This window comes from Moritella sp. Urea-trap-13 (assembly GCF_002836355.1).
Taxonomy (GTDB): Bacteria; Pseudomonadota; Gammaproteobacteria; order Enterobacterales; family Moritellaceae; genus Moritella.
This window is the reverse complement of record NZ_PJCA01000034.1, coordinates 1-57,671: the sequence shown is the minus strand read 5'-3', so window position 1 is coordinate 57,671 and position 57,671 is coordinate 1. Positions and strand designations below refer to the sequence as shown.

Sequence of the window (57,671 nt, the reverse complement as noted above, 5' to 3'; positions counted from 1 at the left end):
CTTTGGCATATTCATATTCCGGTGAACGAATGGAGTGGCCACCCCAGCAAACAACCATATTGGGATCGGAATCAGATCTGATCACCCGAGCGTTACGTAAAATGGAAAATACTTGGTTGGTTAAAAATGAGGATAAGTCTTTTTTCGGTACCGGGACTTTTTCAATGTAGCTATCGACATAGAGAATATCACGTAACACTGAAAACAGATGTTCTTGAATACCACGAATGATCTCGCCATCGACAAAGGCTTGCTCTGGGGCGTTATGCAGTTCGAGTTTGACGCCGCGTTCTTGTTGCACAACATTGATATCAAAATTGCTGAAGGCTTTTAAAATTTCACTACTTGAATCAGTACGCGAACCGGAATTTAATACCGCTAGCGAACAATTGCGGAATAATAAGTATAAATCGCTGGTGGCTTTTTGTTGTAATCGGTCGACTTCAAGTTGCGATAGTAGGTCCATACTACCAACGGGTTTGATATGGGTTATCATAAGCTAGACTCCTGTCTGAGACGTTGACGATAAGCAGGTATAGTCGCTGGTTAGAGAGTGATTATGGTCATACTTATCGCCGCAGGTCTCATTAAGTTTAGATCCTAATGATGACTTTATCTCGTCCTGAGCTTTTTGCTTCGTATAATGCTTTATCCGCGCGCTCGAAAGGTTCTAGCGCATCGTTATCATCTGCTGAAAATTGCGTTGCACCAATAGAAATGGAGATTGAGACTTGCTCGCCTTTAAATCTAAAGGGTATATTTTTAATGGTATTACGTAGCTGGTCTAAAATAGCCTGTATTTCATCTGGTTCTAAATCGGCCAGTAATATCACAAATTCTTCGCCACCAAAACGTGCGATGAAGTCTTTGCTTTTGATTGATTTCTGCAGTGCGCGAGCGACTATCTTAAGGGCTTTATCACCGGCAATATGACCAAAGGTATCATTAATCTTTTTAAAGTGATCAATATCGATCATGGCGACGGTGGTATTGGTTTGATAACGTTGCCAACGCTTAAATTCGAGTTTAAAGCGTTCGTCTAATGCTGTGCGATTGTATACTTGTGTGAGCGAGTCGAGGTAGAGTTTATGCTGCTGCGCTTCTAAACGTTGGGTATGCAGTAAGGTTTCTTTTTTTAGTTCTTCAAGCTGGGCTTGCACGGCTTTTATTTGTAATTCAAGCAGGATTTTTTCTTGCAGTAATTGTTCTTGTTGCTGAATACTGCTGGAGATGATCTCAAGTCCCTGCTGCACGTGTAATTTAGTTTCAGCTAAGTTATCACTGGTGGTGATATCTAAATCTAAAATATCAATGCGTTCTTTCAGGTTGGCTAACAAGCTTATTTGTTTTTTGCTGATGTTATTACTATCAACTAATGAGTTATCAAACTTGTAGGCGATGTTATTGAGCTCTTCCACTATCGCATGTAGGAAGGTTTTTGAGGCTAAGCGCTCTTCACGTGCCCCTTCAATAACGTTGTTGATGATCTGCAGGCAAATATCAACGAGTTCGTGACCTTCAACACCTTGTAATAAACGTTGGCGGATCTTCTTCAGGTTAGAGCCAAAGCCACCGGCAAAATCCAATTCATTGATTAGCCGTTGTAAATCATCACATATTTTCTTATGCGTAGTAGCAGAAAAATTATCATTATTACCGTTAGATGACTGTGCGTTCTTGATAGCACTGTGGTAGATGCAGAATAAAGATTGTACTTTATTCTGCAATGCGGCAACGGCCGTCACTTTTGGTTCTGCCAATACCAGTTGCAGTTCGCTGGACAGTTTTGGATCGTCTTGCAATAAATGAGCTAATGACTTGGCGGCTTGAATTGTCGCACTATCACCAATTTTCAAGGTGTCAGATAAGACATTCGGTTGTAGCATTATCTGACGCTCAACCTGTTTGATTTGAATGTTCAGTTCATCATCAGAAGTACTGCGTTCAAGAGTTGCTTTCAGCTTACTCACGGCACTGTTTAGTTCATTGTCGATACCGCGTGTGGCACCCAGTAAACGATTGATAAAGGCTAACAACATAGCTGTGTTTATTTTACTGTACCCGTCGGATTCACTTTGGGGTGTAGCTGAAGGCGTATCTTGTGATGTCTGCATGAATACTTTTCACATTGGTTAAATCAAAGATGAAGATTAGCTTACCATTATATATACATCTATAAAATAGTTTGGGCTTAAAATGTAAGCTTACAACCAATTAATATCATTTTTGTCTGTTGATGAGGTTACTTTTACTAAGCCTTTTTCAATAGCCTGTTTTGAACGATTCCAAATGTCGCCATGGAAAAATGCCGGTTGCGTATAGGTCAAGGCACTTAATTTAACCCAACTGTTTTGCTTATGTTTACGACTTAATTGTGTGGCGCCAGATAAGGCTAAGGTCGCAATGTTTAACAATTTTTTGCTGTCTATTGCGGTTGGGTATTTAAATAAGAACGGGTGGGAAACCATGCCTATTGAAATATCCTTGTTAAAATTAAGTTGGCAATCAAACTGTTCGAACCAGTCTAAAATATAGTTCGCAATGATGGCGGGATCATAATTTTTGTTCACTTTTCTCACCAGTAATAGCTGAGAGTCGTTTAGTTGGAATAAACGTTCTGAATCATGTAGTTGTTTTAGCAAATAAGCACCTAATTCGGCTTCGATGTTATTTACTAATGAAAGGCTGTATTTCTGACGTAAAGGTTGCAGAAAATCAAGGCTGATAATGGCACAGCTGTGGACACTATTTTGTTTGTCGGTATATTCCCAGTCAGAGTAAAATCGCGCTTCTTGGAGTGGTGTTGGGATATATTTTTTCAGGCTATTGATGTTATTCAAACCGGTATTTGGATGGACGTTATAGCTATTTTCTAGCTGTTCGACATCTTGTTGTTGTAATTTCATTTTTTGATTATTGACGTAATACAGATATAGAATAACCAGCATAATTGAAGCAAGTAATACGACGTTAATGATCAAGTTATCCTTTGCTTGCTTAAGCTTGATCACTTGGGCTTGTAACTGGTCTATTTTTTGTGATTTTATTTCATTATTTTCTTTGTGCTGATTAGAGACTGGTAATGTCTTCTTAGCATCAAAATTAGACAATTTGTTGTAACGCACGAACTGTTTATAGCTATCCAGTGCTTTTGAGTATTGATCTGTTTCTTCGTAAGCGGTGGCGAGGTAGAGGTAGACAGTTTCAAAGTGTTTACTGTTATTGAGTTTGCCTGCGATCGACAGTGCTTTGTTCAAGCGAATTAGCGCGGTATCGTAACGTTGTTGTTGTATCGAGAGGTTGGCTAAGTGCACCAGCGCTTCCAGCAGTAGTTCGCTTTGGCCATTATTATAAAATAATTGCTCGGCATTGGTTAGGTATTGCTCGGCTAAGCTATAGTTACCCATCTGTAAATAGGTTTTTCCCACTTCAAAATAAACCGCATTTAATCTGTTTTTTGCATCAAAGGCTTTTAATAAATCTAAAGCATTAAAATAATAAACTAACGATAAGTTATATTCTTTAATTTTACGGTGCATGCTAGCAAGGGCTAACAAAGAATCAGACAGTTGCAGTTTGTTGCCTAAGTTTTGATAGTATTGTGCGGATTGATTAGCAAAGCTGATGGCCAATTTAAAATTATCTTGGGCGATATACGCCTGACTCATTTTTTTAGTTAGTAGGCCATTGAGCGTATCGTTATTATCAAGCAGCTTTTGTTGGGCTTTGTTGTAAAAATTAATCGCCAAGGTTAATTTGTTTTGTTGCTGATAATTATAACCAATAGCATAAGCAGCCCAAGCCGCATTATTGGTTAACGGGGTTTGAGCTGCAAACGTATTAGCCTCGCGAAACAGCGACATTGATTCGTCATAGTTGTTTAACTTAAGTGCTATCTCACCGGCGATAATTTTGAGGGCAAAATAGCCATTGGCTGTCGGATTATAGGTATTGTTAGCAATACTGTTGAGTACTTGCTCAATGGTTTCTTGTGCCTGCTGAAAGTTAGCTAAGGTCGTTGACTGTGCCAGAATATGACTTTTGATTAATAAACTTTGTTGGCGCAAATGTAACGGTACATCATGTGCTTTTGTCGCGAGCATTTTATCTAAGGTAACAACGGCTTGATCGATATTGTTGGCGTAGAAATAACACAAGGCTTTTTGTTGTTTTATCAACACGAGATCGGAAGACGTAACTGATTTTTCTCTGATGTGACTGACACGTGAAACTGAATTTATCACGTTTTTTTGGTGTATTTGCAAATATTCATCAATAATTTGAATGCATTGATATGGTTGACTGTATTGTACAACTTGGCTGCGCTTTAGCTCATTGGGCAATATCAGCTGGTCAAATAGACTGGCTGCTGCAGTAGTGCTAAATAGAAGAAATGCAAGCGCATAAAAAAAACGTAAGATCATGTGTTTAATATCGACTAGAAAGGCAGCCATCACATTCTTATGATTACATGTCCTTATTTAATATTAGCTTTCCTTTGCTAATGTAGGCCTCTTTTTGTATGAGGTCGTTGTTGCTATGTTATCAAAAGGGGCATTTGTACCCCTAATTGCTTGCAACGGGTAAATACTAAACTATTTTGCGGCTTTTGTTAATGACTGGATATTTAAAACAATACCCAGCCCTATGAGGTTATTGGCGGATTAAGCGAATATTATCTATTTTAGCATCACAATTGGTTCTGAATGGGTTGATGTCCAAACCACCTCTACGGGTATAGCGTGCATAAACAGTCAATTGCTCTGGTTTACAGAAGTGCATAATATCGGTGAAAATACGCTCAACGCATTGCTCATGAAATTCATTATGTTGGCGGAATGAGATTAAATAGCGTAATAATGCTTCTTGGTCGATCTTGTTACCTTGGTAGGCAATATAAACGCTGCCCCAATCTGGTTGATTGGTTACCAGACAATTTGATTTTAATAAGTGACTGTAAACAACCTCATCAACAGTGTCAGTATTATCTGCGGCAGATTTTAATAACTCAGCATTAAATTCATAATCTTCGATATCTATATCAAGATGATCGATGCAAGTGCCGGTGATCTTGGTAATTTGGCTTGGTGCTTTATCTAAGTCATCAAACATTACCACTGCAACGGGACCTTGTGCACAGACGGCTAAGTCGCGCTGTAGTGTTTCCGTTACTTCTTGAGTCGAGCTAAAGTGGGTTTGATTAAAGCTGTTTAAGTACAGTTTGAATGATTTTGATTCTATTAAATTTACAGACGTCGCGCAGACTTTTACTTCTGCTACTGCCACAATCGGCTTACCTTTGCTGTTTAACCAAGACAGTTCATATAAGTTCCATAAATCACAACCAGTGAATGGCAGTTGTGCAGAGAGTGCCAGATCATCACGGTTCAATTGTCTTGGTACTGGTTGTAACAAGCTAGGTTGATATTGCGAGATATATTCCGTTTTCTGTCCGAGGTTTAATTTATCCAGTGCAGTTGAATCTTGGTAACGGTTTGTCGTGGTCATGATTTATTCTCATCGGTTAGCGCATAAGGTAGATAATTTACTTATCAGTGGCGAGATTGTAATAAATTTTACAGCGTAGTGATATGCTATAGCCGATTTAATCATTTTTATGGGGAATATAATGACTGCAGCTGTAACCGATGCGTTGATTGCTTTTTATGCGCGCTGTGAACACGTTTGGCAAACACAAGATTACTTACCACAGAAAGACTTTGATCCGGAATGGGACTCGCCGTGTTTTATCGTGGATCTAAATCATCCGCAACTGCTCGCAGGCCATAAAGCTTGGTTGCCAGTAAGACTAAATGAGCTCAGCTCATTTAGTAATATTGAAGCGGCATTAAGTATTGAGCTTGACCCACAAATAACCGCTTTCTTTGGTGCTTACTTTAGTGATCATATGCCTGCTAGTTTTAATGATGAGATCATTGAGTTAGTTCAGGTATGGAGCGAGGATGATTTTAAACGCTTGCAAGAAAATATGATTGCCCATTTGATGATGAAAAAAACACTCAAACAACCACCGACGTTATTCATTGCCAGCTGCGCCGATGATATGCAGATTATTGCGCTTGATAATGTCAGTGGTGAAGTGGTACGTGAAGTACTCGGTAAGGGCATTGCTGAAGTATTAGCCCCAGATCTTGCGACCTTTATTGAGCAATTAACGCCGGTGCTACCAGCGCTTTAATAGTGACTAACATTACCACCGCTATTTAATAATAAAAAACAGCGCCAGTATTCACTTGCGCTGTTTTTTTGTTTCATTTTTATGGTTAACAAACTACCAAGGTAAATTAGATACTAAGCGGCAAGGCTCACATTTAAAATCAAAGATACCGTGTAATGGGCTTTCCAATTGCCATGTCCCACCACAACTTGGACAAGGACGCGCTGTTTTTGCTGACGGTTCTGTGGTATCGGCTAAATGATAAAGATAATAATAAGTTGGTACCTTACTTTGCTGCTCAATATCTTTAGCTAATTGCCAGCCAGTATGGTTTAACGGACTACTGATATCCGTCAATACTTCGCTGCAGGCTTGCTTTAATGTGGTGCCGTGCATCTGTAATTCATCGGTTGAACTCCAGTCTACTTGCCAGCGTAATAAATCTTGGTGATCGCCTATCGCTGGGGTCGGTAATTTATACAGTGGGATAGGGGCAAGATGTTCGCCACAACGTAAAGGTGAGCAGGTACTAAGGTAATGGGTATACAAGACTTGCCATTCAGGTTGCTGGCAAGGGTCGGTATTATCTGAATGTAAATCCATGCCTGTCAGCCTGATTTTAGGGGCAAGTAAGCCCGCTTTACTCAGGGCTTGTAAGCGTTTTTCAACAATACTGGAATGATGATTTGGGTGGAGACTTTCCTCTTCAGGACAAACAACACGGGTAATAAATACCCCGTCATCGATGCTGGTTGGAAATTCACGACCTAATATTTGACCGTTGTAGCGTAAAGCATCAATAAGTTGGGTAATGGCGCCATCAACAGCATCGATGGTGGTGTCTTGATAACATTCAAAAGTCAGTTCTGCAGTAAACAAGGTATTCTCTCTGTGACAGTTATTGTGTTGACAATGCTTTTTTTAACACCGCTATTTCAGCTTTTAGCTCACTTACTTCTTGGCGTAATGGCGCGATTTCTTCTCGTACCGCCGCTATTTCTTTGGCAATAAGCGCTGTCATCGGGTCGGTTATTGCTGCGGCTGTCGTGATTTCTGGTGTATCCGTCGTAGGGGCTTTGGCATTCGGATCGAAGGTCCATTTTCTTAGCGTTTCAATAATCTCACGTAAATTAGTAGGTTGGGTTATCCGTGATTTAATCAGTGCAACAGAGGGCTTCTTGCCTTCGCGAGCCAGTTGATTCGCGGCATCGACAATATGTTGTAGGCTCATGTACTTCCTTCCTTAGTATCTCTGGTTATGTGATGTGCATTGTTTCGGTTCGCAGCATGGTATCAAGCTGGTCAATGACTTCTGCCCAGTCGGCATCTTCATAAATGGCTTCTTGCAGAAACATCGCTTGGGAAGCGTTCCAAAATGGTGCTTCGAATAATAATACCCCAGTTTGGATTTTATGCTGATGGATAAAACGTTTTACGCTCAATTCATCATTTTCTAATCCGAGCTGCGCGAATAACATCGCTAAGGTTTGGGTGGCTAAAAACATCATCTGGCTCCACTGTTTTTTTCAGTATAGCCAGTGATGAGCAACAACGTTAGTTTATCACGGTCAATCTATCGCATAAGGCGGCACGACAAACTCTAACACCCTCGGTCCCGCCATCACGAGGCAAGCTTGATAAGCATTTTCGCCGTTACTGCTAAACTCGAAATTAAACTTATAACGAAATAAACTGCCTTTATGAGGATACCAAGAGATCCCCGCCTGGGCTGTTGATAGCCATTGTAATTGTTGCTGTTGGCAATACTGCTTGATTAGCGCATTGGCTAATTCAGCTTGTTTACGCAGGTGTAAAAAGAGCACCACGCCGATAAAGCCAACCACGATGACTAACAAACTTCCCATATTTTAATCACTCCGTGATAGTTGTTTCATAATGCTAATATCTTGACTGCACAATTGACGATGCTTTTATTGGCTGCGTAGTTGGCAAAGCGCTTATTGACTATGTTATTGACTACGTTGCTGACGAAACAATAGACCAATCGCGCTACCCAGGGTATTAGTTCGATTTGGGTTACGTAACATGGCTAAAACCTTGTTGCGTAGACTTGGAATTGCAACTAAATCCGAGAACAGGTAAATAAACAGTTCTTGGCCTTGCTGCTGTTGTACGGCAGCTTCAAAGAAGGCCAATAATAGCGCTTCGTCGTCAAGGTCATGCCAGCTGCGACCAGCTAATGCCACGATTGTTTGGCTTATGTCAGTATGCTTAAACAAAGCGGGGTACAACGCGGTACGTAATCCTTGCGCTGGTGCGCTTGATAATGCTCTGATTAACATCGATAAGCGCACATCGTCGGGTTTTTCTTGAGCCGCTTCTTGGCTAATTAAACTTGCTAACGCTTCACTTACTACCGTCGGAAGTGCTTCGTGTTCAAGTGCGAGACAAAGTGAATACAGTGGCTCGGTTGGTAACTGTGCCAGTGCTGTAGAGACGTGTTGCGCGTTGTTATCACGATCTAAGCGTGCGGCGATATCGCAAATACCCTGAACACCCACTTCTTGCCATTGCTCAAAACCAAGCTTGTTAGCAAAGTAGTTGTGCGCCGTTGGATAATATTTACTTTCTGGGCGAATGAAGTCGCGGTTGATCACGGCATTTAACATCGCCACTTTATCTGTGCTTGGTTTAAACACATAAGGGTTGGTGGCCAGATGTTCTTGCTGTTCTTCACTTGGGGTCTTTTCTAACATCAGACCCAGTGATTCAACCACCATATTGAGAAAAACATTACGGGTACCTTGGATCAGTAAGCCTTGTTCATCTAATGGAAATTTTAGAAACCAGATATAGTGTTGGTTATTCTCGTTCTTATTCCAGAAAGTAATGGCAAATTGAGCATGGCGTTGCAACGGAGCAGGGTAAGGGCGCTGAGCGGATTCAAACTGCATAAACTCGTCGGGGGAAATTTTGCTGATCTTACGACCCATGTCATACACGCGAAACTGAGTCTTTGCTTGTGCCAGAAATTCCGATAGCGTATTAAGGGTATGCATATTTGCCATGATCTAATGTGTCCAAGTTAAAAGTGGAGCCTAATGGCGCTGAAGTATTGGCGTATTATACCCAAACCCTATCAAGATGCGAATTGAGATTACAATGCGCTTTTGTATCTTAGGCTTGCTGGCGTATAATGTGGCTAAATTTGTTTGGTCGCGATACTGCGTCGGTGTCGTTACCCTAAATCGAGATACTCTTATGACAGTCTATCTGCAGGCTCAGCAGTTATTAGCGGCGATAGAAGCTGAATTGAAACACAGCTTATTGTGGAATGAGGTGAAGCCAAGTGCTGAAGCGTTAGCGAGTACCACACCATTTTGTATTGATACGATGTCCTTTGCAGATTGGTTGCAGTTTATTTTTTTAGTAAAGATGAAACAGCTTGTGGTCATGCAGATGCCATTACCTGAGAATATGGCAATACAACCAATGGCAGAAGAAGCCTTTAAACCAGTAGCAGCGGATACACGTGAGCTATTAGCCCTGATCTTATCGTTTGATCAGTTGTTAAATAAAAATTTTTAAATACAGCTAGTTAGGTAATAGAGCACAATGTTAAATATTTTATATCAAGATGAATATTTGGTCGCGATTGATAAACCTGCAGGTTTGTTGGTGCATCGTAGTTGGCTAGACAGTCATGAAACCCAATTTGCAATGCAGATGGTACGTGATCAAATCGGTCAGCATGTTTATACCGTACACCGCTTAGACAGGCCTACATCTGGGGTATTGTTGTTTGCCTTATCCAGTGACGTCGCCAGACAGATGAGCGAAATATTTCAGGCCCATGCATTAACCAAACGTTATCTTGCTGTGGTGCGCGGTTGGATTGATGAAGCTGGTACGCTTGATTACGCCTTAAAAGTAGAGCTAGATAAGATTGCCGATAAACAAGCAACACAAGATAAAGAAGCGCAAGAGGCGATCACCCATTACAAACCTCTACATCAGGTAGAGATCCCGTATGCGGTAAGTAAAAATCACCCAACAAGTCGTTATTGCTTGATGGAACTTGAGCCACAAACGGGTCGTAAACATCAGTTACGTCGTCACATGAGGCATCTTTTCCACCCAATAGTGGGCGATACTACCCATGGCGATGGCCGCCATAATGTATTTTACCGCGAGCATTTTAACTTACAGCGCTTGCTGCTGATTTCAAAGTCTTTGTCTTTTACACACCCTGTAACAGAGCAACCTGTGCATATCGAAGCTGAGGTGGGCGAAGAGATATTAGGGTTATTTGCGCAATTTGGCTGGCCCGCACAAGAAAGTGATTACTTACCGAATATGCTAGCAAAATAGTACTTTTTTCGGTTGTTAACGTACAGATAAACTTAGGTTACACTTTGTTACGTAAGTTTATCTGTAAAGCTGTTATCCTTATCGGTTATATTTCATTCCATTAATCCCGAGCTAATACGCCAGTCTTCCTACTTTTACGGTGTTCTTGGTTAAATGTCAGCTTTGTGGCGCATTTCATGACATAAAAATCGGCCAGCCAATCATCATGCTTGCTTATGTGTAGCCTCTGTCGTTAAAAAATCCTCTCAATTGTACCGTTTTGTACCATTGTGAGTGGCTATTCAAATCTAAACAGCCGATCCGGTAATAGTTATGACTATTGTTTTTAGCAGGCTATAGTTAAGCCAACAAAGGAAGCTAATCATGCATCCTCAACAAATTCAGCTGTATCAGGTCGTCTGTTACAGCACTATTTAGTTTGTTCACTAGGAGTGAGAGATGAGTAACGCGTTTGCAAATCTACAAAAAGTAGGTAAGTCGTTAATGTTACCAGTATCGGTATTACCGGTTGCGGGTATTTTATTAGGTATTGGTGCAGCCAATTTCAGTTTCTTACCTGAAGTCGTCTCACAATTAATGGAACAAGCTGGTGGTTCAGTATTTGGCCAAATGGCATTACTGTTCGCTGTCGGTGTTGCGTTAGGTTTCACTAAAAATGACGGTGTAGCGGGTCTTTCTGCCATTGTTGGTTACGGTATTATGACGGCTACGCTAAGTGTTATGGCCGGCGTTATGGGTGTCGATAAAATTGATACCGGTGTACTTGGTGGTATCCTTGCTGGTGGCTTAGCTGGTTGGGCATTTAATAAATTCTATCGTATTCAATTACCTGAATACCTAGGTTTCTTTGCTGGTAAGCGTGCAGTGCCTATTATCACTGGTTTCTGCTCGATTGCGCTTGGTGCGTTACTTTCTGTTATTTGGCCGCCAATTGGTGCCGTTATTGCTACTTTCTCTGATTGGGCTGCTCATCAAAACCCAACTGTGGCATTTGGTATCTACGGTGTAGTTGAACGTGCGCTTATCCCATTTGGTCTTCACCATATTTGGAATGTACCCTTCTTCTATGAAGCAGGTACTTGTACTAACAATGCTGGTGGAATTGCTCATGGTATCATGACTTGTTTCCTTACCGCTGATGATGCAACACGTGCTGCAGGTAATGGTTTTGGTCAACTTGCTGGTGGTTACTTATTTAAAATGTTCGGTCTTCCTGCTGCTGCTATCGCAATTGCGCATTCAGCTAAACCTGAAAACCGCGCTAAAGTATTAGGTATCATGGCCTCTGCTGCACTGACGTCATTCCTAACGGGTATTACAGAACCAATTGAATTTGCATTCCTATTCGTAGCACCTGTACTTTATGTGATTCATGCACTACTTGCTGGTCTAGCTTATGTCATCACTAACTCAATGGGTATTATTCACGGTCATACGTTCTCGAACGGTTTCATTGACTTTGTTGTTCAAGCACCGCACGCTGCAAAAATGCCATTACTTGTTGGTATTGGTATGGCTTATGCAGCTATCTACTACATTGTATTCCGCGTAGTGATTAAGGTATTAGATCTTAAAACTCCTGGTCGTGAAGATGAAACTGATGACGTAGTTGCTGCGCCTGTATCAACAGATGCAATGGCCGCTGAACTAGTTGCTGCATTCGGTGGTAAAGATAACATCACTAACCTCGACGCATGTATCACGCGTTTACGTATCAGTGTTAACGCGATTGATAAGGTAGACAACGAAAAACTGAAAGCATTGGGCGCAAAAGCGGTCGTGGTTGTCGGTTCAGGTGTTCAAGCTATCTTCGGTACGAAATCTGATAATCTACGTACTGATATGGAACAATATATCAATACGCTATAACTAAACCTTCAGTCTGTTCTAGGCTGTTGAGATAAAAATGGCATCAGTAATGATGCCATTTTTTTGCACTACGATTCTGTATTCCTTCTGTTCTGTATTTTACCATCCTTGAAAGACACAAAATAACTGACTCTAGATAGAGCTGGCCATAATGCACTCTCCATTAAAAGGTGTTTCATGTTAAAAAATATGTCACTCAAAAATAAACTCGCGCTATCAGCTAGTCTGGCCATTATATTGGGCGGAATACTGGTTGCTTCAGTATCATTTTGGTCTTCGTTACAACGCTTAGATGTTGAGATCGCAGAGCGATTACAAGGCTCTTCTGCATCGTATAATAAGTATGTTGCCGATTGGATTGAATCTAAAGGCGTCATCCTAGGCTCGTTATCTAATGATATAGGTCCGGAAACACTGGAAAAACATTTACAACAAATGTCAGTATCGGGTGGGTTTGACAATGTATTCGCTGCCTTTTCTGACGGTAGTCAAAAGAATGCTAATGGTGTCATCTTACCAGCAGGCAATGATGATCCAAGAAAATGGGGCTGGTACATCAATGCTAAAGCGGATCCTTCCAAAGTGTTTATGGACAATCCTACCGTTGCCGCTGCTACCGGAGCAAATGTGGTCTCTTTAGGTAATTTACATCAGCTGCAAGGGCAGCCTGTGGTTATTGGTGCTGATGTTGAAATTAATGATATTTTACAGAGCATGGCGGCCGTGATACTACCTGGCGATGGCTATATGTTTATTGGTAACCAGCAAGGTACTATCTTTGCTCACCAGGATATAAATTTATTGAATAAACAGATCTCTTCGTTAGGGCTCGATTTTGGCGCTATTAAGTTGCATTTAGCTAACCCGAAAATTGAGAAGGTAATGATAAATGGGGTCGAAAATATTGTTTATGCCGAGCCGATTATAGGCAGTGAGCTATTTATTGTTATTGTCGTTAATTATGCTTCCGCAGTTGCGCCATTGTATTCGGCAATATGGAGTCAGGTTATCGCCACAACGCTTGTTGTTATTGTATGCACATTTTTATTCAACTTGTTGTGTAATATGTTATTTCAACCTTTGTTAAGAGTATCCGATGCGCTGGCGTTAATCGCACAGGGTGGTGGAGACCTGACCCAACGTATTGAACTTCATGCTAACGATGAAGTCGGAAAATTAGCCGATAGCTTTAATTTGTTTGTTAGCAGCCAGCAACAGTTAATCCTGCATATTAGAACGCAATCGGAAACCTTGACGAATGAATCCATTGAGGGCGAACGACAGGCTAACCAATCTGTTGGTGATCTTAATCATCAACAGCAAGAAATTGAAATGGTTGCTACGGCCGTGACTGAAATGGCTTCTGCAACCCAAGAGATTGCTTCTCATGCTGAGCAAACCGCCAGCGCGGCGCAAGACTCCACTGGCAGCACTGAACAAGGCCGACAGCTGGTATTGAATTCCAAACATTCGATCAATAATTTAGCCTCTGAAGTGGCTGACGCTTCGAAAGTGATTGGCGATTTAAATCGTCACGCACAAGATATCACCACCATACTGGCGACCATTCAAGGTATTGCAGAGCAAACCAATTTATTGGCGTTGAATGCGGCAATTGAAGCAGCGCGAGCAGGAGAGCAAGGGCGTGGTTTTGCGGTCGTTGCTGATGAAGTTAGGGTGCTATCACAGCGTACTCAGTCATCGACAGAGGAAATTAAAGCCACGATCGATACTTTACAATTGACGACGAAAAAAGCGGTCAATCTCATGGACAGTAGTTCGGAATTGGCGGTTCATTCAGTTGCAGATGCCGATCAAGCGGCGCATGCCTTAGAAGAAATTAATAAGTCGGTGGTATTAATCAGTGATATGGCCACTCAGATTGCCACCGCCGCGGAAGAGCAAACTCAAGTTACAGGGGAAATATCGCAGAATGTCATCGCCATTAAAGATGTGTCGGACACACTCGTTTTAGGTGCTAGCCAGAACTTGGTACAGTCACAGCAACTTAATCATCAGGCAAGTGAATTAAATGGCAAAGTAGCGACATTTATTGTGTAAACAGGTGAGGAAAATCAGTTGTAGTGATGTCGTCGCGTAAAAACGGTATAAGGATTGGTATGATGAGATTAATGGATCTATTCGACTCATGTTACTTATTTCGTTGATTTTTTGTGCTAAAAAAGCCCAGCATTGCTGGGCATTATTATTTACTTAACATGCAAAGATTAGTTGTTTGAGTGTAGTTCTGCGTTTAGTTCAACCGCTGATTTATTGGTTAAACATTCAATTGTGCCTGAGATTGAATTACGACGGAATAACAAGTCATCTTTACCTGCTAAGTCACGCGCTTTAACCACTTCAACCGCTTGGTTGCTAGCATCTAACATTTGTACTTTAGAACCAGCAGTGATGTATAAACCTGATTCAATAGTACAACGGTTACCCAGTGGAATACCTAAACCAGCATTAGCGCCAAGTAAGCAGTTTTCGCCCATCGAGATAACTAACTGACCACCGCCACTCAGTGTACCCATGATAGAAGCGCCGCCGCCGATATCAGAACCGTTACCAACCATCACACCAGCAGAGATACGGCCTTCAACCATGCTCACACCTTCTGTGCCTGCATTAAAGTTAACGAAGCCTTCATGCATGATAGTGGTGCCTTCACCAACGTGTGCACCTAAGCGTACACGTGCTGTGTGAGCAATACGTACACCAGTTGGTACCACATAGTCGGTCATTTTAGGGAATTTATCCACACAGCTTACCGTTAATACTTCACCTGCAAGACGCGCTGTAATTTGACGGTCTGCCAGTTCAGGTAAATCGATAGGACCTTGGTTAGTCCAAGCGATGTTATGCAGTAGACCAAAGATACCGTCTAATACAGTGCCGTGTGGCTTAACTAAACGATGTGAAATCAATTGTAGTTTTAAATAACCTTCAGCAACTGATGCTGGTTTTTCATCTGTAGCAAGAATAACAAGTACGAGTGATTGCTTGCTGCTTGCTGCTGCAGTTGCAAATTTAGCATTGGCAGCATCATCGTTTGCAGTAAATGCCGCTGCAAGTTGCGCAGCTTGTGCTGGCGTTACTTCAATAACTTCATTTTGACCTTGATAACTAACTATTTCGCTAATATCAGCAACCAATTTAGCACTTGGGTTTAGCAGCGGATTAGGGAAAAAAGCTTCGATAATTTTACCAGCAGTATTTTTAGTAGCACTACCGAAAGCGAGTGAAAAAGTGGCCATAGCTGAGAAATCTCCATTTAGAATAAGGGCGTGATATTCATATACCACGCCGGATCTGAGTATTTTTTCTATTTAGTTTTTATTTATTAAAATATTACTGTTAGTTCTATCACATCTGTCTTAGTTGTTTCAAAGAAAAATTGTCTTTGTATTTTCTATAACCGCTAGTTATCAGCTAATTCGGTGATCAGATTATGGCGTAATTCCGCTTGCTGCTCTGGTGATAACGGTTGGTTGTTATTCCCCGAGATGATAAAGAAATCTTCAGCGCGCTCACCAATGGTGGAGATCTTGGCATTATGTAGAACGATATTTTCTGAACTTAATATCGCGCTGATACGGGCCAGTAGTCCCGGTGTATCTAAGGTAATAATTTCGACAAAAGTACGTTTTTTCTTGGTGGCTAAAAAGGTGACTTTCGTTTTCACCGAGAACTGTTTTATTTGTCGGGGAATACGCTGCTTTCTTAGTATCGGTGCTTTACCGGTTTTCAATACCGTTTCTAAGGCCCCTTGCAATGCATAAACACGATCGGGGGCGAGGGCGTCACCGGTTTGATCTAAGATCACAAAGCTATCGAGTACATAACCATTACGGCTTGAGGTGATTTTAGCATCGTGAATATTTAAGCATTTATTGCCTAATGCAGATACTGCAGAGGAAAATAGATGTTTATTTTCTTTAGCATAAATGAAAACTTCATTACCACCACGGGCACTATTTTGACTAATCAGCACTAAAGGTGTTGTTGGATCCTGATGATTCAAAATACCTGTAGTGTGCCAACAGATCTGACTCGGATCGTTACGCAAAAAGTACTCCGAGCGGAATGTCGTCCACAAAGCCTGGATCTGCTCGAGACTAAAACTACTCTTTTCCAAAAGGGCGAGGGCAGTATCTTTATTGTTCTTGATCCTGAATTTAGCATCCAGTGGGTTTTCTAAACCGCGGCGTAAGGCTTGCTGGGTTAGGAAGTACAGTTCACGCAGCAGGGAACCTTTCCAATTATTCCACAAGGTATCATTGGTGGCGCAGATATCCGCAACAGTAAGGCAGTAGAGGTAGTTTAAATGTTCTTGGTCGCCTATGGTGCGAGCAAATTCGGTAATGATCTCGGGATCATGGATATCACGGCGTTGTGCGGTAACAGACATCAACAAGTGATATTTTACTAATCGAGCGACCAGCTTACGATCGGCTTTGTTGATACCGTGTTTCTTACAAAATGCGCGTACATCAATAGCACCAATTTCGGAGTGATTACCTTTTTGGCCTTTACCTATGTCATGGAAAATAGCGGCGATGAGCAATAGCTCTGGCTTTTCTAAACGTGGGTATATCTCACAGCACAATGGATGTGTTTCTTTGGTTTCATCGCGTTTAAAAGAGTCGATAATTTTCACTAAACGATGGGTATGTTCGTCCACTGTGTAGTTATGGAATAGATCAAATTGCATTTGCCCAAGAATACGACTCCACTGTGGAATGTAAGCGGCAATGACACCATGTTTATGCATTAGAGTCAGTGCTAAACCACTGGCGTTAGGATGCTTAAGCAAGAGCATGAATTGTTCACGACATTCGGGAATATCTTCTAACCACATGGTTAATTTACGTCTGGCATCACGGAGTTCGCGTATGGTACCAGCATAAATACCGGTAATATGTTCGTTATCGGCGATGTGACAAAACAACTCGATAATAGCACTGGGACGACGGGTAAATAGGTCGGTACTGGTGGTATCAATCAAACTACCGCGGAGGCGAAAATCGGCGGTGATATTACGCACATCCATACCCACGTGTCCGAGAATCGCTTGATTGAATAGTTGTAGCAGCATTTCATTGAGTTCCGTGACTCGACGGATGGTTTGGTAAAACTGCTTCATCATGGTTTCAACCGCGTGATTACCGTCACCGCTGTAACCCAACGCTTCTGCGACCGAAGTTTGTCGGTCGAAGAGTAGGCGGTTATCACAACGTTTTAAGCCAAGGTGCAGGGCAAAACGTACACGCCACAAAAATTTCTGGCAATCTTCCAGTTCGTGATATTCACCTTTGGTTAAAAAACCGTGATTGGTTAATTCTAAGAAACTGTTGGAGCCAAAATGACGGCGGGTGATCCACAAGATAGTTTGTAAATCACGTAACCCACCTGGGCTGCTTTTTAAATCTGGTTCTAAATTATATGAAGAACCTTTGAACTGGTGATGGCGAGCAAGTTGTTCTTCATGCTTGGCTTGGAAAAAGTCTTGGCTTGGCCAAAACGTTTCAGGGTCAATAATATCCTGCAGTTGCGCATAAGTGTCTTCAGAACCGGTAATTAAGCGCGACTCTAAAAGGTTGGTTGCAATGGTGATATCACCTAAGCCTTTTTCTAAGCATTCCTCAATGGTGCGAACGCTATGACCCACTTCTAAACGTAAATCCCATAACATTGTGATAAAGAGTGAGATGGCTTGCTCTTGCTCTGGTGTTAAGGTTGACGTGGTAGTGATCAGCAAGTCGATGTCTGATTTAGGATGCAATTCACCGCGACCATAACCACCAACCGCGACCAGTGCTAAAGCAGGATGAGTGGCGAGGGTAAACTTTTGCCAAAGTCGATTCAGCAATTGATCCATGTATTCTGCGCGGCAAGATACTAACGCAATAATATCATCACCATCAAAGAAGCGTTGTTCAAGCCAAGACTGAAACTCTTGCATGTGTGATTTACAATGACTAAGGGTTAACTCTTCATCTGAGAGTAATGCGGGAACATATTGAGTTGGATCCATACGACGCCTTCCTGGAGTTCGATAGAAAATGGGAACCGCAGGGCGCTGTTCCCATGTTAACTAATTTTAACAATTAGCGTTTATCTACTATTAATTCAAGCTATCTATTACTAACTTTTAAGATAGGTAAACTAGTTTTTTAAGATACGTGGAATTGTTTCTTCATCACGTAATGTCAGAATTTCACAACCGTCTTTGGTTACCACAAGGGTATGTTCCCATTGTGCAGAATTCTTATTATCTTTGGTTAATACAGTCCAGTGATCATCGGCAACGTGGTTGTGTTTTTTTCCCGCATTGATCATAGGTTCAATCGTGAAGCACATGCCTTCTTTAAGCACTAAGTTCTGGTTGCTTTCGTTGAAGCGTGATTTGTAATGTAATACTTGCGGTTCTTCATGGAATTTTTGACCAATACCGTGACCACAATATTCTTCTACGATTGAGTATTTGCGTGTTGGATTAGCTTTATTGTGCGACTTGATTTTTTTCTCAATGATCTCACCAATGCGGCTTAAGCGTGCACCTGGTTTTACTTGGCGTAAACCTTCATATAGTGCTTCTTGCGAGATACGACATAATTGCTTATCACGTGGAGAAACTTCACCGATGAAAAACATCTTTGATGTATCGCCGTGGAAGCCATCTTTGATTACGGTGATATCCATATTAAGAATATCACCATCTTCTAATGCTCGTTCATCAGGCACACCGTGACAAACAACACTGTTGATCGATGTACAAACTGATTTTGGAAATGCAGTATCATCATTTTCATCGTAGCTTGGGTAAAACAAAGGCGCAGATAATGCATCGTTTGCTAAAGTGAATTCATGGCAACGATCATTTAACTCCTGAGTGGTCACCCCGGCAACTACAAACGGTTCTATCATTTCTAGTACTTGTGCTGCTAGACGACCAGCAACGCGCATTTTTTCGATTTGCTCTTCAGTTTTAATGATTACGCTCATTTTTCACTCTTCAATATAGATAAATGTTTTGTTTTATGGCTTTTATTGTAACGCTAATGCGAGTGATAAGCATAAATTTTTTTTGCGGATCAATGCTTCTCTGCCATGGCTTGCTCTTTGTAGGTATTAGCAGGCAGGTGAATAATAAATGTGATGCCAAGAATTATGCTGATAACCCGCTAGAATAAGGGATGCGTGCGATGTTATTTGATGGTGTAATGAGCAAAAAATTATGCCTCAAAATTTGTGCTATTTATCTGTATATGATATAAAGCGCGCAATGAATTAACAAATTCCAGCTACTGGTTATTTGTTAAACTTCATACACACATATTTTATATAAATCACACACACATCGTCACATTTGTCGGGGTGCTTTTGTTTTGTTTGGTTAGTGCTTGATTTTATTACGCTAACTTAGATTCAAAGGTCGAAAAAATGGGATGTGTGGAGGCCTAACCCCATACAAACTTAAGGAATTAAAATGTCTACAGTATCAATGCGCGATATGCTACAAGCAGGTGTTCACTTCGGTCACCAAACTCGTTACTGGAACCCAAAGATGAAGCAATACATCTTTGGCGCTCGTAGTAAAGTACATATCATCAACTTAGAGCAAACTGTTCCAATGTTCAACGACGCACTTGGTTTTATCAAGAACGTTGCAGACAAAAAAGGTAAAGTTCTTTTTGTTGGTACTAAAAAAGCTGCTGGCGAAACAATCAAAGAAGCTGCACTTTCATGTGACCAGTTCTACGTTGATCACCGCTGGTTAGGTGGTATGTTGACTAACTGGAAAACAGTTCGCCAATCAATCAAGCGTCTAACTACTCTAGAAGCACAATCACAAGACGGTACATTCGAGCAACTTACTAAGAAAGAAGCTCTAATGAACACACGTGAAATGGAAAAACTAGAGAAAAGCCTTGGTGGTATCAAAACTATGGGCGGTTTACCTGACGTTATCTTCGTAATCGATGCTGACCACGAGCACATCGCTATTAAAGAAGCTAACAACCTAGGTATCCCAGTAGTAGCTATTGTTGATACTAACTCAAACCCAGACAACATCGATTTTGTTGTACCTGGTAACGATGATGCGATCCGTGCTATCAAACTTTATGCAGGTGCTGTTGCAGCAACTGTAAATGAAGGCCGTAATCAAGACATCGCTGCACAAGCGGAAAGCGACTTCATCGAAGAAGCTAAATAATAAAGCTTTTCGATTTAATCGATGCTCTTATTAACTAAGTGCACTATTTAGTTAACAGGAGCCATATGGCTCCTGTTTTTTTTTGTATAGAAATTGAGGAAATTACCCATGGCAATTACTGCTGCAATGGTTAAAGAACTGCGCGAACGTACAGCTGCAGGCATGATGGATTGTAAAAAAGCTTTAGTTGAAGCTGAAGGCGATATGGAATTAGCAATCGAGAACATGCGTAAATCAGGCGCTGTTAAAGCGGCTAAAAAAGCTGGTCGTATTGCTGCTGAAGGCGTTGTTAAAACTAAAATTGCTAACGGCGTTGCTGTTCTAGTTGAAATTAACTCAGAAACAGATTTCGTAGCAAAAGATGCAAGCTTCCTAGCATTTGCTAACCAAGTTGTTGAAGTTGCTCACGCTGGTGAATTCGATTCAGCTGAAGCACTACTAGCTGCTAAATTTGATGCTGAATTAACAGTTGAAGAAGCGCGTGCTAACCTAATTGCTAAAATTGGCGAGAACATCAATGTTCGTCGTTCAGTTGTAGTTAAAGGTGATAACATGGCGTCTTACATACATGGCGGCACTATCGGTGTTGTTACTGTACTTAAAGGCGGTAACGAAGAACTAGCTAAGAAACTTGCTATGCACGTAGCAGCAGCTAAGCCAGAATTCGTTAAACCTGAAGATGTACCTGCTTCAGTTGTTGAAAAAGAAAAAGCGATCCAAATCGAAATCGCAGTGAACAGTGGCAAACCACAAGAAATCGCTGAGAAAATGGTTGTTGGTCGTATGAAGAAATTCACTGGTGAAGTGAGCCTTACAGGTCAAGCTTTCATCATGGAACCTTCAAAAACTGTTGGTCAACTTCTTAAAGAAGAAGGCGCTGACGTTTTAAACTTCATCCGTATCGAAGTTGGTGAAGGCATCGAAAAAGCTGAAGATGATTTCGCAGCTGAAGTTGCAGCTACAGTAGCAGCAGCACAAAAAGCATAATTTAATTATTGCTGAAGATTTAATATAGACCGCGGCTTAGGCTGCGGTTTTTCCACAATTAGGATAAAGAGATCATGATGACTACCAACCCGAAACCTGCATATCGTCGTATTTTATTAAAACTTAGCGGTGAAGCGCTGATGGGCGACGAGAATTTTGGTATTGACCCTAAAGTTCTGGATCGCATGGCGCAAGAAATCAAAGAAATTGTTGAGCTGGGTGTTCAAGTTGGTTTAGTTATTGGTGGCGGTAACTTATTCCGTGGTGCAGGTCTTGCTGAAGCGGGTATGAACCGTGTAGTGGGCGATCACATGGGCATGTTAGCGACTGTGATGAATGGCTTAGCAATGCGTGATGCACTCCACCGTGCTTATGTGAATGCTCGTTTAATGTCTGCAATTGAATTACGTGGCGTATGTGACAGCTATAACTGGGCTGAAGCAATTAGCTTATTAAAAACTGGCCGAGTAGTGATCTTCTCTGCTGGTACAGGTAACCCATTCTGTACAACTGATTCTGCTGCGTGTTTACGTGGTATCGAAATTGAAGCTGATATTGTATTAAAAGCAACAAAAGTTGATGGTGTATACTCTGAAGATCCAGTAAAAAATCCAAATGCTGAATTTTACGATAACCTTGAGTATCGTGAAGTTGTAGAAAAAGAACTTAAAATCATGGATCTATCTGCATTCACTATGGCACGTGACCATAATTTACCGATGCGCGTATTTAACATGAATAAGCCAGGTGCTTTACGCCGTGTTATTATGGGTGAAGCTGAAGGCACATTGATTTCAAATGCAGCAAAGAAATAAAACTAAGTCTCAGATTCAGTAAATAAATACAATAGTTTAAAGTTTAGAGGCATTATAACAAGACCTCTAAATTGAATTGATTTACACTAAGTAAGTAAATTCTCATCGATAAGGCAATGGCGACCATTGCTCGACAAATTTAAGGAATACGTTGTGATCAACGAAATTAAAGATGACGCTCAGACCCGTATGGGCAAAACTATCGACGCATTAAAAGGTCAACTATCTAAAGTTCGAACTGGCCGTGCACACCCAAGTATCCTAAACGGTATTACTGTTTCTTACTATGGTGCTAACACTCCGTTGAATCAAATTGGTAACGTAGGTACTGAAGATTCACGTACATTAAGCATTACTGTATTTGATGCCACTATGGTAAAAGCGGTAGAAAAAGCAATCATGTCGTCTGATTTGGGTCTTAACCCTCAGTCTGCTGGTACCAATATCCGTATTCCATTACCAGCGCTAACAGAAGAACGTCGTAAGAGCTTAATCAAAGTTGTACGTGCTGATGCAGAACAATGCCGTGTTGCTATTCGTAACATCCGTCGTGATGCAAATGGCGATATTAAAGCGCTATTAAAAGAAAAAGAAATCGGTGAAGATGATGATCGCCGTGCACAAGACGAAATTCAAAAAATGACTGATGTCAATATCAAGCAAGTTGATACGATATTAGCAGACAAAGAAAAAGACTTAATGGAAGTGTAATCTCGATTACATTTTTTAAGACGCCGTATTTCGATACGGCGTTTTAATTTTTAATGGATAAAGATAGTAATGGTAAACTCAACTGAACTCGAAGCGTTAGTCAATGACTCGAAACCTAAGCATGTTGCAATCATCATGGATGGCAATGGGCGTTGGGCGCAGCAGCGTGGTAAAATACGTGTTAAAGGCCACCATGAAGGTGTTAAGTCTGTTCGTCAAGTTGTGAGTAGTGCATTAGCTATAGGAATTGAGTCGTTAACGTTATTTGCGTTTAGTAGTGAAAATTGGCGTCGACCAGAAGCTGAAGTTAGTATGTTAATGAAGTTATTCATGACAGTGTTAACGCGAGAAGTGAAGAAACTACATAAAAACCAAATCCGCCTAAAAATCATTGGTGATGTATCTGCATTTAGTCTAGCCATTCAAGCCAAGATTACTGAAGCTGAAACGTTAACGTGTAATAACACTAAACTCACGCTCAATATTGCGGCCAACTACGGTGGTCAATCTGATATCGCCAATGCCGCGAAGCAGATTGCTATCGCAGTTAAAACTGGCGAAATAAGCTTAGATCAAATTGATGACAAAATGTTGGGGCAGCATATTGCCATGGCTGACCAGCCAGCTGTTGATTTGATGATCCGCACGGGTGGCGATCACCGGATTAGTAATTTTCTGTTATGGCAACTCGCGTATGCGGAATTATATTTCACTGACACCTTATGGCCTGACTTTGATAAAACGGCATTTGAAGATGCTATTTTTAGCTTTGTAAACAGAGAACGTCGTTTTGGTGGCACAGGTGAACAGATCCGAGCTATTTTAACTAAACAGCAATAAACACATATAGTAGCGTTGAGATAAAATTCTGGACGTTTTTTAATAGGAGAACAACTTTGCTTAAGCAACGAATTACCACCGCATTAATTTTAGCTCCATTAGCGCTTGCCGCTATCTTTCTGTTACCTCTACAGTGGTTCGCACTTGCAATCGCAGGTGTGTTTATCTTAGCAACCAAAGAGTGGGCGGTATTGGTCGATAAGAATAACAGTAAATTACCGAATGCGCTTATCGTTGGTTACTCACTTATTCTGGGTGCGACATTATTAGTTATTCCACCCGATGTACGTCATATCTGGCAAGTGACGGATAATAATGAAACTGTGTTAGTACCCTTAGTCAGTGGTATTTTGACTGTCGGTGCTGTGTGGTGGTTAATTTGCGCAGCATTAGTATTAACTTATCCAAACAGCGCTAAAGCGTGGACTAAGAATACCTTAGTGAAAGTCGTCTTTGGTATTGTTACCTTAGTGCCATTTTTTTGGGCAATGCTAGCACTGCGTTCTTATCAATATTTCCATGATCCACTGGCTGGTGCATGGTTAGTGATGCTAGTGATGTTCTTAGTATGGGGCGCAGATTCAGGTGCTTACTTTACTGGCAAGAAATTTGGTAAAAATAAATTAGCACCAAGAGTAAGCCCGGGTAAAACCCGAGAAGGCTTTTTGGGTGGTGTTGTTGTATCTATGCTTATCGCGCTAATTGCTGCAGTTGTGATGACGGTTTCACCTTCAGGGGAACTTGATAGCACTAAGTTTGTCATAATCCTGTTCACGTGCTTTATCACGTCAATTTCATCAACATTAGGTGATCTTAACGAGAGTATGTTTAAACGTGAAGCGGGTGTAAAAGACAGTGGAACGTTATTACCTGGTCACGGCGGCATTTTAGATCGTATTGATAGCTTAACGGCTGCATTACCGGTATTTGCTGTTATTTATTTAGTTTGTTTTTAAGGGAGCGTTATTGTGATTGGATTAACGATACTGGGTGCCACCGGCTCGATTGGTAAAAGTACCCTTACAGTTGTTCGTAATAATCCTGAGCGCTTTCGGATACAGGCTTTAACGGCGAATAGTAATGTCACTGAGATGCTGGCGCAATGTTTAGAATTTAAACCTTGTTATGCCGTAATGCTTAATGATGTTGCCGCAAGCCAGTTAGCGCAACAACTAAAATCACTTAACTGCTCTACTGAGGTGTTATCTGGGATGGACGCCTTATGCCAGGTTGCAGCGCTTGATGAGAGTGACATGGTGATGGCGGCGATTGTTGGTGCCGCAGGACTAATGCCTACGTTAGCTGCAGTGCGTGCTGGTAAACGTATTTTGCTGGCCAATAAAGAAGCGCTAGTGATGTCTGGCGCTTTATTTATGCAAGAAGTAAAAGCCAGTGGCGCGCAATTATTACCGATTGATAGTGAACACAATGCCATATTCCAAGCGATGCCTTTGGCTGTGCAAAGCAACTTGGGTTTTTGTAACCTTGTTGCAGAGGGCATCAGTAAAATATTATTAACCGGTTCTGGTGGTCCATTCCGTTATAGCGATATTGCAGATTTAGCTGCGGTGACGCCGGCACAGGCTTGTGCGCATCCTAACTGGTCTATGGGTCAGAAAATCTCAGTTGATTCAGCGACCATGATGAATAAAGGCTTAGAGTATATTGAAGCTAAGTGGTTATTTAATGCTGACGAAGCGCAGATCCAAGTGGTTATCCATCCTCAGTCTGTGATCCACTCTATGGTGCAATATACTGATGGTTCAGTGTTAGCACAAATGGGGGAACCGGATATGTGTACGCCAATTGCCCATGCAATGGCTTATCCTCAGCGCATCCCTTCAGGTGTTAAACCACTCGATTTCTTCGAAATGGGTGAATTGACCTTCTTGAAACCTGATTATACCCGTTACCCTTGTTTGAAATTAGCCATAGATGCTTGTTATCAAGGTCAAGCGGCAACCACCACGTTAAATGCAGCGAATGAAATTGCGGTAGATGCCTTCTTAACGGGGCAAATTGGTTTCACCGATATTGCCCGTGTCAATGCCAGCGTTTTGGAACGTTTAAGTATTTCTGCAGCGAACAGTATTGATGCCTTGATTGATATTGATGCCATGGCGCGAATCGACGCCCAACAAACAATAAGCAGAGTCGCAAAATGATATCGTCTTTATGGAATCTAGGTGCATTCATTATTGCCCTAGGCATTTTAGTTGCTATACACGAGTTTGGTCACTTTTGGGTAGCACGTCGCTGTGGCGTTAAAGTATTACGTTTTTCGATTGGTTTTGGTAAAACGCTATGGATGCGTACCGGTAAAGACGGTACTGAATATGCTGTCGCCATGATCCCATTAGGCGGCTTTGTTAAGATGCTTGATGAACGCGTTGATGACGTACCTGAAGAATTAAAATCACAATCCTTTAATCGTAAACCGGTATTAGCCAGGATCGCCATTGTTGCTGCTGGGCCGTTAGCAAACTTCGCGTTAGCCATTGTGGCTTTTTGGCTGATGTTCATGATCGGCGTACCGAGTGTAAAACCAGTGATTGGTGATGTAGCTCCGCATTCGGTGATGGCGCAAGCTGGTGTGACGAATAAAGCGATTATTACTGCGATTGATGGTCAAGCTGTTCAAGATTGGAATGACGTTAGTCTTAAGTTAATTGAACACATGGGTGAACCATCTATGGCGATGCAGTTATATCTTGAGGACACTCACTATACGGTATCGCGACAGGTTGATTTACGTGAATGGCAGTTTGATCCTGAGCGCGAGTCACCGATTACCAGCATGGGGTTAACGCCTTACCGACCAGCGGTGAGTCAAGAACTGGCTGAAGTCATTAAAGGCAGTGCCGGTGAAAAGGCGGGTCTATTGGCTGGCGATAAAATTATTGCAGTAGCAGAGCAACCTATTGATAGTTGGTTAATGCTAGTTGATCAAATACAAAATAGTCCAGACCAGACATTAGCAATAAGCATACTGCGTAATGGCCAACAATTAGTATTGAATGTGACACCAAAAGGTAAAGCAGATGCCGATGGCGTATTAAAAGGTTATTTAGGCGTTGCACCTGTGGTTGCCAGTTATCCTGAAGATTATCTTGTTGATATTCAATATGGTATTCTAGATTCAGTACAACAGTCTGTGGAACGAACTTGGCAGCTTACGGCGCTGACATTTAAGATGATTGGCCGTTTAGTGACCGGTGACATTTCGCTGAATAACTTAAGTGGACCGATTTCTATTGCCAAAAGTGCGGGCGCCAGTGCGGATTATGGCTTGGTTTATTTCTTAGGTTTCCTTGCCTTGATTAGTGTTAATTTAGGCTTAATGAATTTAATGCCACTGCCAGTACTAGATGGTGGCCATCTAATGTATTACACATTTGAACTGATTACCGGTCGACCTGTATCTGAAAAGATCCAAGAGTTTGGTTTTAAAATTGGTTCAGTCATTATTATGCTATTAACGGGACTTGCCTTATTTAATGACTTCGCTCGTTTATAAGTCATTGAATTACGTTTTAGGGATTATTTACTCAGAATGATAATTAATAAATATATAGTTGGCGTACTACTTTCAAGTGCTTGCTTAATTACCAGTGCGACAGCTGCTGAAAATAGCTTCATTGTTGACGATATTCAAGTCGAAGGCTTACAACGTGTAACGCTCGGTGCGGCATTATTGAATATTCCACTGCGAGAAGGTGATCGCGTCAGCAGCAGTGATACCGCGTTAGCCGTGAAGAAATTATACGCATCAGGCAACTTTGATGATATTGAGCTGTACCGTGATGGTGCGACGCTAGTTTTTAAAGTTACTGAATTACCGACGATTAGTAGCATTGAATTTGTTGGTAATGAGGCGATCCCAGAAGAACAATTACAAGAAAGTCTTAATTCATCTGGCATTCGTGTTGGCGAGCCGATTGATCGCACTATCATTCGTTCGGTAGAGCAGGGATTGCAGGAATTCTATTATGGCGCAGGTCGTTATAGCGCAAAAATAAATACCATTATTACCCCGTTACCACGTAACCGTATTGATATTAAATTTAGTTTCGTTGAAGGTAAATCAGCGGAAATTAAACAGCTCAATATTTTAGGTAACACGGTTTACTCAACCGCAGAATTAAAAAATATATTTGAGCTCAGTGATCATACGCCGTGGTGGAACTTTATGGCTGATCAGCAGTATCAAAAACAAATGCTGGCTGGTGATTTAGAGAAACTGCGTAGCCATTATGTTGATAAGGGTTATATCCGTTTTAAAACTGAATCAACGCAAGTTTCCATGACGCCAGATAAACAAGGTATTTATATCACCCTTAAAGTGGATGAAGGTGAGCAATATAAACTCGGTCACATTGTGTTAACCGGTGATCTACTCGATAAAGAACAAGAGTTACGCGGTTTATTAGCGCTTAACTCAGGCGAGCTATACAGTGGTGCCAGTGTCACGGCAACAGAAGAAAGCCTCAGTCGTTATTTAAGCCGCTTTGGTTATGCATATCCAAAAGTATCTACCTATCCAGAAATAAATGACGAAGACCATACGGTTAACCTCACTATTGCGGTTGAACCGGGCCCGCGTATTTATGTGCGCCGTATTAACTTTGCCGGTAATGATGTCACTAAAGATGAAGTACTGCGTCGCGAAATGCGTCAGATGGAAGGAACTTGGTTATCGAACCGCTTAATTGACCGTTCTAAAACGCGTCTTAACCAACTTGGTTTCTTTGAAACCGTGAACACTAATACAGTACGTGTACCGGGTCAGATGGATGTGGTTGACGTTAATGTGCAAGTGAAAGAACAACCAGCAGGCTCATTTAATGCCGGTATTGGTTATGGTTCAGAATCTGGTTTAAGTTTAAATGCCGGTATTCAACAGGATAACTTCTTTGGTACCGGTAATAAGGCGGGTATCAGTGTTAGTACCAATGACTACTCGAAAAATGCCAGCTTAAATTATACCGACCCGTACTTTACGGTTGATGGTGTGAGCTTTGGTGGTAAACTTTATTTCACTGACTTTGAAGCATCAGAAGCGGACATTGTCGATTATAACAACCGTACTTATGGTGTATCGGGTACCTTAGGTTTCCCTGTTAACGAAAACAATACCCTGAGCTTTAGTTTAGGTTATGAATGGAATAAAATCTCGCAAACTACTACCTATGCACAAACTCAGATTTTCTGGGATATTTATGATAAAGATTTTGATGCTGACGGTAGCTTTGTCGTATTCCAAGGTTTTGATGTTTCAGCATCTTGGCGTCGCCGTACCTTAAATCGCGGGGTATTTGCCACATCGGGTTCGGAACAAAAAGCTAACTTTACCATGACAGTACCTGGTTCAGATGTACAGTATTTTAAAATGAGCTTGGATAATAAGTATTATGTGCCGATATCAAGCAACCATCGCTGGTCAGTATTGATGCGTGGTCGCGTGGCTTATGGTAATGGTTATGGTCAGACATCCAATGGTGATGATCACATCTTACCATTTTATGAAAACTACTATGCCGGTGGTTTCTACTCGGTACGTGGTTTTAACAGTAATACCATTAGTCCAAAAGGCATACAAAATACCGCAGGTCCGAGTAACCCTGGTGATACCGGCTACGTTGCGACGGACTCTTCGGTTGGTGGTAATGCCCTAGCAACGGGTAGTGTTGAACTAATTTTCCCAACACCATTTTTAAGCGAAGAATACGCTAATCTTGTACGTACAACGGTATTTGTTGATGCTGGTTCAGTATGGGATACGGAGTTTAACTCCAGCGACTATCCGAGCGGAAGTTGTTTAGGAAATTGTGACAACTTTGGTGACTATTCTGACCCTGCGCGTATACGTGCCTCTGTGGGTGTTAGTTTACAGTGGCTATCACCAATGGGCCCATTAGTATTCTCATTGGCCACGCCATTGAAAGAATACGAAGGCGACAAAACAGAAGTATTCACCTTTAATATTGGTAGCACTTTCTAAGCCAAAGCATATTGAATAAATGCGTACGTTCAGTATCAGAACGTGCGCCTTAAGTTTAAATCTAATTAGGGATTAACATGAAAAAAATTATTAAAGCAACAGCATTAGCCTTGGCACTTGGTGCATCATTTACTGCCAGTGCAGCTGGTTATGCCGTCGTTGATGCCGGTCAAATATTACAGCAATTACCACAACGTGAAGCAATTGGTAAACGTTTGAACGAAGAATTCCAAACGCGCGCTGTAGAACTAAATAAGTTGCAAAAAGAATTGGTTACATTAAACGAGAAACGTCAGCGTGATGCAGCGTTAATGACACCACAAGAGCAAACTAAACTGGTGCGTAAATTAGAAGAATTAGATGCACAGCTAAAATTAAAAGGCAAAGCGTTTAAAGAAGATCAGCAACGTCGTGGTCAAGAAGAAAATAACAAGCTGTTAGTATTATTACAAAATGCCATTGAAACCGTCTCTAAGCGTGATGGTTATGATCTGGTGATCACCAAACAAGCGGCTTTATTCCTAGATCCAAAATTAGATATCTCTGATAAAATAATACAAGAATTAAGCAAGTAATTATATTTCACCGTACTAAAAGTATAGTAAAATAGCATAAGAATTTTTATAGATAGAAAGGTTTAACATGGCAATGACGTTACAACAAATAGCAACGGCAATTCAAGCTGAGCTACACGGCGATGGTAGTATTGAGATCAGTACGATTAATTCGATGCAAAATGCACAGCCGGGTAGTATCACTTTTTTAAGCGATAGCAAATACAGCGCTCAATTAGCTACTGTTGCAGCTTCTGCAGTAATTGTTAAACCTGATGATCTTGCAGCGTGTAATACCAATGCACTTGTGATGAAAAACCCGTACGTTGGTTTTGCGTTAGTGGCACAGTTGCTTGATACTACACCCGCACCAGCTACTGATATTGCGTCAAGTGCGGTTATTGCAGACGATGTGGTACTGGGTGAAAATGTGGCCATCGGTGCCAATGCTGTTATCGAAACGGGTGTGACGTTAGCAGATAATGTTGTTATCGGCGCTGGTTGTTTTGTTGGTAAAAATACCATTATTGGTCAGAGCACTAAATTGTGGGCAAATGTTACTATCTACCACAATATTGCAATTGGCAGTGATTGTCTGATCCAAAGTGGCGCTGTAATCGGCGCTGACGGTTTTGGTTATGCCAATGATGGTGGCCGTTGGATCAAGATCCCACAACTCGGCCGAGTAATCATCGGCGATCGCGTTGAAATTGGTGCGTGCACTACGATTGATCGCGGTGCGTTAGATAATACCATTATTAGCGACGGCGTGATTTTAGATAATCAGTGTCAAGTCGGCCATAATGTTGAAATAGGTGAAAACACCGCTATCTCTGGCGGTACTCTGCTAGCAGGAAGCTTAAAATTAGGTAAACAATGCATGATTGGTGGTGGTAGTGTTATCAATGGTCATATGGAAATAACCGATAACGTTAATATCACCGGCATGTCGATGGTAATGCGACCGATTGATAAAGCGGGTTTGTATTCATCTGGTATTCCGGCACAAGCTAATCGTGAATGGCGTCGTCAAACGGCTCGTGTAATGAAAATTGATGATATGCATAAACGCTTATCGAAACTAGAAAAATCAAGCTAAACCTAAGCGTTATAAAGCTTTCGTTGCGACAGGAATTAAAATTTTGAGCGAACAAAAAAATACCATTGAAATACGAGAAATCATGAGCCTTTTACCACACAGGTTTCCATTTTTACTTGTAGACCGTGTATTGGATTATGTACCGGGTAAGTCGATACATGCCATTAAAAATGTATCGGTAAATGAGCCGCAATTTACTGGCCATTTTCCAACCAACCCTATTTTTCCTGGGGTATTGATTTTAGAAGCATTAGCACAAGCATCGGGTTTGTTAGGGTATAAATCTGATGGTGGTCCTGCAGACAATGAGCTTTATTATTTCGCCGGAATTGATAAGGCGCGTTTCCGTAAACCTGTTGTGCCTGGTGATGTTTTACACCTGCATATCGAATTAATTAAAGAACGCCGTGGTATCGGTCGCTTTACTGCAATTGCAAAAGTTGATGGTAAAGTAGTTTGCGATGCTGAGATCATGTGCGCGAAACGAGAGGCTAACTAGTGATCCATGAAACCGCTATTGTGCATGAAGGCGCAAAAATTGGTAATAATGTAAAAATTGGTCCTTGGACTATCGTTGGTGAAAATGTTGAGATTGGCGATGATTGTGTTATTGCTTCTCATGTTGTTATTAATGGTCCTTGTAAAATTGGTAAAGCTAATCGCTTTTTCCAATTTGGCTCAATTGGTGAAGAATGCCAAGATCTAAAGTATGCGGGTGAAAACACGCGTCTTGAGATTGGTGATAATAATGTCTTCCGTGAAGGCGTTACTATCCACCGTGGTACAGTTCAAGACCAAGGTTTAACCAAAATTGGTAGCAATAGCTTATTCATGGTAAATACTCACGTTGCACACGATGTTATTATCGGTGATAACTGTATTTTTGCTAATAATGCGACCTTAGCAGGTCATGTACATATTGGTGATTACGTTATTTTTGGTGGCCATGCTGCGATTCACCAGTTTGGTAAAGTCGGTTCTCATGCCTTCGTTGCCGGTGGTTCGGTTATCATTAAAGATATCCCGCCTTATGTGATGGCATCGGGTCACCATGCTAAGCCGTTTGGCATTAATTCTGAAGGCCTTAAGCGCCGTGGATTTGATGCTGATGCAATTAAAGCCGTTAAGCGTGCTTACCGTATCGTGTTCCGTCAAGGTAACACCGTCGCTGAAGCATTAGCGGCATTAGCAGAAAGTGCAAATGAACAACCAAGCGTTGCTTTGTTTACAGAATTTTTAAAAACCAATGAACGTGGTATTATTCGTTAATCGTATTCTTTATAGATAGCTTACAATGACAACGAAACCATTACGTATTGGTATTATCGCCGGGGAAGTCTCCGGCGATATTTTAGCTGCCGCACTGATCAAAGAAATTAAATCCCGTCACCCTGATGCCATTTTCGAAGGTATTGCTGGACCACGCATGCAAGCGCTTGGTTTTAATACACTGTTTGAGATGGAAGAGCTATCTGTATTTGGACTAGTGGAAGTGCTAGGTCGATTACCAAGATTGTTTAAAGTAAAGCGGGAAGTCCTTGCCCATTTTAAACAAAATCCACCTGATATCTTTATTGGTGTTGATGCGCCTGATTTTAATATTCCCATTGAACTAAAACTGAAAGCGGACGGTATAAAAACCGTGCATTATGTCAGCCCTTCAGTTTGGGCGTGGCGTCAAAAGCGTGTTTTCAAAATTAAAAAAGCCGTAGATATGGTATTAGCTTTTCTACCGTTTGAAAAAGCTTTCTATGATGAATATGATGTGCCTTGTCGCTTTATTGGCCATACCATGGCTGATTCTATTCCCTTAGCTGGCGCTGATAAACAAGCTGCTATTAGCGAACTTAAACTCGATCCTAAACAACGTTATGTGGCTATTTTACCTGGCAGTCGTGCTGGTGAAGTGGGATTACTGTCTGCAAGCTTTTTAGAGACCGCTATTTTATTAAAACAGCGTTTTAGTGACTTACAGTTTGTTATACCTATGGTCAATGAAGAACGTAAAGCACAATTTCTCGCTATTAAGCAAGAAGTTGCCCCTGACCTTGATGTGATCATTTTAGATGGTCATGCGCGTGAAGCCATGGCTGTTGCTGATGCGGTATTATTAGCATCTGGTACCGCTGCGCTGGAAACCATGTTGATGAAACGTGCTATGGTGGTAGGTTATCGCGTTAAACCGCTAACCTATAAGATCATGCTACGCTTGATGAAAGCGCCATTTGTATCATTACCTAACTTATTAGCGAAAAAAGAAATTGTCGCAGAGCGGTTACAAGATGATTGCCAGCCAGAGATTTTGGCTGAAGAAATGGCTAAGCTGTTAACGACAGATAATGCAGCTCTCATTAAGCACTTTACTGAATTACATGAGCAAATTCGTTGTAATGCCGACAAACAAGCTGCAGATGCAGTACTTGAATTAATTAATGACAATAATATCCCAGCAGTAGAGCAGGTAACTAAAAATGTATGATGAAATAATTTACCCAGAAGGGAAACTTGTTGCTGGTGTTGACGAAGTTGGACGTGGTCCATTAGTCGGTGATGTGGTCACCGCCGCAGTGATATTAGATCCAAACAATCCTATTATAGGCTTAACGGATTCAAAAAAATTAAGTGAGAAAAAACGCCAACTATTGTTTCCGGAAATTAAAGAGAAAGCATTAGCTTGGAGTATTGGCCGTTGTAGCCCAGAAGAGATTGATGAGCTGAATATCTTACAAGCGACTATGCTGGCTATGCAACGCGCTGTTGCTGGACTGCCAATACAACCTGAGCATGTATTTATTGATGGTAATCGCTGTCCGGCATTACCTATGTCCGCCGAAGCGATTGTTAAAGGTGATTTACGCGTAGCCGAGATAAGTGCTGCGTCGATCTTAGCAAAAGTAGTACGCGATGCCGAGATGGAAGAACTGGATAAACGTTTTCCTGAATATGGTTTTGCTCAACACAAAGGTTATCCAACCAAGGCGCATATGGAAAAGTTAGCCGAGCTTGGACCGACAGAAGAATACCGTAAAAGTTTTAAACCTGTGCAACGCGCGTTAGGTTTATTGAAATAAGATGAGGTGGCTGTGGCCACTTAATCGTAATTGTTTCTCGTTTATTTTATCTACTCTCAATTAGCAGAAAGTTTATTTATGGCAGAACCTCGTTTTATTCACCTGCATTTACACTCTGAATTCTCAATGGTGGACAGCTTAGTACGTATTAAACGTCTTGCTCCCCGCTTACAAGAACTCAATATGCCTGCAATCGCGTTAACCGATCAAACCAATATGTGTGCATTGGTTAAGTTTTATGGTGCGATGGAACGCGCTGGTGTTAAACCTATTCTTGGCGCTGATTTTTGGGTACAAAGTGAAGAGTACCCCGAAGAGCAATTTAAGATCACAGCTCTGGCTAAAGATAATAAAGGTTATAACAACATTACGGTGTTGATCTCTAAAGCGTATAGCCGCGGTCATGTTGATGGTCGTGCCATCATAGATAAAGCCTGGCTTGCAGAGCATGCCGAAGGTGTTATCTTATTATCAGGTGGCCGTAATGGTGATATAGGTAAAGCCTTATTAAAGGGTAATAGTGACCTTGCACAGCAGTGTTTACAATTTTACCAAACCCATTTTTCTGATAGTTATTATCTTGAACTTATCCGAACTGGACGTCAGGACGAAGAAGCTTATTTACACATGGCCGTTGAGTTTGCCAGTCAGCATCAATTGCCTGTCGTTGCGACCAATGACGTGGTGTTCTTGAATGAAGACGAATTTGACGCCCATGAGGTCCGAGTATCGATCCATGATGGCTATACGTTAGAAGATAAACGTCGTCCTAGGCTGTACAGTAAAGAACAATACTTACGCAGCGAAGATGAAATGTGTGCGTTATTTGCTGATATTCCCGAAGCATTGGCGAACTCTGTTGAAATTGCTAAACGTTGTAATGCCACGGTGCGCTTAGGTGAATACTTTTTACCTAACTTCCCAACGGGTGAGCTTTCTACCGAAGACTTTTTAGTTAAAGTATCTGAAGATGGTTTGGTTGAACGTTTAGATTTCCTGTTTCCAGATCCTGCTGAGCGTGAACGTCAGCGCCCGGGTTATGAAGAACGTTTAGATATCGAGCTTAAAGTAATTAACAACATGGGATTCCCGGGTTACTTCTTGATCGTAATGGAGTTCATTCAGTGGAGTAAGGATAACAATATTCCGGTTGGCCCTGGTCGTGGGTCCGGCGCTGGTTCATTAGTGGCTTACGCGCTTAAAATTACGGATCTTGATCCAATAGAATATGAATTACTGTTCGAGCGTTTCTTGAATCCAGAGCGTGTCTCCATGCCCGATTTCGATGTCGATTTCTGTATGGACCGTCGTGATGAAGTAATCGATCACGTTGCTGAATTGTATGGGCGTGATGCGGTAAGTCAGATCATTACTTTTGGTACCATGGCGGCAAAAGCGGTAATTCGCGATGTAGGACGTGTGCTTGGTCATCCGTTTGGTTTTGTTGATCGAATTTCTAAGCTTATTCCGGGTGATCCGGGGATGAATTTAACCAAAGCATGGGAAATTGAACCGCGCTTGGATGAGCTGTACCAAGGCGATGAAGAAGTACGTGCGTTGGTTGATATGGCACGTATTCTCGAAGGTGTTATACGTAACGCCGGTAAACATGCCGGTGGTGTGGTTATTTCACCCACAGTGATCACTGATTTTTCACCACTGTATTGTGATGATGAAGGTCATAACCCGGTCACCCAGTTTGATAAGAACGACGTGGAAGAAGCCGGATTGGTTAAATTCGATTTCTTGGGTTTACGTACCTTAACCATTATTCAGTGGGCGCTGGATATGGCGAACCCGCATCTCGTCAAACAAGGTAAAGAAGCGATTCGTATTGAGTCGATCGACATTACCGACCAGAGATGTTTTGACTTATTACAGCGTTCAGAAACGACCGCGGTATTCCAGCTTGAATCTCGTGGTATGAAAGATCTGATCCGTCGTTTAAAACCCGATAGTTTTGAAGACATGATTGCACTGGTGGCTTTGTTCCGTCCTGGTCCACTGCAATCAGGCATGGTAGATAACTTTATTGACCGTAAGCACGGTCGAGAAGAAGTATCTTACCCTGATGCTCAGTATCAACATGAATCGTTGAAAGAAATTCTCGACCCGACTTACGGCATTATCTTGTACCAAGAACAAGTAATGCAGATTGCCCAAGTCTTATCTGGTTATACCTTAGGTGGCGCCGACATGTTACGTCGTGCTATGGGTAAGAAAAAACTAGAAGAGATGGAGAAACAGCGTGGTACCTTTAAAGAAGGTGCGATAAACAACGGCGTCGATGGCGAACTGTCGATGAAGATCTTCGATCTGGTAGAAAAGTTCGCTGGTTACGGTTTCAATAAATCGCATTCCGCGGCTTATGCACTGGTATCGTATCAAACGTTGTGGATGAAGACGCATTATCCGTCTTATTTCATCGCCGCGGTAATGTCTGCAGATATGGACAATACTGAAAAAGTCGTGACGCTAGTTGATGAAGTTGAACGCATGGGGCTGAAAATTTTACCGCCTGATGTGAACAAAGGTCTGTTTAAATTTAACGTCGATGAAGACCAAACCATTATTTATGGTATTGGTGCGATTAAAGGCGTGGGTGAAGGCCCGATTGACGCCATTATTGCTGCGCGTGAAAGTGGTGGTGAATTCTCTGATTTGTTTGATTTTTGTAATCGTGTTGATTTGAAAAAGATCAATAAACGTATCATGGAAAAGCTGATTTACGCTGGAGCATTAGATAAATTAGGTCCTCATCGTGCGGCTTTACATGCTACCTTACCTGAAGCAATGAAAGCGGCTGCGCAACATGCAATGGCTGAAGCGCACGGTCAAAGTGATCTGTTTGGTATTTTAACCACAGAACCGGAAGAAATTGAAAGCAAGTTTGCCGATGTACCTGAATGGCCTGATAAAGTATGGTTAGAGGGGGAACGCGAAACCTTAGGTCTTTACCTTACTGGTCATCCCATTAATCAGTATATTAAAGAAGTTAAGCGTTATTCGAGTAACCGCTTGAAAGATGTGAAACCGACCGAACGGGGTAAAGTTGTGACGGCGGTTGGTTTGGTTATTTCTGCGCAAGTGAAAGTGACCAAAAAAGGTACCCGTATGGGGATCTTAGAAATTGATGATAAGAGTGGCCGCTTAAGTGTGATGTTCTTCTCAGAAGCGTTTGAACGTTATGAGGAATATATCGCCAAAGATCGTATTTTAGTGATTACTGGAGAGGTCAGCTTTGACGATTTCAATGGTGGGTATAAGATGACCGCTAGAGAAGTTATGGATATCGAAGCCGCGCGTGAGCGTTATGCGCGAGGCCTCACTCTGCAATTAAATGCAGACAAAATAAATGATGCGTTTATGGGTAAGTTTATGGAAACACTTGAACCTTATCGAGCAGGTACTTGTCCCATAAATATATGTTATCAACGCGCCGACGCTAAGGCGAAAATGACCTTAGGTGTGGAATGGCGAGTATCACCCACCGATGAGCTCCTCTACGGATTAGAGCTGATGTTAGGGTCGGGAAATGTTGAGCTTGAATTTGATTAGTACTGACGCGAATAAACGCTCGTCATTAGCTATTAGCAATAATATTAGATAAGGAAGCAGCGCCTCATGGCCTTAAATTTTTTAGATTTTGAACAGCCTATTGCAGAATTACAGGCTCAAATCGACGAATTAAAACTTGTGTCTGAAAACTCTGATGATGTTGATCTACAAGATGAAATATCACGTTTAGAAAAAAAGAATGCAGAATTAACCAAGAAAATATTCAGTGATATGAAACCTTGGGATGTGGCTAAAATGGCTCGTCATCCTCAACGTCCTTATACACTTGATTATATTGAACATGTATTCACTGATTTTGATGAACTTGCTGGTGACCGTGCATATGCTGATGATAAAGCCATTGTTGGTGGTACTGCGCGTTTAGACGGTATGCCGGTGATGATCATTGGTCAGCAAAAAGGCCGCGATACCACTGAAAAGCTAAAACGTAACTTTGGTATGCCGCGTCCAGAAGGTTACCGTAAAGCCTTACGTTTAATGAAAATGGCTGAGAAATTCAACATGCCTATAATTACCTTCATCGATACCCCGGGTGCATACCCAGGTGTTGGCGCTGAAGAACGTGGTCAAAGTGAAGCGATTGCCCGTAACTTAAAAGAAATGGCGGAGCTTACAGTACCGGTTATTTGTACTGTTATTGGTGAAGGTGGTTCTGGTGGTGCGTTAGCGATTGGTGTTGGTGATCGCGTTAACATGCTGCAATACAGCACTTATTCGGTGATCTCTCCAGAAGGTTGTGCGTCAATCTTATGGAAATCAGCAGATAAAGCGCCTTTGGCTGCTGAAGCTATGGGTATTACTGCTGAGCGACTTAAGAGCTTAGATCTGATTAATACAGTTATTGCTGAGCCACTAGGTGGTGCACATCGTGATGTACCTTTAATGGCTGCTAACTTGAAAGAACGTATTAAAGCTGATCTTGCAGAACTTGCTCCACTTGAGTCTGAAACGTTATTAGAACAACGTTATGAGCGCTTAATGTCATTTGGCATGTAAGTTCTATAGCATTTTCTTATACTACGTTCTTATACAACTACAGTATGCTTGATCTTATAGTGATATAGATAAATATTATTAAACCGCTGATAGCTTTATTAGCGGTTTTTTTATATCTGCAATTTTTCGGTATATACTGTTGGCGTCTATTCTATTTTTAATTGTGATGATAATTGTGGCTACTAACATCGATCTCTTCTCAACATTTCAGCATTATTTACAGCCGTTAACGACAGCTAAAATACAAACTACTGCTATACATAAAGAGGCTATGCCTAAAGCACCGCTGCAAATCGTACTTGCTTATAGCGGTGGCCTTGATTCCCATGTGTTATTACATTTACTCAGTCGTTATAAAGAATTATATCCGCAACACGACTATCTTGCCGTCCATGTCCATCACGGTTTAAGTGCTAACGCCGATACTTGGTTAGCGCATTGCCAATTAACCGCCGCAGCATTAGGCATTCACTTTGTGGCTGAAAAAGTAATACTTAATGTTGGCAGTCGCGAAAGTTTAGAAGCCAAAGCCCGCAGTGCCCGTTACCAAGCTATCGCGAAGCATCTTAAAGGCGAGTCATTATTATTATTAGGCCAGCATTTAGATGATCAGCTGGAAACCTTCTTGTTGCAACTTAAACGCGGCGCGGGTGTTAAGGGGTTGTCAGCAATGGCTGCACAGATGCCTTTTGCATTACAAGCTAACTGTCAAATAGTCCGGCCTTTATTGACTCTACCACAGCAATCGTTAGTGGATTATGCGACAGACCGACAGTTATCTTGGGTAGAAGATGAGAGTAATAACGATTCGAGTTATGATCGTAACTTCTTACGCCATCAAGTGATCCCCAGTTTAAAACAGCGCTGGCCCGGTATTGCCAATGCAGTACATCGCAGCGCAGAACTCTGCGCTGAACAGCAGGCATTGGCAGATGAAATTGCGCAGCTAGATTTAGTGACTTGTGAATATAGTTTTAGTGGTTTAAAGATTGTTGAGTTAGCTAAATTATCGAAAATACGCCGTAATAATGTCATTCGTTTTTGGCTTGCGAGTCAGCTGTTATCTATGCCCAGTCGCCATCATTTAGATAAATTATGGTTAGAGGTGGTGAATGCGGCGGATGATGCTAATCCACAATTAAGCTGGCAAGCGGGGCTGTTTCGTCGTTATCAAGGTGTGCTTTACCATCAGCGTAAATACGCAGCGCTAAAAGACGTTGTTATCGCACTAGAGCATACATACTCTCAATGTATAGCATTGCCGGATGATATCGGTTATTTATATTTACACAGCTATCAGCAAAGCCATTTACAACATCAGCAACAAAACCAGCTGCAAGAGTCGACACCAGACAAGGCTCAGAATATGGGTAAAAATACGTTACAACATACCAGTTCTTGCTGTGTTAGAACCCCCTTAGCTGGTGAGAAGGTCACGATCCGTTTTCGTGGTGAAGGTAAATGTCATCCTGTTGGTCGCAGTGGCTCTCGCAGTATGAAAAAGTTATACCAAGAATATCAAGTTGCACCTTGGTTACGTGATCGTATTCCACTGGTTTATTATGATGACAAGCTTGTGTGTGCGGTTGGGCTTTGGGTTTGTAAAGATTACGCAGCGCAGCAAGGTTTATGTTGGTGTTTAAGCCTGTAGCAAAGGCGATAGATTTAAGTGTTTAGGTCATTCTAACATCGGTGACGCTTACGGTTATCAGTACACGGAGACTTATCACGCTGAATTTTAGTATCCAAATGTGATGTAATACTGTTCGTTTTTATTATTTGCGATTACAATTGGTTATCTAATAAGTGATAGGTAGTAGATGTTATCATGCAGCAAGGATGTGATGAATACATGTTGAATAGCGATAAGACGATGACTGAGCAAAGCAGTAGCCAAGCAGATGGCAGTAAGGAAAATCCCTCAACATCTGTTATTAGTTATGCTCAACAAACCTCCATAACCCGTGTGATTGCACGTGCGGGACAATTGTTGCAAGCCTATAACGCAGAAAGCCGGATCATAGAACAAACCACTGAACGCCTTGGTATTGCATTTGGTTTAGACAGCGTTGAAATTGCCCTTACTTCTAAAGCCATCATTCTTACCTCTCGATTTGGCGACAATTGCATAACGACAACGCGAACAATGAAAGCGCATGGCATTGATATGGGCATCGTCTGTGAAGTACAGCGTATTTGCATCCTTGCGGAAAAGAAGATCTATGATGTCGAGCAGATAAAGCAGCGCTTAGATAACTTAACTGTACCGAAATACAATACCGTCATCGTGGCGTGTTTTGTGGCGTTATCCTGTGCGTGTTTCAGTCATTTATTTGGTGGCGACAGTATTATTTTTATCTGCACTTGGGTGACGAGCTTTATTGCCATGCGCATTCGTCAATGGTTAACCCAGTTACATCATAATCTACTCACGGTGTTTTTTATTACCGCATTTATTGCCACGTTTATTGGTAGTTTCGCCAGTGGTTTCGGTTGGGGGAATAATCCTGAATTAATTATGATCACCAGTGTGCTGCAACTGGTACCGGGCTTTCCACTAATCAATGCAGTATCGGATATGGTCAAAGGTCACGTGACTATCGGCATGGCAAGATGGATGACGGCGACTTTATTAACACTTGCTTCAGCATTAGGCATCGTCCTAGCTGTACAATTAGCGCAACAAGGCGGTTGGTTATGAGTGAACTATTATTAATGCTGGTGGATGATGCTGTGTTTGCTGGTATTGCTGCATTTGGCTTTGCCTTGCTATTCAATGTGCCCAGACAAGCACTTTTGGCTTGTGTGTTATTCGCTGCCAGCGCCCATGCGGTACGGACATTATTATTGCATGTCAATGTGCCGATTGAGTGGGCCTCATTTATTGCGGCAACATTACTGGGGTTAGCAACTGTGCCTTGGTCTCGTAAAGTGCTGATCCCACGGCCTGTGGTGACGGTTGCTGCTATTATTCCTATGATCCCTGGAGTGTATGCGTATAAAACCATGACGGGGCTAATGACATTACATCACCAAGGTTATAGCCTTGAGTTACAGCAGCAAGTTGTTGAAAATGGTTTGCTGACTATTTTTATTTTGATTGGCTTAAGCTTTGGTCTGGCGATTGCACCTGTGCTGGTGTACCGTAACAAGCCTATTGTTTGATTAAGGATCTGTTGTGATTGTTTCCATGATTGCCGCACTGGCAAATAACCGAGTAATTGGTTTAGATAATAAGATGCCGTGGCATTTACCTGCTGAATTACAACTGTTTAAACGCGCGACGCTGGGTAAGCCTATCGTCATGGGGCGTAATACCTTTGAATCAATCGGTCGTCCATTACCAGGTCGTTTAAATATCGTCTTAAGTCGACAAAGCGATTATCAACCTGAAGGCGTGACTGTTGTTGCTACGTTAGATGAAGCTGTGATTGCTGCTGGAGATGTTGAAGAGTTAATGATTATTGGTGGTGCGACGATTTACAACCAATGCTTAGCGGCTGCTGATCGTTTGTATCTCACCCATATTGATTTGACGACCGCAGGGGATACTTGGTTCCCTGACTATGAGCAGTACAATTGGCAAGAAATTGAACATGAATATTATGCGGCAGATGATAAAAATCCGCATGATTATCGCTTTAGTTTACTCGAACGTGTGAAGCAGTTATAGGTTTGCTGACGAGTTGAATGACTCTGGACTGAACTAGAAAGAAATAAAAGAAAATGCCGCACTAATCCTTTACAGTGATAGTGCGGCATTTTTTATGGGTAATAACTAGCGTTTTATAGCTGCTGGCTATTAGTCCATCGTCTCTAAAGCAGATTCGTATTCGTCGTAGTCTGCTTGAATAGCGTCGTCGTCTTTTTTACCCATTAGCGAGATAATTATAATCGCCAGGGAAGCAAAGATGATACCGGGTACGATTTCATACAGCTCAAAAATACCACCGCTTAATTGTTTCCAAACAACCACAGTCACCGCACCAATAATAATACCGGCAAGGGCACCATTACGAGTCATACCGCGCCAGTATAGCGAGATAATCAATGCTGGACCAAATGCAGCACCAAAACCAGCCCATGCATATGATACTAAACCAAGTACTGAGCTGTCTGGATTAAGGGCAAGCAGTAATGCGACGATAGACAGGCCTACCACACCGAAACGACCAACAGTAACAAGTTCTTCACTGCTTGCTTGTGGACGAATGAGCTGTTTGTAGAAATCTTCAGCCAAAGCCGATGATGATACAAGTAGTTGTGAATCCGCTGTACTCATGATTGCCGCTAAGATTGCAGCAAGTAAAATACCAGCAATAACAGGATGGAAGATGCTGTTCACTAATAGCATGAAGATCGTTTCAGTATCCGCGATAGTGATGTTGTTGGTATTGGTGTAAACCAGACCAACGAGACCGACTAGCATAGCGCCAAACATAGACAATGTAGTCCAAGTTACCGCAATGTAGCGAGCAGTCACAAGGTCTTTATTACTACGTGTGGCTTTAAAACGGGCAAGAATATGAGGTTGACCGAAATAACCTAGACCCCAAGCCGCTAATGAGATAATTGCAATTGCACTCAGGTCTTCACCTTTGCTGTTTTGCCATATTGTCAGTAGTTCAGGGTTAATGTCTGTCATTGCCGATGCTAGATCGCTAAAGCTACCGTCCATCGCGCTTAGTGGCACGATTAATAGCGCTGCAGACATCAATAAGCCTTGTACTAAATCAGTCCAAGATACAGCAAGGAAACCACCGAATAGTGTATAAGAAACTACACAAACGGTACCAAGCACAACAGCAAGTTGATAATCAAGACCAAATACTGTTTCAAATAATTTACCGCCAGCCACTAAACCTGAACTTGTATAGAACAAGAAGAACATCAGAATAAAGAATGCAGAACAGATTTGAATTGCTTTTGAGTCATCTTTAAAACGACGTGATAGGAATTCTGGTAGGGTAATTGATTTCGTTACTATGCTGTAGGTACGTAAACGTTTTGCACAGATTAGCCAGTTAAGCCAAGTACCAATTAATAAACCACCTGCTAACCAGATTGCTTCCATACCTGCAGCATAGGCGTAACCAGGTAAGCCGAGTAGTAACCAACCACTCATATCTGAAGCACCTGCAGATAGCGCTGCAGGCCAAGGACCTAAATTACGACCACCTAAAAAATAGTCCGTTGAACTCTTAGTTTGTCGATAAGCATACACGCCGATACCAAGCATAACCGCAAGATAAACAAGGAATGTAGCTGTAATAATGAAATTATTTTCAATCATGTATATAAGCCTTAGTTGTAAAGTTGTTATTTATTTTTATTGTTTATTATTAAGCTCAACCAAACCACGTCAATATACTTGTTTGCGGTAATATTGATGTGGGCTGGCTAAAATTTAGCGGGCAGTATATACGAACCACAATGTGATTACTTAACATTAAGGCAACACTGTGATAACCCGCTTATTATTTAATCTTATTCTAGTTAATTATGTCGCATGCAATGGACAGGGGACGGAAAAAACTGCTTTATCTTCCCAGCGCAACATAGTAAGGCTATTACCCCACACACAGCCAGTATCAAGTGTCGTGGCATTTTCATGGCTGCAATGACCCTCTAATGCAGCCCAGTGGCCAAAAATAACATGTGCGCCGTCAAGATGAGTACCCGCTACTTCGTACCACGGAACATGTTGGCTATTATTATTGCTTGCTGGTGAATGCTTGTTATGAAATTCCAGTTGTCCATCAGGTGCGCAAAAACGCATTCGGGTAAACGCATTAATAATAAAACGTAAACGGTCGAAGCCTTGTAATTCGTCTTGCCAATAATTGGGTAGTGCACCGTACATGTGCGCTAATAAGGTTTGGTAGTCATCACCACGTAATTGTGCATTGACCTCTTCAGCATAGAGTTTGGCTTGTTGCTGACTCCATTGCGGGCTAATACCTGCATGCACCATGATAATATTAAAGGCTTCATGGTAAGCGAGCAGTGGCTGTTGACGTAACCATAATAACAATTCATCTTTATCTTCTGCGCTAAAAATTGGCTGGGTTTTATCCTTAGGGTTTAGCTTAGCTAATCCTGCGTCAATAGCGAGTAAATGTAAGTCATGATTACCCAGTACTGTGATAGCCGCAGGGCCAAGATCTTTAACAAAGCGCAGTGTTTCTAATGATTTTGGACCGCGGGCAACCAGATCGCCGGTTAACCAAAGCTGATCGTGCTGTGGATCAAAATTAGCTTGTTGTAGCAGGTGTTGTAGATCGTCGAAACAACCTTGAATATCACCAACAAAATAAGTTGCCATATATAAGTTACCTTTTTAGCTGAGCGTAATGGAGAGTGTGCGTTAATGCGTTCATTTATTAGTGTAATAGATTAGTGCAACAGATTAGGTGTGGCGAGACGAAATGGTTCGATAGTAATCACCACTGATTCACTGGCATTGAGCTGTAGTTCTATCTTGCCTTGAACAATGCTCAATGGTGAATGGGTAATTATATCATTGCTATAGCAAAAATCTTGCAGTGAAGAGATAACATAATCATTATTTTGAAAAGGATTGTGCAATTCGCTCACAGTGCCGTCACCATCAGTGAGTAATAATTGGATACTCGCTAAGCTAACAGGTTGGCTTAATGGATTGGTGATGGTAATTGTGTAAGTAAAGAAGTATCTGAACTGTGCTGGCACAGATACTTTTTCGACATATTCGGTATCAATGATAAGCGTGAATGAATCAGCTAAACTTATCATTGATACAGGCTGCCTAATCCGCTACTTGCAGTGGATTATCAACAACAAAGTTTGCTATCGTCACGTAATTTTCTAAGGTTAAGTTCTCTGGACGTAGAGAAACATTAATACCTAGCGCTTCAATATCAGCAACTGAAATTACTTTTTTCAAGCTATTACGAATAGTTTTTCGACGTTGGTTAAAGGCACTTGTTACTACGTGGCCAAGCACTTTTAAGCTTTTCGCTGGGTGCGGTAATACAGCATGTGGCTCTAAACGAACAACGGCTGAATCAACTTTAGGTGCAGGTCTAAATGCTTCAGGGCCGACTTCAAGTACTGGTGTTACATTACAATAGTATTGCGTCATTACTGTTAAGCGACCGTAACTTTTAGTGTTATGGCTAGCAGCTAAACGTTGCACTACTTCTTTCTGTAACATGAAATGCATATCTTGGATATCTTCATGGAACTCGAATAAATGGAACATTAGCGGCGTTGAAATATTGTAAGGTAGATTACCAAAAATACGCATTTTCATGTCTGGTTTGATTAACTGACGGAAATCAAAGCGCATTGCGTCTGCTTGGTTAATGTCTAATTTTTTTGATAATACAGGATGTTGCTCGAGTCGTTCGGCGAGATCTCTATCAAGCTCTACCACTGTCATTTTATCTACACAAGCAGCTACTGGCTCGGTTAATGCACCCAAACCGGGACCGATTTCAATTAGGTTTTCACCTTTTTGCGGATTAATCGATGCAACGATTTGACCAATTACATAAGCATCATGTAAGAAGTTTTGACCAAAACGTTTTTTCGCGGTGTGACCTAAATGGACCTTGTCGTTCATGCGTTTTTCTCTACCATTTCTATTGCTTGGTTTACTGCTGTAAACATACTGCCGGAATCGGCTGTTCCAGTACCTGCAAGTTCAATTGCAGTACCGTGATCAACTGATGTACGGATAAAGGGTAAGCCCAGGGTAATATTAACCGAGCTGCCAAAACCAACCGATTTCAATACCGGTAATCCTTGGTCGTGATACATTGCTAATACAACGTCAGCATCATCGAGATACTTAGGTTGGAACAAGGTATCAGCAGGGAGGGGGCCTGTTAAATCCATACCCTCATCGCGAAGTTTCATTAACGTCGGAGAAATGATCTCAATTTCTTCGCGACCTAGATGTCCATCTTCGCCTGCATGCGGATTGAGTCCACACACATAAATTTTTGGTCGTTCAATTCCGAATTTCTTTTGCATTTCGGCGTGCAGGATACGAATAATATTACTTAATCGTTCTTCTGTTATTGCTTTTGCGACATACGCCAGTGGAATATGGGTTGTTACTAATGCAACGCGTAGCCCTGTTGTTGCCAGTAGCATAACCACATCAGGGGTTTCTGATTGCTGGGCAAAAAACTCGGTATGGCCACTGAAGGACACGCCGGCTTTATTAATAATGCCTTTGTTAACAGGTCCTGTGACGACAGCGCTAAATTCTGCAGACATATTGCCTTCACAAGCGAATTGCAGCGTATCTAAGACATAGCGACCATTCGCTTCATCAAGCTTACCGGGTTCAGCGGGTACTGCCATTGGCATTGGCGCTATAGTTAACGTACCAGCGCGTTGTGGTTGTGCTGGTAAACTTGGATCGTAGGTGATTAATTCCACCTTCTTTCCAAGTAACTTTGCCCGAGATAAAATCAACTCAGGGTCAGCACAAAGCACCAATTCTACGGGCCAGTCTTGCTTCATTAATTCCAGAACAAGATCTGGGCCAATACCTGCAGGCTCACCTGGAGTAATTGCTATACGATGAGTCACATTTTCACCTGTTTACGATTCATTATCTAAAATACGAATATAAGCTTCTTGTTTCAATTCATTTAACCAAGCTTGGCTTTCTTCAGCGGCACGACGATTATACAACAATTGCCATGCTTTTTGGCGATTTGCTTTATCTGTCGTATCTTGTGTACGTCTATCAATTAGTTGCACTATGTGCCAGCCATGACTAGAACGAAATGTCGGGCTAATTTCGCCTTTTTTCAAGTCTTGCAGTGCGAGTTTAAATGCGGGGACATAAATGTTTGGATCTGCCCAACCAAGTTCGCCACCTTTAACGGCTGAACCAGTATCATCTGAATAGGCTTTAGCAAGATCGGCAAACTCTGCGTCGCCTGATTTAATTCGTGCTAAGTAGCCATTGAGTAATGATTGCGCTTTGTCATCACTTAAGATAACCGATGGCTTAATCAAAATGTGGCGTGCATTCACTTCTTTGGTCAGTACTGTTTCTACACCACGCATATCGGTAACTTTAATAATATGTAAACCAGCGCCACTGCGGATAGGACCGATGATATCGCCTTTTTTCGCATTAGTGACTGCTTCAGAGAATAATGTCGGCATTTCATTGATATTCATCCAACCCCAGTCGCCGCCATCGAGTGCTTTTGGACCTGCTGAGAGCGCTAATGCAAGACTGGAAAATGATTCACCGGCATTAAGTTGTGTTTTTATATCGGTAATTTTAGTTTGTAGTGCTTCCATTGTGGCATTATCTGCCTCGTTAGGGACTCGCAGCATAATATGGTTAACACGGTATTGCAGATTTTTTTGGCCTTGCTCGTTAATAATAGCGAGTAGGTTATCCACGTCTTGATCGGAAATAGTAATACGACGACGCATTTGCATACGTTGTACTTCGTTGGTTAATAGTTGGGTGCGCACTTCTTCTTTATAACCGCTAAAATCACCACCATCTGCAACGACACTTTGACGCAGTTGTTCTACCGTTTGGTTATTACCTTTAGCAATATTAGTTAACGTATCTTCGAGTTGTGCATTACTAATACGCATGCCCATTTTATTCGCCATTTGCAGCTGTAAACTATCAATAATCAGTTTATCTAACGCTTGCTGAGTGAGCACCTCTGGCGATGGTAATGTCTGACCCGCTTTTGTTGCACGGGCTTTTACTGACTTAGTTAACGTGTTTACATCACTTGCTAAAATGACTTCTTCATTGACGATGGCAATGACTTCATCAAGCTTGGTGAGTTCGGCCTGCGCTTGTAAACTTGTTACAATGATTACTCCAGATAACAGAGTCTTAAGCATTTTTTTGATCACTTTATGAATTCCTATTCAATTTCGACTATAACTGAGACAGCGGTAGGCTGAAAATTATCAATTTTTTACCACGGGAAAGATGAGAATTGTCTAGTTTACTGAAAACCGAGGTGAAAAAGTAAGCGGAAGTATACCTTGTCAGACTTTCAATGCAATCATCACTGGCGCTAAATCCTCGTTTGGCTAATTACGGCTGTATTTAATGTTAATGTACAGCCGTTATAATATGCCAAGTAATAAATAAGTTTAATGATAAACCTAATTATAAAGAAAGTTTATTCACGTAATTGGAAAGGTTCACCGTAAGTAAATAGACTTGAAGTTCCGATATTATTCATATCAGTGCCAATTCCGCCCAGACCTTTTAGTTCAAACATTAACGTTGGGCCACGATCAAACTCTGTTACTCCGGTATTAATATTATGGTTTTTCAGACGATAGCCATAATCAAGACGAATTGCCCAGCAGCAATCTTCATATTTAATCCCGGCAAATGCATCTTGGGTTATTTCATTTTCAACATCGTAATAATAACTGGCGCCGAAGTCCCATTGGTTATTAATCGGTAATACAAACTTGGAGCCGATCTGATTGATCCTAGAGTTAACGCTGCTATTTTCATCTTCCAATATCGAGGCGGTATTTTCAATATAGCGGTAATTAAGCTGTATTTTCTGGCCTCTGTTGAAGCGATATTCGATAGCAGCATCAGCACGGCGCACTAAATCATCTTGGACCGCATATTCAATGCTGTTATTGATAAATAAATTATGGCTTATTTTAACATCTGTTTCCATGACGATGCTTGATGTCGTTACCTCGGAGTTGTCTAGCGTGGTATCTGTTTCTGGTGCAATACCAACTTGGCTGTCACCAAAATACACAATTTGGCCAAGTGCAAAGCGGAAGCGTTCACTGCCCATCTCATCAAATACCCGACTTGTTAAACCGTATGTGAACTGGTTGGCATCGGCAATACGATCTAAACCACTGTAAATACGGTCACGGTATAAACCTAAGAAATCTTGCTGAATAGTGGATGAATCATAAATACCGATATTATCTTGGTTTTCATAAGGGATATATAAATACTGTACCTGCGGCTCAAGCGTCTGTGTGATGGCATGACCAAACCACGAGGTTGGACGTTCAAAATTTAAACCCGCATGTAATCTTGCGGTCGGAATCACCCTAATCACTTGTTCTTCTAACTCACCTTTATAGCCGTTGGTAAAGTTCTTATTATCAGAATCATTAAATGTTTGGCTGTAATAGGTCATCGGCAGTTTGAATTCTGCAACCGCAAAACCTGCCGAGCGTTGGTAAGGAAAGCTAATCCCTGGTTCTATGTGGGTTCTGATGCCGCTGTACATATGGCTATCAGAATGAGAGAAATTAGTCATCTCGTTGTAAGACGATAACTCAATTACGCTGCTATCAAACTGTTTATAGCCAGTAAAAGCTATTTTAGGTAGTACTTTATGTGGTGTTGAAGCCGTTGAATCACTTAAAATTTGAAAATCACGTACTTCAAATTGTGATGAGGTCATGTCGGTATTGTAAGTCAATGCTGCAGTACGTAGTAGGGTATTACTGTCTCGAGAACCTGCGGAGGCATTAAGATCTGAAAAGTAGTCGTTATCACTGACTTGTGTATAGCTAGCGTTCAAATTTAAATGTTCATTGAAATTACCATTATGACTCCAATGGAAAAGACTACGGTCAGTCTTGGTTTTTTTATCATTAGCTAGGTATTCAACATTGAGCTTGCCACTTTGCCCATCGACTAAATAACGGAATTTATTAGTTAAGTAGAGACCACGCTCAGACATGTAAGTGGGGATTATTTCCATGTCGTAGTTAGGTGCAATATTCCAATAGATAGGCTGAGAGAAAGTAACACCATTTTCTAGTGAGTTTTCAAATGATGGAAATAATAAACCTGTTTTACGTTTATCTGTTGTTGGATATGTAAAATAAGGCATGTAAAAAATAGGCACGTCTTTAAAGTATAGCGTGGCATTATAAGCTTCGGCAGATTCTTCGACATTATCAACATTGATCGATGACGCCCGGAGAACCCAACTATTATCGCCTAATGGACATTCACTATACGTCGAGCGTTGCATTAAAATGTTGTCGCCACTATTAGTAATATAGACCTTTTTAGCTTCACCATTAGCTGCTTGACCGTGTAGCAGGTAATTGACTTGTGATAGTTCAGCATCTTTGGTATCTAAATTGGCTTTTAATGTTTGGCCTTTAACTGTCGACCCAGTGTCTTCTAATATGACATTACCTTCTGCGGTGAGGATATTAGTCAGTTGATAGAGAATTATTTCATCGGCAGATAATATTCTATTACCCTGGGTAAAATTAACATCACCATTAAAAACAGCCTTATTACCTTGAATAACCTTGGCATCGTTCGATAACAGCTGTATTTCGTTAGCTGCTTTTGAGTCTTCAATAGGCGGCTTTATAGGTGGTACATAAGGGAAACATTGTTTAAATAATGATAATTCAGTCTGTTTTTGTAAGGCTGTCGCGTCATCTACGATAGTTGAAGACCCATCTGCACTGGTAACAATGGTGGCTGCGCTAGCTGAGAATACGACACCGCTAAGTGTGGAGAATATGGTGAAAAGGCGCATTTTAACAATCCATTTTGTCATCGATAATTTCATTAAAATTAAAAAATAGCTGAATATAATAATCCATATTGCCCTGATAGACCATTTAATGACTAGTTTTATCCCGTAAACCCGCAAAAAGATCATGAGATTGATTGATTTGTTACATTTTAAACAGCCATAATACGATTCTTATATAAAAATATGTCATTTTTGCTTGGTAGCTACTGTTATGAATATGTTGTTTTACATTTTATTGTTTGCCATCGGTATGAAGTTTGGTGGATTTTTTGGTGCGATCTTTATGATCTGGGTTGGTTCGATACTAAAGCGCCAATTTGGTCCAAGGCTCGGTATTGATACTCGACCTGCGGCACATAAACGTCAGGATATATTTTTGCATACATCATTTTCGGTGATGGGACACATGGCTAAAGCGGACGGTCATGTCACCGACGTGGATATTCATGTAGCGACGCAATTAATGGACCGTATGCAATTGACGGGCGCAACTCGTCGTGCAGCGCAGGTATCATTTAGCCAAGGTAAAGCGGCTGATTTTCCGCTAGAGCAAACCGTTCGCGATTTTCGTCGTGTGAGTGTGTTACGCCGTGACTTGGTTAAAATGTTTCTCGAAATACAAATTCAAGCCGCGTTTGCTGACCATGAATTATCCGATGCGGAACGCGTTATTTTACATCGAATTGGTGGCATCCTAGGTGTTACTGCTCAGGATATGGATAACCTATTGCAGATGATGGAAGCTGAGATCCGCTCTCACCGTCATGGTAGTAAAGTTAGCCGTGAAGAAGCATTGGTTAACGCTTATCAACAGCTGGGGGTGAGCGCTGACGATGATGATAAAACCATTAAACGGGCTTATCGTAAATTAATGAATGAGCATCATCCTGATAAATTAGTATCAAAAGGTTTACCAGAAGAAATGATGATTATTGCTAAAGAGAAAGCCCAAGATATCCAAGGTGCCTATGATGTAGTAAAAGAATCGAGAAAGATGCGTTAATACCAGCCTAGTTTCAGTAACCAGCCATAAATGATTTGGCTGGTTACTATCTGCGTTTCGACTTGTCCCTGCAATCCTATCACTTCGACTTGCCTGTAACTGCTGTTGTTAGCCCGCTTTGCCGCAGTATTTCTTATCTTTGCTTCATCAATAATCGCGAGGTTATCTGTTTGTGCATACAAATCTAATACCGGTGTGTTGAGTTGCTGTATTTGACGAATCAATTGCACGGCTAACTCAGGCGTTGGACTGTGTGCGCTGAGTAGTACAATTGCATCCACATAAATTTCTGGGTTTTGACTTAATACGTTTATTATTGCAACGCAATTAGCACCTTGGAGGATAAGTAGGCGCTTACCATCTTGGCTTACTATTTTTTCTTGTAAAATACCTAATTGCACTTGTAAACGTTGCTCTGCGGTGGGTGAATTCAATGCTTGGCTTAACGGTGATATAGAATAAGTGTGTAAGCCTTTATCACTGAGTTGATAGCGCAGCGTTTGAATAACGTTAGGGTTATTGGCAGAAGTATAGGTATCAGCGAATATCCAAGTTGTACCGATGACCTTTGCCGTTGTTTGTTCACGCCATAACGTCAGAAATCGGCTGTCTTTATCACCTAACCAAGCGACTTCATTGACATCGTTATACTTGGTTAAGTCTTGATCAAATACGCGTTGTTGAGACATAGGAAAGGCTATTTGGGGGGTATTATTTTTGTCTTTATCTACCTCTGCACTTAAAGGTAGTGATAACATGGATAACAGTAATAATACCAAAGCCTTAAACATTAAATATACCTAATATAATAGTCGTCATTAATTGATTGGAAAGGGTGCTGAGGCTTTAAATGTCATTTTCTGTGACGATAAAGGGTGCTCAATTTCTAACATCGCAGCATGCAGTTGTAAATGTTCCGCGCCAGCGACGCCTTGTTCAGACGCATATAACTCGTCACCGAGAATGGGCGTTCCTAATGCTAACATATGTAATCGCAGTTGATGCGAGCGGCCTGTCACTGGCTTAAGCAACACAGTTGCACTGGCTTGTTGATTGTTATCGTCGTTGGCTAAGTGTTCAGCAATTACCTGCCAATGGGTTAGTGCGGGTTTACCGTCGATAAAATCAATCATTTGCCTTGGTCTATTAGGCCAGTCACAGCGTAAAGGTAAATCAATGCTGCCAGATTTTGCCGTCGGAATACCTTCTACACGCGCATAGTAGTACTTTGCCGTTGAACGCTGCTGAAACTGTCGGCTGATATGACTTTGCGCCGCTTTAGTCAAGGCCATTAAGATCACGCCTGAGGTGCACATATCCAAACGGTGCACTATTGTCGCCGCAGGAAATAGCGCTTGTACACGGCTGGCAATACTGTCGTGATGTTCGGAGAGTCGCCCTGGTACGCTCAGTAATCCACTTGGCTTATTTAAGACAATAATAGTCTCATCTTGATAGATTATATCTAATCGAGGGTGTTGTGGTGGAGCATAAATAAAATCAGGCATAAGGTATATACAATATAGTGAAGAATGTAGAGGTAAGGTTAAAATTATGGTTTTTTTAATCAAAGGGGGGGGGGTTAATCGAAATTAACCCCCCCTCTTTTTTATTGCTCATCATTATTACACGATTTTATTTATTTTGGTGTAACAACAATAAAGCGCACTGCATCTAATTTAAGTTGAGCATTATTAATGTGGGTGGTTAATTCAGCCGTTTGCTTTTCAACAAATGCCAGTTCTTCATCACGTACGTTTGGATTAATCTTTTGCAATGCTTGTAGGCGCTCTAATTCTACAGACATGTTCTGTTGCATCGCCTCAAGCGCTGTACTGGTAATTGCTTGCTTTTGAGATTCTGCAACACTGGTCGATTTACCAATAAGATCATGGATAATGGTCTGAGAAGCTGAAACTAGTTTGGTCGCCACATGACGGTTAATCGCATTAAGCTGACGGTTGAAACTATCAAAGTCGACTTTCAACGCTAGATTATTAGAATTTTTATCTAACAATAAGCGAATTGGCGTTGCTGGTAAGAAACGATTAATCTGGCAATAAGGCGGTGCTGATGTTTCTACGACATAAAGTAGCTCTAATAAAATCGTGCCAGCAGGTAGGGCTGGATTTTTTAATAGTGAAACGGCGGTAGAACCAGTATCAGAAGTCATGATTAATTCAATACATGCGCGAATTAACGGGTGTTCCCAAGTCAGGAAATGTACATCGTCACGAGACAATGCGGTTTCACGATCGAAGGTGATAGTAATACCGTCTTCGGATAGGTGTGGCAAACTTGGTACTAACATCTGATCTGTCGGTTTTAATATCAGCATATTTTCGCCGCGATCTTCTTGATTGATACCAATCACATCAAATAAACGTATCGCGAAAATAGGCAGTGTCGGACTATCATCATTGATTTTTAATTGAGTGATAATATCGTCTGATTTACCTAGCCCGTTAGAGTTTAATTCCAGTAACCGATCTCGGCCACTTTCCATTTTTAATTTCAATGCATCATATTTACTGCGAGTCTCAGTGATGAGTGTATCTGTTGCTGTAAGATCAATTTCTTTTGCTGCAAGTTGAGTTAATAACTCATCGCTTACGTCAGCAAAAATATCGCCACCGATAGGACAAGTATGCTCAAAAGCATTCAGACCATGGTGATACCAGTTTTGTAATACATCTTGCGCGGTATTAGTAAAGAAAGGCACGTGGATACTGATATCGTTTTTCTGACCAATGCGATCTAAACGACCAATACGTTGCTCAAGTAGATCTGGGTTTAAGGGTAAGTCAAATAATACTAAGTGTTGCGCAAATTGGAAGTTGCGACCTTCAGAACCAATTTCTGAGCAAAGTAATACTTGGGCACCAGCATCTTCTTGGGCGAAGTAAGCACCTGCTTTATCACGCTCGATAATAGACATGCCTTCATGGAATACAGTACCACGGATACCTTCGTTGACACGCAATGACTCTTCAATCGACATTGCCGTTTCAGCGTTAGCTGCAATAACTAATACTTTCTCGTTTTTGTTCGCCAGTAAGAAGTCTTGTAACCATTCAACACGTGGGTCAAAACTACACCAAGATGCGTCTTTACCTTCAAATTGTAAGAAGATCTCTTCAGGGTATAAACCACGGCGAGCAGCTTCTGCAAAGCTTGCTGAACCATTCATCATCTGTGCTACTTTTAATGAGGTTTTATATTGATCTGGCAGCACTAATGGAATCGGTTGATAGTGACGGGTAGGAAACCCCTTAATCGCAGCGCGAGTATTACGGAATAACAGACGACCAGTGCCATGACGGTCAAGTAACTGACTGATAATCGATTGTTTAGCTTGTTGCGCGTCTTCAGAATCCGGTGACGACTGTATTAACGCCAGCTTGTCTGAAATATCAGCTTCACTTAATAGTTGTGTTAATGACGTTGCGGTTTCTGCTGAGACAATCGGCGAGTCTAATAACGCTTGCGCTGCTTGGGCAATCACTGAATAACTGTTTTCTTCTGCAACAAATGCCGCATAGTCATAAAAACGGTTTGGATCTAATAAACGTAAGCGAGCAAAGTGACTTTCGTGGCCGAGTTGGTCTGGTGTTGCAGTTAGCAGTAATACACCGGGTGATTTTTGTGCCAATGATTCGACAACTTGATATTCACGACTCGGTTCTGTCTCACTCCATTTAAGGTGGTGGGCTTCATCAACAACCAACAAATCCCAATCAGCACCGACAGCTTGTTCAAAACGACGGCGTTTACTGCGTAAAAAATCAAGACTACATAAAATCAATTGCTCGGTTTCAAATGGATTATCTGCTTCAGCGAGTGATTCGATACAACGCTCTTCATCGAAAATACTGAAGTGCAGATTGAAACGACGCATCATTTCTACTAACCACTGGTGTTGTAATGTTTCTGGTACCAGAATTAATACGCGTTGAGCCAAGCCAGCAGTCAGCTGCTGGTGGATGATTAAACCGGCTTCAATGGTTTTACCTAAACCAACTTCGTCGGCAAGTAATACACGCGGCGCATGGCGCTTACCAACTTCAGTGGCTATGTGTAACTGATGTGGGATCAAGCTTACACGCGGACCTTGAATGCCGTTTAATGCTGATTGCTGTTGCGAAAATTGATGCTGCAATGTTTGGTGGCGTAAAACAAAACGATCCATACGGTCGATTTGGCCAGCAAATAAACGATCTTGTGGTTTATTAAATTTAATGAAATTGTTCAAGAATGTTTCGCGTAATGAAACTTCTTCACCGGTATCTTGGTGTGTACCGATATAAGTAATGATACCTGAGCTTTCAGTTACTTCAGTAACCGTTAAGCTCCAATCTTCATGAGAGAGTACCTGATCACCGACATTAAAAATTACACGCGTGATCGGCGCTTCGTTACGAGCATATAAACGGTTTTCACCACTTGCAGGAAATAATAGCGTTAACATTCTGCCTTCTATGGCAACTATTGTTCCTAATCCTAATTCTGATTCCGTATCGCTGATCCAGCGCTGACCAAGTTGGAAGGGCATGTATATTCAAACTCCAAAACCGTAAAAAGGGCGCATGTTACCTAAACCAGAGGGTTAGGTCACGTATAAAAGACAAATTAAATAATAGTTTAAATTACCTTAGTAAGTAAATTCTAATGCGCTAAGTAAATGAAAATATAAATATTCAATAATTCAGGCTAAATTAGTTAACCATGAGCCATAAAAATGTTGGATTGATGAACTATCGCTTGTTTTTGATTTATTTTGTTTGAAATGTGTACTGCTTTTGAGGTTTCTCTTGGAAATGGAATGAAATTTATAAAATCACTTGCCAATAAAACGCAGTTC

Annotated in this window: 49 protein-coding genes (1 of these 49 running past the window's edge); 27 read left to right on the top strand and 22 right to left on the bottom strand. The window is 41.4% G+C overall.

Features of this window, described 5'->3' with window-relative positions; all coding sequences use genetic code 11:
- The 4 genes from ppnN to queF form a co-directional block, all read right to left on the bottom strand.
- Positions 1-496, bottom strand: partial view of a nucleotide 5'-monophosphate nucleosidase PpnN gene (ppnN, locus tag CXF93_RS16100; protein WP_101063558.1) — the 5' end (the start) only. Its footprint begins 866 nt before the window's first position; only the first 496 of its 1,362 coding nucleotides appear in the window; its start codon is at positions 494-496; its stop codon lies beyond the left edge, outside the window.
- A 97-nt stretch (positions 497-593) separates the two neighbouring features.
- Positions 594-2,114 carry a diguanylate cyclase gene (locus tag CXF93_RS16095; RefSeq protein ID WP_101063557.1) on the bottom strand — a complete coding sequence of 507 codons (1,521 nt, stop codon included), beginning with the start codon at positions 2,112-2,114 and terminating at the stop codon, positions 594-596.
- 90 nt (positions 2,115-2,204) lie between these two features.
- Positions 2,205-4,454, bottom strand: coding sequence for a lipopolysaccharide assembly protein LapB (locus CXF93_RS16090; RefSeq protein WP_101063556.1), 2,250 nt, complete (start codon positions 4,452-4,454; stop codon positions 2,205-2,207).
- A gap of 199 nt (positions 4,455-4,653) precedes the next feature.
- Positions 4,654-5,508, bottom strand: a complete 855-nt coding sequence (queF, locus tag CXF93_RS16085; protein ID WP_101063555.1) for an NADPH-dependent 7-cyano-7-deazaguanine reductase QueF — start codon at positions 5,506-5,508, stop codon at positions 4,654-4,656.
- A 121-nt stretch (positions 5,509-5,629) separates the two neighbouring features.
- On the opposite strand from queF, the gene syd reads away from it, so the two are divergent.
- Positions 5,630-6,199: a SecY-interacting protein gene (gene syd, locus CXF93_RS16080; protein ID WP_101063554.1), complete on the top strand. Its 570-nt coding sequence runs from the start codon at positions 5,630-5,632 to the stop codon at positions 6,197-6,199.
- 93 nt (positions 6,200-6,292) lie between these two features.
- On the opposite strand, the gene CXF93_RS16075 is transcribed toward syd, so the two are convergent.
- The 5 genes from CXF93_RS16075 to CXF93_RS16055 all read right to left on the bottom strand — a co-directional run bounded on the left by CXF93_RS16075 (position 6,293) and on the right by CXF93_RS16055 (position 9,207).
- On the bottom strand, positions 6,293-7,057 hold the full coding sequence (locus CXF93_RS16075) for a Zn-ribbon-containing protein (RefSeq protein ID WP_101063553.1): 765 nt from the start codon (positions 7,055-7,057) through the stop codon (positions 6,293-6,295).
- A 19-nt stretch (positions 7,058-7,076) separates the two neighbouring features.
- A complete protein-coding gene (locus CXF93_RS16070) occupies positions 7,077-7,409 on the bottom strand; it encodes a hypothetical protein (protein ID WP_101063552.1) in 333 nt (110 codons plus the stop codon).
- 25 nt (positions 7,410-7,434) lie between these two features.
- The gene (locus CXF93_RS16065; RefSeq protein WP_101063551.1) at positions 7,435-7,683 is read right to left on the bottom strand and encodes a DUF2789 domain-containing protein; all 249 of its coding nucleotides are present in this window, start codon (positions 7,681-7,683) and stop codon (positions 7,435-7,437) included.
- 63 nt (positions 7,684-7,746) lie between these two features.
- On the bottom strand, positions 7,747-8,043 hold the full coding sequence (locus tag CXF93_RS16060; RefSeq protein WP_101063550.1) for a DUF3301 domain-containing protein: 297 nt from the start codon (positions 8,041-8,043) through the stop codon (positions 7,747-7,749).
- 105 nt (positions 8,044-8,148) lie between these two features.
- Positions 8,149-9,207, bottom strand: a complete 1,059-nt coding sequence (locus CXF93_RS16055) for a DUF3549 family protein (protein ID WP_101063549.1) — start codon at positions 9,205-9,207, stop codon at positions 8,149-8,151.
- Positions 9,208-9,400: 193 nt separating this feature from the next.
- Between CXF93_RS16055 and CXF93_RS16050 the strand changes: the two genes are divergently transcribed.
- The 4 genes from CXF93_RS16050 to CXF93_RS16035 all read left to right on the top strand — a co-directional run bounded on the left by CXF93_RS16050 (position 9,401) and on the right by CXF93_RS16035 (position 14,440).
- A complete protein-coding gene (locus CXF93_RS16050) occupies positions 9,401-9,727 on the top strand; it encodes a YqcC family protein (protein ID WP_198551690.1) in 327 nt (108 codons plus the stop codon).
- A 27-nt stretch (positions 9,728-9,754) separates the two neighbouring features.
- Positions 9,755-10,510 (top strand): tRNA pseudouridine(65) synthase TruC, encoded by a 756-nt coding sequence (truC, locus tag CXF93_RS16045; protein WP_101063548.1) that lies wholly within the window; start codon positions 9,755-9,757, stop codon positions 10,508-10,510.
- Positions 10,511-10,948: 438 nt separating this feature from the next.
- Complete coding sequence (gene ptsG / locus CXF93_RS16040; RefSeq protein ID WP_101063547.1) at positions 10,949-12,379, top strand: PTS glucose transporter subunit IIBC; 1,431 nt, start codon at positions 10,949-10,951, stop codon at positions 12,377-12,379.
- A gap of 177 nt (positions 12,380-12,556) precedes the next feature.
- Positions 12,557-14,440: a methyl-accepting chemotaxis protein gene (locus CXF93_RS16035; RefSeq protein WP_101063546.1), complete on the top strand. Its 1,884-nt coding sequence runs from the start codon at positions 12,557-12,559 to the stop codon at positions 14,438-14,440.
- Positions 14,441-14,607: 167 nt separating this feature from the next.
- Here CXF93_RS16035 and dapD read toward each other — a convergent pair whose 3' ends face one another.
- From dapD to map, 3 genes are all read right to left on the bottom strand, one after another.
- Complete coding sequence (gene dapD, locus CXF93_RS16030; protein WP_101063545.1) at positions 14,608-15,639, bottom strand: 2,3,4,5-tetrahydropyridine-2,6-dicarboxylate N-succinyltransferase; 1,032 nt, start codon at positions 15,637-15,639, stop codon at positions 14,608-14,610.
- A 164-nt stretch (positions 15,640-15,803) separates the two neighbouring features.
- The gene (gene glnD, locus CXF93_RS16025) at positions 15,804-18,419 is read right to left on the bottom strand and encodes a bifunctional uridylyltransferase/uridylyl-removing protein GlnD (RefSeq protein ID WP_101063544.1); all 2,616 of its coding nucleotides are present in this window, start codon (positions 18,417-18,419) and stop codon (positions 15,804-15,806) included.
- A gap of 131 nt (positions 18,420-18,550) precedes the next feature.
- A complete protein-coding gene (map, locus tag CXF93_RS16020; RefSeq protein ID WP_101063543.1) occupies positions 18,551-19,390 on the bottom strand; it encodes a type I methionyl aminopeptidase in 840 nt (279 codons plus the stop codon).
- 484 nt (positions 19,391-19,874) lie between these two features.
- On the opposite strand from map, the gene rpsB reads away from it, so the two are divergent.
- From rpsB to folA, 21 genes are all read left to right on the top strand, one after another.
- Entirely contained in the window at positions 19,875-20,603 is a 729-nt protein-coding gene (rpsB, locus tag CXF93_RS16015; RefSeq protein WP_017223042.1) for a 30S ribosomal protein S2, read from the top strand.
- A gap of 108 nt (positions 20,604-20,711) precedes the next feature.
- Complete coding sequence (tsf, locus tag CXF93_RS16010) at positions 20,712-21,590, top strand: translation elongation factor Ts (protein ID WP_101063542.1); 879 nt, start codon at positions 20,712-20,714, stop codon at positions 21,588-21,590.
- A 77-nt stretch (positions 21,591-21,667) separates the two neighbouring features.
- Positions 21,668-22,405: a UMP kinase gene (gene pyrH / locus CXF93_RS16005; protein WP_026006326.1), complete on the top strand. Its 738-nt coding sequence runs from the start codon at positions 21,668-21,670 to the stop codon at positions 22,403-22,405.
- A 153-nt stretch (positions 22,406-22,558) separates the two neighbouring features.
- Positions 22,559-23,116: a ribosome recycling factor gene (gene frr / locus CXF93_RS16000; protein WP_101063541.1), complete on the top strand. Its 558-nt coding sequence runs from the start codon at positions 22,559-22,561 to the stop codon at positions 23,114-23,116.
- Between the two features lie 69 nt (positions 23,117-23,185).
- Positions 23,186-23,956, top strand: coding sequence for a polyprenyl diphosphate synthase (gene uppS / locus CXF93_RS15995; RefSeq protein WP_101063540.1), 771 nt, complete (start codon positions 23,186-23,188; stop codon positions 23,954-23,956).
- Positions 23,957-24,012: 56 nt separating this feature from the next.
- Positions 24,013-24,912, top strand: coding sequence for a CDP-archaeol synthase (locus CXF93_RS15990; RefSeq protein WP_101063539.1), 900 nt, complete (start codon positions 24,013-24,015; stop codon positions 24,910-24,912).
- Positions 24,913-24,924: 12 nt separating this feature from the next.
- The gene (gene ispC, locus CXF93_RS15985; protein WP_101063538.1) at positions 24,925-26,121 is read left to right on the top strand and encodes a 1-deoxy-D-xylulose-5-phosphate reductoisomerase; all 1,197 of its coding nucleotides are present in this window, start codon (positions 24,925-24,927) and stop codon (positions 26,119-26,121) included.
- The gene (gene rseP / locus CXF93_RS15980) at positions 26,118-27,473 is read left to right on the top strand and encodes a sigma E protease regulator RseP (protein WP_101063537.1); all 1,356 of its coding nucleotides are present in this window, start codon (positions 26,118-26,120) and stop codon (positions 27,471-27,473) included. The genes ispC and rseP overlap by 4 nt, the downstream gene beginning before the upstream one ends.
- Before the next feature lie 36 nt (positions 27,474-27,509).
- A complete protein-coding gene (gene bamA, locus CXF93_RS15975) occupies positions 27,510-29,957 on the top strand; it encodes an outer membrane protein assembly factor BamA (RefSeq protein ID WP_101063536.1) in 2,448 nt (815 codons plus the stop codon).
- Between the two features lie 77 nt (positions 29,958-30,034).
- Positions 30,035-30,532 carry an OmpH family outer membrane protein gene (locus CXF93_RS15970; RefSeq protein WP_101063535.1) on the top strand — a complete coding sequence of 166 codons (498 nt, stop codon included), beginning with the start codon at positions 30,035-30,037 and terminating at the stop codon, positions 30,530-30,532.
- Positions 30,533-30,599: 67 nt separating this feature from the next.
- Positions 30,600-31,610: a UDP-3-O-(3-hydroxymyristoyl)glucosamine N-acyltransferase gene (lpxD, locus tag CXF93_RS15965; RefSeq protein ID WP_101063534.1), complete on the top strand. Its 1,011-nt coding sequence runs from the start codon at positions 30,600-30,602 to the stop codon at positions 31,608-31,610.
- Between the two features lie 43 nt (positions 31,611-31,653).
- Positions 31,654-32,109, top strand: coding sequence for a 3-hydroxyacyl-ACP dehydratase FabZ (fabZ, locus tag CXF93_RS15960; protein WP_101063533.1), 456 nt, complete (start codon positions 31,654-31,656; stop codon positions 32,107-32,109).
- Positions 32,109-32,879, top strand: a complete 771-nt coding sequence (lpxA, locus tag CXF93_RS15955; RefSeq protein WP_101063532.1) for an acyl-ACP--UDP-N-acetylglucosamine O-acyltransferase — start codon at positions 32,109-32,111, stop codon at positions 32,877-32,879. Before fabZ ends, lpxA begins: the two co-directional genes overlap by 1 nt.
- 25 nt (positions 32,880-32,904) lie before the next feature.
- Positions 32,905-34,089 carry a lipid-A-disaccharide synthase gene (gene lpxB / locus CXF93_RS15950; RefSeq protein ID WP_101063531.1) on the top strand — a complete coding sequence of 395 codons (1,185 nt, stop codon included), beginning with the start codon at positions 32,905-32,907 and terminating at the stop codon, positions 34,087-34,089.
- On the top strand, positions 34,082-34,681 hold the full coding sequence (rnhB, locus tag CXF93_RS15945; protein WP_017223028.1) for a ribonuclease HII: 600 nt from the start codon (positions 34,082-34,084) through the stop codon (positions 34,679-34,681). Before lpxB ends, rnhB begins: the two co-directional genes overlap by 8 nt.
- A 78-nt stretch (positions 34,682-34,759) precedes the next feature.
- Complete coding sequence (dnaE, locus tag CXF93_RS15940; RefSeq protein WP_101063530.1) at positions 34,760-38,239, top strand: DNA polymerase III subunit alpha; 3,480 nt, start codon at positions 34,760-34,762, stop codon at positions 38,237-38,239.
- 66 nt (positions 38,240-38,305) lie between these two features.
- Positions 38,306-39,256, top strand: coding sequence for an acetyl-CoA carboxylase carboxyl transferase subunit alpha (accA, locus tag CXF93_RS15935; protein ID WP_101063529.1), 951 nt, complete (start codon positions 38,306-38,308; stop codon positions 39,254-39,256).
- Positions 39,257-39,527: 271 nt separating this feature from the next.
- Positions 39,528-40,907 (top strand): tRNA lysidine(34) synthetase TilS, encoded by a 1,380-nt coding sequence (gene tilS / locus CXF93_RS15930; RefSeq protein ID WP_232784243.1) that lies wholly within the window; start codon positions 39,528-39,530, stop codon positions 40,905-40,907.
- 177 nt (positions 40,908-41,084) lie between these two features.
- Positions 41,085-41,957 carry a threonine/serine exporter ThrE family protein gene (locus CXF93_RS15925; protein ID WP_369832225.1) on the top strand — a complete coding sequence of 291 codons (873 nt, stop codon included), beginning with the start codon at positions 41,085-41,087 and terminating at the stop codon, positions 41,955-41,957.
- Positions 41,954-42,421, top strand: a complete 468-nt coding sequence (locus tag CXF93_RS15920; protein WP_101063527.1) for a threonine/serine exporter family protein — start codon at positions 41,954-41,956, stop codon at positions 42,419-42,421. The genes CXF93_RS15925 and CXF93_RS15920 overlap by 4 nt, the downstream gene beginning before the upstream one ends.
- A 13-nt stretch (positions 42,422-42,434) precedes the next feature.
- On the top strand, positions 42,435-42,929 hold the full coding sequence (gene folA, locus CXF93_RS15915; protein ID WP_101063526.1) for a type 3 dihydrofolate reductase: 495 nt from the start codon (positions 42,435-42,437) through the stop codon (positions 42,927-42,929).
- A gap of 129 nt (positions 42,930-43,058) precedes the next feature.
- Here the strand turns inward: folA and putP are convergent, their stop codons facing one another.
- The 7 genes from putP to lptD all read right to left on the bottom strand — a co-directional run bounded on the left by putP (position 43,059) and on the right by lptD (position 51,828).
- Positions 43,059-44,549: a sodium/proline symporter PutP gene (gene putP, locus CXF93_RS15910; protein WP_101063525.1), complete on the bottom strand. Its 1,491-nt coding sequence runs from the start codon at positions 44,547-44,549 to the stop codon at positions 43,059-43,061.
- A 207-nt stretch (positions 44,550-44,756) separates the two neighbouring features.
- The gene (locus tag CXF93_RS15905; protein ID WP_101063524.1) at positions 44,757-45,581 is read right to left on the bottom strand and encodes a symmetrical bis(5'-nucleosyl)-tetraphosphatase; all 825 of its coding nucleotides are present in this window, start codon (positions 45,579-45,581) and stop codon (positions 44,757-44,759) included.
- A 71-nt stretch (positions 45,582-45,652) separates the two neighbouring features.
- Positions 45,653-46,030: an ApaG domain gene (locus CXF93_RS15900; protein WP_101063523.1), complete on the bottom strand. Its 378-nt coding sequence runs from the start codon at positions 46,028-46,030 to the stop codon at positions 45,653-45,655.
- Positions 46,031-46,043: 13 nt separating this feature from the next.
- On the bottom strand, positions 46,044-46,862 hold the full coding sequence (gene rsmA / locus CXF93_RS15895; RefSeq protein WP_101063522.1) for a 16S rRNA (adenine(1518)-N(6)/adenine(1519)-N(6))-dimethyltransferase RsmA: 819 nt from the start codon (positions 46,860-46,862) through the stop codon (positions 46,044-46,046).
- Positions 46,859-47,842 (bottom strand): 4-hydroxythreonine-4-phosphate dehydrogenase PdxA, encoded by a 984-nt coding sequence (gene pdxA / locus CXF93_RS15890; protein ID WP_101063521.1) that lies wholly within the window; start codon positions 47,840-47,842, stop codon positions 46,859-46,861. The genes rsmA and pdxA overlap by 4 nt, the downstream gene beginning before the upstream one ends.
- 12 nt (positions 47,843-47,854) lie before the next feature.
- Complete coding sequence (gene surA, locus CXF93_RS15885) at positions 47,855-49,141, bottom strand: peptidylprolyl isomerase SurA (protein WP_198551689.1); 1,287 nt, start codon at positions 49,139-49,141, stop codon at positions 47,855-47,857.
- A gap of 287 nt (positions 49,142-49,428) precedes the next feature.
- Complete coding sequence (lptD, locus tag CXF93_RS15880) at positions 49,429-51,828, bottom strand: LPS assembly protein LptD (protein WP_232784242.1); 2,400 nt, start codon at positions 51,826-51,828, stop codon at positions 49,429-49,431.
- 190 nt (positions 51,829-52,018) lie between these two features.
- Here lptD and djlA point away from each other — a divergent pair, with 190 nt between their 5' ends.
- Entirely contained in the window at positions 52,019-52,810 is a 792-nt protein-coding gene (gene djlA, locus CXF93_RS15875; protein WP_101063518.1) for a co-chaperone DjlA, read from the top strand.
- Here the strand turns inward: djlA and CXF93_RS15870 are convergent.
- The 3 genes from CXF93_RS15870 to rapA all read right to left on the bottom strand — a co-directional run bounded on the left by CXF93_RS15870 (position 52,807) and on the right by rapA (position 57,362).
- A complete protein-coding gene (locus tag CXF93_RS15870; protein ID WP_101063517.1) occupies positions 52,807-53,601 on the bottom strand; it encodes a DUF3530 family protein in 795 nt (264 codons plus the stop codon). The two genes, djlA and CXF93_RS15870, sit on opposite strands and share 4 nt — an antisense overlap.
- Positions 53,602-53,628: 27 nt before the next feature.
- Entirely contained in the window at positions 53,629-54,318 is a 690-nt protein-coding gene (locus CXF93_RS15865; protein ID WP_101063516.1) for a pseudouridine synthase, read from the bottom strand.
- 131 nt (positions 54,319-54,449) lie between these two features.
- Positions 54,450-57,362, bottom strand: coding sequence for an RNA polymerase-associated protein RapA (gene rapA, locus CXF93_RS15860; protein ID WP_101063515.1), 2,913 nt, complete (start codon positions 57,360-57,362; stop codon positions 54,450-54,452).
- Positions 57,363-57,671 lie beyond the last annotated feature (309 nt).

Excerpts from the sequence above, each read along its gene's own strand:
- CXF93_RS16095 (WP_101063557.1), bottom strand. The coding sequence starts at position 2,114 with ATGCAGACATCACAAGATACGCCTTCAGCTACACCCCAAAGTGAATCC.
- CXF93_RS16090 (WP_101063556.1), bottom strand. The coding sequence starts at position 4,454 with ATGGCTGCCTTTCTAGTCGATATTAAACACATGATCTTACGTTTTTTT.
- queF (WP_101063555.1), bottom strand. The coding sequence starts at position 5,508 with ATGACCACGACAAACCGTTACCAAGATTCAACTGCACTGGATAAATTA.
- syd (WP_101063554.1), top strand. The coding sequence starts at position 5,630 with ATGACTGCAGCTGTAACCGATGCGTTGATTGCTTTTTATGCGCGCTGT.
- CXF93_RS16070 (WP_101063552.1), bottom strand. The coding sequence starts at position 7,409 with ATGAGCCTACAACATATTGTCGATGCCGCGAATCAACTGGCTCGCGAA.
- CXF93_RS16065 (WP_101063551.1), bottom strand. The coding sequence starts at position 7,683 with ATGTTTTTAGCCACCCAAACCTTAGCGATGTTATTCGCGCAGCTCGGA.
- CXF93_RS16060 (WP_101063550.1), bottom strand. The coding sequence starts at position 8,043 with ATGGGAAGTTTGTTAGTCATCGTGGTTGGCTTTATCGGCGTGGTGCTC.
- CXF93_RS16055 (WP_101063549.1), bottom strand. The coding sequence starts at position 9,207 with ATGGCAAATATGCATACCCTTAATACGCTATCGGAATTTCTGGCACAA.
- CXF93_RS16050 (WP_198551690.1), top strand. The coding sequence starts at position 9,401 with ATGACAGTCTATCTGCAGGCTCAGCAGTTATTAGCGGCGATAGAAGCT.
- truC (WP_101063548.1), top strand. The coding sequence starts at position 9,755 with ATGTTAAATATTTTATATCAAGATGAATATTTGGTCGCGATTGATAAA.
- ptsG (WP_101063547.1), top strand. The coding sequence starts at position 10,949 with ATGAGTAACGCGTTTGCAAATCTACAAAAAGTAGGTAAGTCGTTAATG.
- CXF93_RS16035 (WP_101063546.1), top strand. The coding sequence starts at position 12,557 with ATGTTAAAAAATATGTCACTCAAAAATAAACTCGCGCTATCAGCTAGT.
- dapD (WP_101063545.1), bottom strand. The coding sequence starts at position 15,639 with ATGGCCACTTTTTCACTCGCTTTCGGTAGTGCTACTAAAAATACTGCT.
- glnD (WP_101063544.1), bottom strand. The coding sequence starts at position 18,419 with ATGGATCCAACTCAATATGTTCCCGCATTACTCTCAGATGAAGAGTTA.
- map (WP_101063543.1), bottom strand. The coding sequence starts at position 19,390 with ATGAGCGTAATCATTAAAACTGAAGAGCAAATCGAAAAAATGCGCGTT.
- rpsB (WP_017223042.1), top strand. The coding sequence starts at position 19,875 with ATGTCTACAGTATCAATGCGCGATATGCTACAAGCAGGTGTTCACTTC.
- tsf (WP_101063542.1), top strand. The coding sequence starts at position 20,712 with ATGGCAATTACTGCTGCAATGGTTAAAGAACTGCGCGAACGTACAGCT.
- pyrH (WP_026006326.1), top strand. The coding sequence starts at position 21,668 with ATGACTACCAACCCGAAACCTGCATATCGTCGTATTTTATTAAAACTT.
- uppS (WP_101063540.1), top strand. The coding sequence starts at position 23,186 with ATGGTAAACTCAACTGAACTCGAAGCGTTAGTCAATGACTCGAAACCT.
- rseP (WP_101063537.1), top strand. The coding sequence starts at position 26,118 with ATGATATCGTCTTTATGGAATCTAGGTGCATTCATTATTGCCCTAGGC.
- bamA (WP_101063536.1), top strand. The coding sequence starts at position 27,510 with ATGATAATTAATAAATATATAGTTGGCGTACTACTTTCAAGTGCTTGC.
- CXF93_RS15970 (WP_101063535.1), top strand. The coding sequence starts at position 30,035 with ATGAAAAAAATTATTAAAGCAACAGCATTAGCCTTGGCACTTGGTGCA.
- lpxD (WP_101063534.1), top strand. The coding sequence starts at position 30,600 with ATGGCAATGACGTTACAACAAATAGCAACGGCAATTCAAGCTGAGCTA.
- lpxB (WP_101063531.1), top strand. The coding sequence starts at position 32,905 with ATGACAACGAAACCATTACGTATTGGTATTATCGCCGGGGAAGTCTCC.
- rnhB (WP_017223028.1), top strand. The coding sequence starts at position 34,082 with ATGTATGATGAAATAATTTACCCAGAAGGGAAACTTGTTGCTGGTGTT.
- dnaE (WP_101063530.1), top strand. The coding sequence starts at position 34,760 with ATGGCAGAACCTCGTTTTATTCACCTGCATTTACACTCTGAATTCTCA.
- accA (WP_101063529.1), top strand. The coding sequence starts at position 38,306 with ATGGCCTTAAATTTTTTAGATTTTGAACAGCCTATTGCAGAATTACAG.
- tilS (WP_232784243.1), top strand. The coding sequence starts at position 39,528 with ATGCCTAAAGCACCGCTGCAAATCGTACTTGCTTATAGCGGTGGCCTT.
- CXF93_RS15925 (WP_369832225.1), top strand. The coding sequence starts at position 41,085 with ATGCAGCAAGGATGTGATGAATACATGTTGAATAGCGATAAGACGATG.
- CXF93_RS15920 (WP_101063527.1), top strand. The coding sequence starts at position 41,954 with ATGAGTGAACTATTATTAATGCTGGTGGATGATGCTGTGTTTGCTGGT.
- putP (WP_101063525.1), bottom strand. The coding sequence starts at position 44,549 with ATGATTGAAAATAATTTCATTATTACAGCTACATTCCTTGTTTATCTT.
- CXF93_RS15905 (WP_101063524.1), bottom strand. The coding sequence starts at position 45,581 with ATGGCAACTTATTTTGTTGGTGATATTCAAGGTTGTTTCGACGATCTA.
- CXF93_RS15900 (WP_101063523.1), bottom strand. The coding sequence starts at position 46,030 with ATGATAAGTTTAGCTGATTCATTCACGCTTATCATTGATACCGAATAT.
- rsmA (WP_101063522.1), bottom strand. The coding sequence starts at position 46,862 with ATGAACGACAAGGTCCATTTAGGTCACACCGCGAAAAAACGTTTTGGT.
- surA (WP_198551689.1), bottom strand. The coding sequence starts at position 49,141 with ATGCTTAAGACTCTGTTATCTGGAGTAATCATTGTAACAAGTTTACAA.
- lptD (WP_232784242.1), bottom strand. The coding sequence starts at position 51,828 with ATGACAAAATGGATTGTTAAAATGCGCCTTTTCACCATATTCTCCACA.
- djlA (WP_101063518.1), top strand. The coding sequence starts at position 52,019 with ATGAATATGTTGTTTTACATTTTATTGTTTGCCATCGGTATGAAGTTT.
- CXF93_RS15870 (WP_101063517.1), bottom strand. The coding sequence starts at position 53,601 with ATGTTTAAGGCTTTGGTATTATTACTGTTATCCATGTTATCACTACCT.
- CXF93_RS15865 (WP_101063516.1), bottom strand. The coding sequence starts at position 54,318 with ATGCCTGATTTTATTTATGCTCCACCACAACACCCTCGATTAGATATA.
- rapA (WP_101063515.1), bottom strand. The coding sequence starts at position 57,362 with ATGCCCTTCCAACTTGGTCAGCGCTGGATCAGCGATACGGAATCAGAA.